A 57,671-nucleotide genomic window follows, 5' to 3' on the forward strand; every position below is an offset into this window, starting at 1 on the left:
TAGGAGCTGGCTACCGCGTAGCGCGGAGAGCGGGACGACTCGTCCTGATAAAAGGAAATGGTGTGCTGCTAAAGAATTTAAAAGGATTGTCTACTTTTTGAGTTCTTTGGCTTTCTTCTCCCAGTAATCATATAATTCATCTATATCTACCGGGTTTGCAGGTTTTTGATTGACTAATCTTCCTCTGACGAAAGCTTGGTCGAGAATGGATTCTATTAAAAAATCTTCGTTGACCTCATAGGGTGCATATTTTGTTTTGAGATTTATATCAAATAATCTGGCAGTGTTATTTGACCAAAATGCTTTCCAGCCGCTTTTATAATCTTTGATTAATTCGAAAGTAGTATAACCTGTTTGGCGATGGATTAGTTTAACTAATATTTGACCTTGTTTTCTTGAGAGTTTTTTTAGTTGCCCTGTAAACTCGTTTTCCATATAATTCTCAACTATCTTGAAGTATTTCTTTTTCTCTCTGTTGGTTTTCATTTTATCCATATTCTTATTCATCACCGTTAATCTTTCGGCAGCAATTTTGGCAATTGGATATACTTTATAGACTCTGTTTTGGAGTAACTGGAATTCTTTTTTTTCTGCCGCACTCCACTTATGTCTGTAGACCACAACTTCTTCAAGCGGAACAATGGTGTCGTTCGCCTCTATCATGGCATCTCTTTTTGCCAGAGAGTCGTTTGTGATTTGAGCGTTTGATATAACAGAAACGGAAAGAAATAAAAAGGAATAAAATAACTTTTGCATCGATACTATTTATTAGGGTAAAAATATGGAATATCCTTAACAACTGTAATGCCAAATTTATATTTTAGCAAAAAAAATATTTATGGCAACAAAATCTATACTTACCAAATCATCACTTTCCTTTTTAGAAACCTATTTAAACAATGCCTCTCCTACAGGTTATGAATCGAATGGTCAGAAACTTTGGATGGATTATTTGAAACCATATGTTGATACATTTATAACAGATACTTATGGTTCGGCTGTGGGGGTAATTAATCCGGATGCTAAATATAAGGTAGTTATCGAAGGTCACTCGGATGAAATTTCGTGGTATGTGAATTATATTACTGCCGAAGGACTTATATATGTTATACGAAATGGTGGTTCAGATCATCAAATCGCGCCTTCTAAAAGAGTTAACATTCATACTAAAAAAGGCATTGTAAAAGGTGTTTTTGGTTGGCCTGCAATTCATACCCGAAATCGCGGAAAGGAAGAATCAGCTACTTTGCACAATATATTTATAGACTGCGGTTGTTCTACCAAAGACGAAGTTGAAAAGCTAGGCGTTCATGTTGGTTGTGTTATAACCTATCCCGATGAATTTATGATTTTGAATGGCAATAAATTTGTTTGCCGTGCCATCGACAATAGAATGGGTGGTTTTATGATTGCTGAAGTTGCCCGTCTTTTAAAAGAGAACAAAAAGAAACTGCCTTTTGGATTATATATAACTAATTCGGTTCAGGAGGAAATTGGACTTCGTGGTGCCGAAATGATTACCAATACTATAAAACCTAATGTTGCTATAGTAACCGATGTCTGTCATGACACAACAACTCCAATGATTGAAAAGAAAATCGAAGGCGATTTACAAATGGGTAAAGGTCCGGTCATTGCATATGCTCCGGCTGTTCATAATACTTTAAGAGATTTGATTGTGAATACGGCGGAAACTAATAAGATTCCTTTTCAGCGTCATGCCACTTCAAGAGCAACCGGAACGGATACTGATGCGTTTGCCTATAGTAATGGCGGAGTTGCATCGGCTTTGATTTCTTTACCGTTGCGTTATATGCATACTACGGTTGAGATGGTGCATCGTGAGGATGTAGAAAACGTCATCAAACTGATTTATGAAAGTTTGCTGAAAATAGAAAACAACGACACTTTTTCTTATTTCAAATAATACAAAACAAAAAGCATCCGCCGTGGCGGATGCTTTTTTTAACTCTCGCATGGCTGCGAAAGCAATCAACCTAAACTTATAACTTTAAATCTACTGTAATAGCAGGATTGTTATTGTAGATTTTGACACATTGAATTTTACTGTTTATTTTTTCAAAGTCTAAAGGGAAAAAATCATTTGAAATTGTGCTTTCAATAATTTGATTGTCTTCAGCAATTCTGTCTTCAATAGTTGTTTCTAAAGAAAGATATTGAACAGTTTCATCTTGACTTTCAGTAATTAACTTGTTTTCAGCTATCACATCTTCGATAGTTTTCACATAAGCAGTTTCAATAACTGAAGCTGGATTAAAAATTGTTGTGTCAGTTTCATTTGATACTTCATTGTTATTTGAAGTTTCTAAAATTAATGTAGCTGATTCTTGTTGGTCTAAAACTTGAGTTTCAAACTCTGTAGTTGCATTTGCGTTAGTAAAGCTCAAAGCAACTAATCCTAAAAAAATGATTGATGTTTTCATGATGATTGTTTTTTTTATGATGATTGATTTTTTATGATGATTGATTTTTTATTATTTAGATTAATATCCTATGCAAATATATGGCTAAAAACAGATACCTTGTTTTACATAGTACTTAAATTTAACAAATTTTTAACATTTAAACCTTTTTTATTGATGTTTGGGAATAAAAAAGCACCGCTTATAAATAAACGGTGCTCTTTAAATTGGTTTTAAGCTTGTTTTAAAAACGCTAAAGCTTCTTGTGCTTTTGAAAACTCAGCATATTTTAATGCTGTATTTCCTCTTTCGTCTTTAATTTTTTTGTCTGCACCTTTTGACAATAAATACTTGATGATTTCAACATTGTTGTATCGGGCAGCAAACATTAGTGGTGTTACTCCGTTTGACAATTCATTTACATCGCTGCCATATTCAACGAATTTTTTAACTGTTGCTATATCTCCATTGATAATAGCATTACATAATGGAGTGTTGTCATAATTTACAATTTCTTTTGAAGTTGTAAAAGTTGAAGTTGAAACAGTACTTGCAATTGCAACATCTGTAAAAGCCACTAGGGCTAAACCTAAGATAATGATTGTTTTTTTCATGATTGATGATTTAAATGTTAATGATTAAAGTGTAAGACTATCGTGTTTGCAATTCGTTACAGAAAAAAAATATTATAACATATTTTTAACAAATACGCTAATTATTAGCTCTTTATGTCTATACAAAGAAAAACCATCCGTAGGTGGCGGATGGTTTTTAAATTTTTATTTATATGCTACTATTTTTAGCTGTTGAGAAAACTCAATACATTCTTTTCTATTCTTTCATTAATGTTTGATATATCGGCTTTGATAAATTTTTCACCTAATATATTTTCATACAATTCGATGTAGCGTTCTGAAACCGTTTCAATATATTCATCAGTCATATTTGGAATTTGCTGACCTTCTTTTCCCTGAAAGCCATTTTCAATTAACCAACGACGAACAAACTCCTTTGATAATTGTTTTTGCTCATGGCCTTTATCTTGTCTTTCCTGATAACCATCAGCATAAAAATAACGGGAGGAATCCGGTGTATGGATTTCATCAATTAAGACAATCTTTCCATCTTTGGTTTTTCCAAATTCATATTTAGTATCTACCAAAATTAAACCTCTGCTTGCCGCAATTTCAGTTCCGCGTTGGTATAAAGCTCTTGTATACTTTTCTAAAATCAAATAATCTTCTTCTGAAACAATTCCGTTAGCCAAAATAGCTTCACGCGAAATGTCTTCGTCGTGGGAACCATTGTCTGCCTTAGTTGTTGGCGTAATAATTGGCGTTGGAAATTGGTCATTCTCTTTTAATCCTTCTGCCATAGTTACACCGCAGATTATTCTCTTCCCAAGAGCATACTCACGAGCAGCATGACCGGAAAGATAACCGCGTATTACCATTTCTACTTTAAAAGGTTCACAAAGATGTCCAACGGCAACGTTTGGATCCGGAGTTGCAATAAGCCAATTCGGAACTATATCATGTGTCAAATGCATAAACTTGGTTGCGATTTGATTTAGAATTTGTCCTTTATACGGAATTCCTTTGGGCATTACGACATCAAAGGCAGACAATCTATCGGTAGCAATCATCACCAACAAGTCATTGTTGATGTTATAGACTTCACGTACTTTACCTCGGTAAACCGATTTTTGATTCGGAAAATTGAAATGGGTTGTAGTTATAGTATTCATTGTGTTGTGTTGTAGCCCTTCGACAAGCTCAGGTTAAATTGTTGTGGTTGCAAAAATAGGAATTTGATATTATTATTTCTTCATCATTTTGGATAAAAAAAGAAACCCTGTCAAGTTTTGTTGACAGGGTTTATCTAAAATAAAATTATATTCTAATAATCATTATTCTCAATACTCTTGTACGCATCAATCACTTTTTTCACTAATCGGTGACGAACGATGTCTTTGTCATCAAGATAGATGATTCCGATGCCTTCAACATCTTTTAAAACTAATATAGCTTCTTTCAATCCTGAAATTGTTCTGCGTGGTAAATCAACTTGTCCCGGATCACCGGTAATAATGAACTTGGCATTTTTTCCCATACGGGTTAAGAACATTTTCATTTGCGAATGTGTTGTATTCTGCGCTTCATCCAAAATCACAAAAGCATTATCCAATGTTCGTCCACGCATAAAAGCCAAAGGCGCAATCTGAATAATTCCTTTTAGCAAATAATCCTCCAAAGTTTGTGGCGGAATCATATCGCGCAAAGCATCATATAAAGGTTGCATATATGGATCGAGTTTTTCTTTCATATCGCCTGGAAGAAAACCTAAATTTTCGCCAGCTTCAACCGCAGGACGCGTTAGAATAATGCGTTTTACCTGCTTTTCTTTTAATGCTTTTACCGCTAAGGCAACACCTGTATACGTTTTACCTGTTCCTGCCGGACCAACAGCAAAGACCATGTCGTTTTTATTTACATAATCAACAAGCTTTTGTTGATTAGGCGTCATAGCTTTAATAAGCTTTCCTCCTATTCCGTGTACTAAAATTTTATCGCTGTCAGGCATACGTTGTTCTTCATGAGAATTACTCTGTATGACCCGATCAATTACATTATCATCAATATTGTTATAACGTGTGAAATGCAACATTAGGCGGTTAAAACGGTTTTCGAACTCATCTAACTCTTCTTTCTCTCCGAATGCTTTCAATGTGGTGCCTCGGGCTACGATTTTGAGTTTAGGGTAATATCTTTTAATAGTTTCAAGATGGGCATCCTGAGCGCCCCAAAATTCTTTGGGTGCGATGTCGTGTAATTCAATGATACGTTCGTTCAAATGCAGTAGTATTAAATTAAAATAATTCGCTATATATTATTAGCTTTGTATCCAAATTTAATCAAATAAAAGAATAGGTTTTACTATTTTTGGAAACCGATTTCAACCAAGTTATAAACAATTTATGTCAATCATCACCTTAACGACCGATTACGGATTAAAAGACCACTTTGTCGGCGCTTTAAAAGGCAAATTGTTATCCGAGTTTCGCGAAGCCACGATTATTGATATTTCACACAATATTGACGCTTTCAATGTTGCTGAAGCCGCTTATATAATTGGCGCAGCGTATAATAGTTTCCCAAAAGGAACTGTGCATTTGATTGGTGTTGACATCGAATTGAATACCGAAAATCAACATATTGCCATGCAATGGAACGACCAGTACTTCATTTGTGCTGACAATGGGATTTTGAGCATGCTGATTCAAAAAATTGTGCCGCAAAAATTAGTTGCCATTAATATTCACGACCGTTTGCCGAATGATGCAACCGATTTGGATGTGTTTGTAAAAGTGGCCTGTCATTTAGCCAAAGGCGGTTTGCTAAATGTAATTGGAAAAGAAATCAAAGCGATAAAGGAAGTAACCGAATTACAAGCGCTTGTTCATGATAATCAGATTAAAGGAAATGTAATTTATATTGATTATCTGGGTAATGTAGTAACAAACATTCCAAAGAAATTGTTTTTGGAAATAGGCAAAGGCAGACCTTATGAACTAACATTTAAAAACCAAATCATAAAAACTATTTTACCAAAATACTCAGATATTGGAGCTTCCTCCAACTATCCTTTGAAAGATTACGAAGGACAAAAGCTGGCAATTTTTAACGAAGCCGGTTTTTTGGAAATCGCTATTTTTAGAAGTAATCCCGACACTGTTGGCTCAGCTTCAAGTTTATTAGGCTTGAATTATAGAGATGTGGTGACGATTGAGTTTAGGAATTAAGGGATTAGGGATAAGTAAAAAGGAATAAGATGTTTGTCAGAATCGTAAAAATGAGTTTTCACCAAGAAAATATTCCAAAGTTTTTGGAGAATTTTGACGTGATGAAAGAAAAAATACGCGGCGCAGAAGGCAATCGTTTTTTGGAATTGTATCAGGACAAAAACAATCCGTGCATTTTCTTTACCTATAGCTTTTGGGAAACCGAAGCCGATTTGGAAAGTTACCGCCAATCAGAATTGTTTTATGACGTTTGGACATTCACTAAAAAACTATTCAATGAAAAGCCTGAAGCCTGGAGCGTTGACAAGGTAGCTTCGCTGCCTTAATTTATTTTAAATTTTGAATTATAAATTTTAAATTGTGGCTTTACGAATAACCAAATAACCACATTAACAAATTAACATTAAATGAAATCAATAGCGTTACGCGAAATAAAATCCTTCTTTGGCTCACCAATTGGTTACCTAGTGATTGGATTATTTCTATTACTCAACGGCTTGTTCCTTTGGGTTTTTGATGGCGAATACAATATACTACAAAGCGGATTTGCCGATTTGAGTCCGTTTTTTACCTTGGCGCCATGGATATTCATTTTCCTGATTCCAGCCGTGACCATGCGTAGCTTTTCGGATGAGAAAAAACAAGGTACAATTGAATTGTTATTGACCAAACCCTTATCCCTTTGGCAAATTGTAAACGGCAAATTTCTGGGTTCGTTTTTACTGATTGTCATTGCACTGTTACCAACTTTGGTTTACGTTTATGTAATTTCCAGTTTGGGAATGCCTGAAGGCAATATCGATATGGGCAGCACACTGGGCTCTTATTTTGGACTGTTATTCTTAGTTGCTGCTTATACTTCAATCGGGATTTTTACCTCTACGCTTTCTGAAAATCAGATTGTGGCATTTTTACTTTCGGTGTTTTTATGTTTCCTTTTTTACTTTGGTTTTGAAGGTATTTCAACTTACGTCAAAGGTTTTGAAGATGCTGTTTCCCGAATCGGAATGGATTATCATTTCAAAAGCATGTCGCGCGGCGTTTTGGACACACGGGATATTTTGTATTTTGTGAGTGTTTCGTTTCTGTTTTTATCGTTCACTGTTTTTAAACTTAAATCTTTGAAATCGTAATGAAAACAGCAAACAATAACTTCAAAAAAATGGCGCTCACTATAGGTTTTATAGTGATACTGAACTTGGCCGGTCACTTTCTTTACAAACGTTTTGACTTAACTGCCGACAAACGCTACACACTTTCGCAAACCTCATTAAACATCGTTGCCGATGTCAAAGAACCATTATATATTGATGTTTTTCTGGAAGGAGATTTTCCGGGTGAATTCAAAAAATTACAAACAGAAACCCAACAATTATTAGAAGAATTTAAATCGAACAACTCGAATGTTATCTTCCAATTTGTCAATCCACTTGAAAAAGAAGAAGAGAAAGACAGCATAATGCAGTCTTTTATGCAACGTGGTTTGACTCCGGTAAATGTTACCGTAAACGACAAAGGGCAACAAACTCAGGAAGTAGTTTTTCCTTGGGCAATTGCTACTTGTGGCAATCGTTCAGTAAAAGTGCCGTTGCTAAAAAACATGATGGGCGCATCAACAGCCGAAAAAGTAGTGAGTTCGGTGCAGCATTTAGAATATGCATTTGCTAATGCCATCAATACGGTTTCAAAAGACAAACAGAAAAAAGTGGTGATAATTAATGGCAATGGTGAGCTTGAAGACCGATACATTGCTGATTTTATCAAATCTGTAAGAGACAATTATTTTATAGCGCCATTTACTTTAGATTCTGTTGCTAAAACTCCGGTTCAGACATTAGAACATTTAAAAAAATACGATTTAGCAATTATTGCCAAACCAACAGAAGCCTTCTCGGATGCCGAAAAACAAGTATTAGATCAATACATTGTCAATGGAGGGAAAACGATATGGCTGGTTGATCAGGTCAATATGGAACTAGATAGTTTGTATAATGAAACAGGCTCAAATCTGGCATTTCCAAGAGATTTGAATCTGAATGATATGTTCTTTAAATATGGAATAAGACTGCATCCTGATTTGATAAAAGATTTATTGGCTACACCAATTATACTGGAAACAGGCGCACCGGGAAGTGGCACTCAAAAAGTTAAACTGCCTTGGTATCTTTCTCCGATGATTTATCCTTCGCAAGACACAAAAAATCCAATTGTAACTAATTTGGACGGAATCAAATTCCAATTTGCCAGCCCGATTGAGCCATTGAAAAACGACATCAATAAAACCATTTTACTGCAATCGTCCCAATATTCAAAACTGATTGGAACGCCGTCTGAAGTAAGTTTACGAATGGCATCTGAAGAATTAGGTCCAAAAGATTTTGCCGGTACCGGAAATTATCCGGTAGCCGTTTTACTCGAAGGAAAGTTTCATTCCGTATATGAAAACAGGGTTTTAGCGTTTAAAGATGCTAGTTTCAAAAACACCGGAAAAGACAGCAAAATGATTGTTATTTCCGATGGTGATGTGATTAAAAACCAATTGGACAAAGATGGCAGAGAAGTCGAATTAGGGTTGGATCAACGAACCGGAATCCTTTACGCCAACAAAGATTTTATGATGAATTGTGTCAATTATTTATTGGACGACAACGGACTTATTAACATTAGAAGCAAGGAAGTGAATTTGCCTATTTTGGATAAAGAAAAAGTCTATGCTTCCTATACCCAATCGCAAGTCATAACTGTAGCAGTGCCAATCGTTATCCTCTTGGTATTTGGAGTTGTGTTTACCTTTTTGCGCAAGCAAAAATATAGCAAGTAATGTTAATAAAAAACTTTTTGAAATCTATTAGTTTAAGATATATTTGTAAAAAATAAATAAAAATGAAGTTTATAGTATCGAGTTCATACTTATTAAAACAACTACAAGTTTTAGGTAGTGTTATTAACAGTAGTAATACTTTGCCTATTCTAGATAATTTTCTTTTCGAATTAGATCATAAAAACTTAAGCGTTTCAGCTTCTGATTTAGAGACAACCATGTCGGCTACTTTAGAAATTGATTCGACCAGCAAAGGAAGCGTTGCTGTTCCTGCAAAATTGTTATTAGACATTCTAAAAACATTTCCGGAGCAACCATTGACTTTCACTGTAGAAGAAAACAGCACTATCGAAATCAGTTCCAATTCGGGTAAATATGCTATTGCTTACGCACCGGGAGAAGAGTTTCCAAAATCGGTAAGTTTAGATAATCCATCTTCAACTGTTGTTCCTTCAGAGGTTTTAGCAACCGCAATCAGTAAAACTATTTTTGCTGCCGGAAACGACGATTTACGTCCGGTAATGAGCGGTGTGTTTTTCCAATTCTCTCCTGAAGGTTTGATATTTGTTGCAACCGATGCTCATAAATTAGTGAAATATGCCCGTACCGATGTAAAAGCTTCGCAAGTAGCCGATTTCATTATGCCAAAGAAACCTTTGAATATTCTGAAAAGTATTTTAGGAACTTCTGATGCAGATGTAACTATCGAGTACAATGATTCGAATGCTACTTTCTCTTTCGATAGTTATATTTTAACTTGTCGTTTGATTGATGGAAAATATCCAAATTACGAAGCGGTTATTCCAAAAGAAAATCCAAACAAATTGATGATTAACAGAGTTCTATTATTGAATTCTGTGCGTCGTGTTGCAATTTTCTCTAACAAAACTACGCACCAAATTCGTTTGAAAATTGCCGGTGCCGAATTGAATATTTCTGCTGAAGATATTGATTACTCAAACAAAGCTGAAGAGAGATTGACTTGTGATTACCAAGGCGATGATATGCAAATCGGATTCAACTCAAGATTCTTATCTGAGATGTTGACGAATTTAACTTCTGACGAAATCATGTTAGAAATGTCAATGCCAAATCGTGCCGGAATTTTAACGCCAATTGATGGCTTAGATGAAGGCGAAACCGTTACCATGCTTGTAATGCCGGTAATGTTGAATAACTAATATAAACTAACCTTTATACCGAGAAACCGTAATTTCGAAAGAGATTGCGGTTTTTTATTTTTTATTATATATTTGGCAACCTAACAATTTAAAAAACTTTTAAAAACATGAAAAAAAATGTACTTGCGGGATTATTATGTCTTGCTTTTGGAATTACTGCTACGGCTCAAAAACTTGATAAATTTGGCGCTGATTTAGGAAAAAAATCGCTTATGGGAAAAGAAATCAGAGTTCCTTATACTGATTTAACCAGCTATTTTGGATTTATCAAACCAGGTTCAAAACCAGACGAAGTGAAAGGTGGAAAAAAAATGTATTACATCTATGTTTGGGTTCCGGTTGCAGCTCCTGAAATTGGAATCAGAATGATTTCACCTGTGCCTGATAGTGTAAAACCAACTGACAAAGATTATCAATCAGCTGACTATACAGCTAACGCCGCAGATACAAAAAGTTTCTTCGATACCTGGGTAACTTTTGAAAGAGCTGACGGAATTTTGAAAATTGAAGATGTCGCTGCTAAAGCTAAATCGGCTTCATGGACAAAAATTGAAAGCAACGACGATTCAAGTGAAATGCCTGCACAACCATCAGGAAGCAAGTATAACTCATTGATGAGAATTACAAGTGATACTTCTAATCCAACAAAATCTTTAGTGATGGGATTATACAGAATCGGATTTACAACATACAAAACAGGCGAAGTTCAGGGAAGTTTCTTAGCACAACTAGGTGCTCCAATCAAACTTCCTGGTGTTCAGGTTGCGGTTAATCCTGCTGATATTGTAAAAAAATAATCTTTAAAACAATTTTAATCAAACCGTTTCGATGCAAAATTGAAACGGTTTTTTTATTTATAAAGTTTTACCTTTGCTCAAATTCTAGAAATGATTTCACAAGAAACTATTGTTGCTTTAGCGTCTCCTTCGGGTGCAGGTGCCATTGCTGTTATCCGACTTTCGGGTAAAGATGCATTGACTATTGCGGAACAAGTATTCCAATCGGTTTCCGGGAAATCAATTTCTAAGCAAAAAACACACACGATTCATCTTGGACATATTGTCGATGAAGGAAAAGTGTTTGACCAGGTTTTGCTTTCTATCTTTAAAAATCCGCATTCCTACACCGGCGAAGATGTTATTGAGATTTCGTGTCACGGCTCGACTTATATTCAACAGCAAATTATTCAATTGTTATTGCGAAAAGGGTGCCGTATGGCGCAAGCTGGTGAATTTACGTTACGAGCTTTTTTAAACGGAAAACTGGACTTGTCACAAGCCGAAGCGGTTGCCGATTTGATTTCATCCGATAATGAAGCGAGTCATCAAATTGCGATGCAGCAAATGCGTGGTGGATTCTCCAATGAAATAGCCAAACTAAGAGAAGAACTTTTGAATTTTGCATCGCTTATCGAACTCGAATTAGACTTTGCCGAAGAAGATGTGGAGTTTGCTGACAGAACTCAGTTTAGTGATTTGTTGAATCGAATTGAGTTTGTTTTAAAACGCTTAATCGATTCATTTGCCGTTGGAAATGTCATTAAAAACGGAATTCCGGTAGCGATTGTTGGTGAACCAAATGTTGGAAAATCGACTTTATTGAATGCTTTATTAAACGAAGAAAGAGCGATTGTTTCTGAAATTGCAGGAACGACACGCGACACCATTGAAGACGAATTGGTTATTGGCGGAATTGGATTTCGCTTTATTGACACGGCCGGAATTCGGGATACGAAAGATGTAGTGGAAAGCATTGGTATCAAAAAAACATTTGAGAAGATTGAACAGGCACAAGTTGTAATGTATTTAGTAGACAGTGTTCAGTGTTCAGTGATCCGTTTGGAAAGCTTAAATATTGAAATTGGCAGAATAAAAAACCAATTCCCATTAAAACCAATAATCGTTGTACTCAATAAAGTGGATAAACTTTCTCCAACGGAATTAACCGCAATTGTGAACCAACTTACAACATACAACATACAACCAATAACCATTTCCGCCAAAAACAAAGAAGGCATCGAAGACCTGAAGAACCAACTAATGTCTTTTGTAAATACCGGAGCATTGCGCAATAACGAAACGATAGTAACCAACACACGTCATTATGATTCGCTTTTAAAAGCTTTGGAAGAAATTCAAAAAGTGAAGTTTGGTTTGCAATCCAATCTGTCATCCGACTTAATGGCAATCGACATCAAACAGGCGTTGTATTACTTTGGCGAAATTACCGGTGAAGTCACTAATGATGAACTTTTGGGTAATATTTTTGCGAATTTTTGTATTGGAAAGTAAATTCAAAAATCACCCGCAGATTTCTCAACCTTGTTTTTTTAAAAAAACCCAATTAATTACAGTTGAAGTGTAACAAACTCATCAAGTAAAACACTCATAGGCAATAAATTATTCACACAACATGAATAAAGCAATATTCTCAGATAGTAAAGGAAATGAAATACGCCTTTCAAGCGCGATGCAAGCAGATCAGGAAGTTGCCTTTCAAAACTTTTCTGCGAAATATGTTGTTTCAGGAAATGAAAATTACATTATAAACAACAGAAAAATTGCCGTAAAACAAGGTGAATATTTGATTGGAAACAAAAACACAACATCTAAAGTTTTAATTGATACCGTTTTTCCTGTAAAAGGAATATGCATTGATATTGCCAAAGAATATATTACTGAAATTATTGATTATCAATTTGAAACTCCATCAACATTTTCCGAATTTCTATTTGAACAAGAATGGGTGTCACAAAAATATAATGTCGAAAACACTTCACTTGGCTATGCCTTACATCAGTTAGCTAACGAATTTGAAAATTTAAACAGTGGCTTATCTAAAATTGATAATGAATTGTTTTATGCCGTAGCAGAATGTATCGTAAAAGATCAAAGCAACATTTATCAAAGTTTTAGTAGATTGAAAGCTGCCAAACAAGAAACAACCGGACGTTTGTTTAACTTTTGTTGTGATGCAAAAAACTATATTGACAATAACTTTCTTGAAAAAATTAGCATTGAACAAATTGCTAATGAAGCTAAACTTTCAGAATATCATTTTATTAGATTGTTCAAAACAATTTTCAATATTACACCCTATCAATACATTATCCAAAAAAGATTAACGTATTCGAAAGATTTATTACTACAGAAAATATCAATTCAAGATACCGCTTTCTTAACTTCATTTGCCGATAGCGCTTCTTATTGCAAAGCATTTAAATCTGCTTATGGATTTACACCAAAAGAGTTTGTTAAAGTAAATTAGCAATTTTTGACAATTTTGAAATCGTAATACGTTTTATTTTTGATTTATAAATTTTAATGTGAAATTTAAAAACAAGATAAGATGGTAAAAATCATAATCAAAACAGCAATTTTATTGTTCGCAACTGTCAATGCTGCTCTTGCTCAAGAAAATACTTGGAAAAAGTTGACAACAGAACCCTATGCCGGCAAGCAGGATGATATTACCTTCATTGATGAAAATACAGGTTGGTATGTTAATGGCTATGGCAAAATTTTTCACACTAAAGACGGTGGCGCGAACTGGGAAAAACAGTTAGAGCAAAAAGGAACATTTTTCAGAACGATTGCCTTTGTAGATAAAAATGTTGGCTTCGCAGGAACTGTCGGAACTGATTATTTTCCGAATGTTACGGATACAATTCCATTATACGGGACCAAAGATGGCGGGAAATCATGGAAACCTGTAACCTATAAAGGACCTTATGTAAAAGGTTTATGTGCTATAGATATCGTAAAAGAACAATATATCAATCATGGAAAAATTGATTATAAAACTCATATCTACGCTGTTGGTCGCGTGGGAACTCCGGCAAATATTATGATTTCACATGATGGTGGTGAGACTTGGATATCACAAAGTATGAATACCGATTGCAAAATGTTGTTTGATATTAAAATGTTTACTAAAAACGAAGGCATTGCTTGTGCGGCTACAAACGAAGATATAACGCAATCGAACGCATTAATCTTAAAAACTTCTGATGGTGGGAAAACTTGGGAGAAGGTATATCAATCTTCAAGGCCTTATGAAACCACCTGGAAAGTTTCCTTCCCAACGAAAGATGTCGGATTTGTTACCATTCAATCCTATAATCCTGACCCAAATGTAAAGCAACAACGAATTGCCAAAACCATTGACGGTGGGAAAACCTGGACCGAAGTCAACTTAACTGAAGATGCAACTGCAAGACAATTTGGAATTGGTTTTATCGATGAAAATCATGGCTTTGTCGGAACTATGAATAGTGGTTTTGAGACAAAAGATGGTGGCCAAACTTGGCAAAAAATTGATTTGGGAAGAGCTTGTAACAAAATCAGAATTTACAAAGATGAAAAAGGAAAAGTTTACGGATATTCGATAGGTGTTAACGTTTATAAATTATAAAAATGGAAACTCAAAAAAATAATACTAAGGTTCCTTTTAACAAAATATTATATGCATCATTCATTTTCTTTGCGTGTTATGAAATTTTCGCAAAACATTCCTATGTAGATGCTGCTGCTTCACTCGGAATTGCATTAGCCTTCGATCCATTTAACACACAACAACCATGGAACGAAAGACCGATGTGGCAAAAGGTTTGGCTTTTTGTTCATTTGGGAATTGTTGGATTACTATTCGGTTTAGGAGTTGGTCTTGGAGATAAATAATGATAAAATAATTTTACATGGAAAGTAAAAAATCACAATTTATAAAAGCGATAAGAACAATTGCAGTAATAGTGATATTTGGTGGTATAGGTTTTTTTGCCGCTAAAATGGGTATCGCAGCTTCATCGGGAATGTCAAAATTATCAATCTTAACATTGGCATTGCTTTTCATTCCAATCTTTTTTATTGTAATAGCTATTCATGAAGCAGGTCATGCTATAGCTGGTGTTTGGATGAATTTTGATTTTAAAACCTTCATCGTAGGACCATTTATGTGGCAAAAGGAACAAAGCAAATGGCATTTCAATTGGAATAAAAATGTTAATACAGCCGGTGGTCTGGTCATTTGTATGCCTACAGGTACTGAAAACTTAGCCAAGCGTTTTTCTGTTTATGCAGCAGGTGGTCCTATAGCAAGTTTAGTGCTTACACTAGTTGCCTATGGTTCCTATAGCTTACTTTTATCATCCGCTACAGTTGTTGAAATATTGCGTAATACTTTATATATAATGTCGGTGCTTTCACTTATCATTTTTATAACAACTGCATTTCCAATGCGAGCCAATGGATTTTCATCTGATGGAGCTCGTGTGCTGCGATTACTAAAAGGTGGAGATACATCTAGATTTGAATTGTTAATTTTAAAACTTATTACTGGTGCTTCCGCAGGTATTCGCCCTAAAGAAATTGACATCAATGAATTAAACGAAGCCAGCACTTTAGCTCAAAAATTAAATGCTCCGTTTGGAGTGTATCTTCATAGCTTTTTTCATCAGGCTGAATTTGACAAAGGCAATATCGAAAAGGCAGAAGAACATCTTTTGGATTACGTTAAAGAAGTGGAATCTATTCCAAAAGGCATTCGCAATATAGTATGGCTCGATGCCGCTTTCTTTTATGCTTTCGCTAAAAAAGACCTCGAAAAAGCAGAGAACTATTGGAATAAATTTGAACCGGCTGCTTTAATTCCGAAAGCACAAATTTTAGCCACAGAAGCTGCAATTGATATATTGAAAAACGAGAATAAAACTGCTCAAAGTAAAATTGAAGCTGCTGAAAATGAAATAGCAAATATGCTCGACAATGGTCTTGGAATAGCATTGAGAGAAAAATTATCTCAAATGAAAACTTCTTAAACTTTATTACTGAACAATAATTTTCTTGATTATGGTTTTACTATCAGTAGTAATTCTTGACATATAAATTCCTGAAGCTAAGTCGATATGTAAGGTAGTTTCCCCTGCAAAATTTTGTTCAAAAACTTTTTGTCCAAGGGTAGAAAACACTTCAATTTTGGAATCCGTTGTAATGCCATAAATGGTAATGTTATCTTTCGCCGGATTTGGATACAGTACAACTTTAGCAGCATCGAAATTTGGAGTTGACAAAGGTGCAAACCAAGCCTGACCAACATTAGCTCCAAAAACATAATCCACTAAATCGGGATAATCAATAAACGGATTTCTATTTTGCTGCCAAGTATAGATATAATTGTTTCTATTCATTTCAAAATCATCACTTGGGTCAGAATGATTCCATGTCAATAAGGTAGTTAAATCACCAATCTGTCCAACTATATTTTCATTCGGATTACCATTTACAACATTCAATCCATTGTATCGAACTGCCATGTAGAAACAGGCGCGAGCCACATCTCCTTTCCAACTGCTGGTTGGAATAGCTGTTGGTCCGTTATAATCAATTCCATAATTCCTATTACCACGAGAAGAGTTTTCCTGACCATCAGCAGCTCTTAAATGATGTGCGTCAGAAAGTCCGGCACCAATATCATCAGGTCCGCTGGAAGACCAGACATTAATACCATCAGGAGGTAAATTATATAAATCACCAAAATTTCCTCTCGACTGGCTATAGATATGTTCTCTGTTCCATTTTCCAATTATACTGCTGTTGGTTTGATAATCAAATTTTGAACGAGGTTGCTCAGTATAAATTAACCAAACCTGATTATTGTTTAATGGATTTTGATCAGCGGTTTTCAAAATATTTATAATATCACCATAAGTATGGGCACGAACTACAGCCGGATTGGCAATAATATCTTGTATCGCTTGTTTTAAAGTCGCTCCCGATTTTCCTTCCAGTGAATCGTAATAACCCGCCGGAACAGTTCTCGAAATATTTCCGTAAGTTGGATTAGCCGGAGTACCAAAAGGCAATGTCGTATAGTTAACATCATTAACCCTGATTATATTGTTATTGTTGAGTATAATATAATTTGAAGGTACTGCTCCGATAGTAACTTTCATTTCTTCATCGCCATCATTAACACCATCATTCAAAATCTGAATTACCTTTGAAGCTGCAGAGGATCCCGAAGGTATTGTAACATTTAAATTCCCTTCAAAATCAGCTGAGTTAAAAGAACCATTATTTAAGGTTATTGAGAAATTCAAATCAGATGTTACAGCAACATCTGTTGTAAAAGTAATGGTAATATTTTCTCCCTCTGAGATAGTACTCCCCGAGTTGAAAGTCGTTGTAATTCCGTTATAAATAATTCCGGAACCATCATTATTGGCTCTTGGTGTTGGTGCTTTTACTTCATAAGTTCCATCTGCTTTTCTCTGTATGGATTGTGTCGTCGCTGCACTATTAGCATTTTCATTATAACTTGCTGTGACATTTAAATCGGTCATCAAAGTAGTTGCCGAAGTCACTCCACTATTACTATACACTAATGCATTGATCAAATTTACAGTCGTTCCTGCAGTTCCTAGAGGAAAATCTGTAGCATCTCCTAAATAAATAGCTACTGCATCTGGACCATTTTGAATGGTTGAATTTGGAATAGAATATGAACCAGATGGGCTTACCAAAGGGTTTGACAAAAGAATAATTCCATTACCATCGGTTACTAATCCATCTAAATCTATGGCATAATAGCTAAGATTGGTTAATCCGTTTGAGCTTCCGTTAAAAAGAACAACAGTATAACCATCTAAGGCGAAAAAAGGCGTGGTAGATTTTAATTCGATAAATTCTTTCTCATCGACTGAAGGTGTGTCAGCATCTAGTTCATTGATAACAATCTGGGCATTACTTACCGAAAAAGCAAGCAGAACCAATAGTGGTAGTATTTTCTTAAACATTATTATTAAATTGTGGACAACAAATATATTTATAAGAAAAAGTAAAATCATAATTACCCCTCTGAATTAACTATAAAAAAGCTTCAAAAGGAATTTAATACGGAAAAAACTTAAAAAAACAAGAGCTATAACTTTGCAAAAAACTAAACCATAGATTTTTAATACAATTACACTATTTTTACATCTCAAATTTTACTAGCTTGGAAGTTTTAGGATATTTTGGTGCGTTAGTTATTGGTATCGTATTAGGAATTACAGGAGGAGGTGGTTCAATACTAACAGTGCCTGTATTGGTTTATATGCTTAGTTATAATCCAATAATTGCTACGGCTTATTCACTGTTTATTGTTGGAACAACCTCAGCATTTGGAACTTTTCAAAACTTTAAGAAAGGGCTTGTTGTTCCAAAAACAGCTTTGCTATTTGTCATTCCTTCTGTCATTGGAGTTTATTTAACCCGGAAATTTATTCTTCCGGAAATCCCCGAAATTATACTTTATTTTGGTTCTGCTCAATTATCAAAAGCTACTTTTTTGATGTTGATTTTTGCCGTTGTTATGTTTTTGGCTGCTTATTCGATGCTGAAAGATGACAAAGAAAATGAGGTTGTTGATTTTAAAACTAAATCTTTGTTAGCTGTTATTATTCAACTATTCTTTGTGGGGATTTTAATTGGTTTGATTGGTGCCGGTGGTGGTTTTTTAATCATTCCTGCCCTCCTGAAATTTGCCAGATTACCAATGAAGAATGCCATTGGAACTTCACTATTAATAATTACCATTAACTCACTGATTGGATTTACAGGTGATATTCAAAATATGGAAATCGATTGGCTATTTCTGATTCCGTTTACAACCTTTTCTGTGATTGGAATATACATTGGGCTTTATATTCAGCATTACATTAATGAAAAACATTTGAAAAAAATATTTGGTTTTTTTGTTTTGATAATGTCATTCTTTATTCTTTACAAAGAACTTTTATCATAAAGTATTCTAAATTCATTGTTTACTTTTGTAGTTATAATTTAATTTTGCATAAAACATTTTGTTATGAAAATCGAACAAATATATACCGGATGCATTGCTCAGGCAGCGTATTATCTTGAAAGCAATGGTGAAGCAGCAATTTTCGATCCGCTGCGTGAAGTGCAGCCTTATTTGGACCGAGCACAAAAAGACAATGCCAAGATCAAATACGTTTTTGAAACACATTTTCATGCTGATTTTGTTTCCGGACATTTGGATTTAGCCAATAAAAGTGGCGGTGAAATTGTTTATGGTCCAACTGCAAATCCTGAATTTAAAGCTATAATCGCGATAGATAACCAGGAATTTAAAGTGGGTAATTACACTGTAAAAGCAATTCATACTCCGGGACATACTTTAGAAAGCACTTGCTATTTGCTAATTGATGAAAACGGAAAACACTACGGAATCATAACCGGAGACACCTTATTTATTGGTGATGTTGGTCGACCTGATTTGGCTCAGGCTTTGGTTGATGATTTAACACAGGAAAAATTGGCCGGTTATCTTTTTGATTCATTGCGAAATAAAATTATGCCATTGGCTGATGATTTAATTGTGTATCCTAGTCATGGTGCCGGAAGTGCCTGTGGCAAAAATATGAGTAAAGAAACGACAGATACTTTAGGCAATCAAAAAAGAACGAATTATGCTTTGCGTGCTGATATGACCAAAGAGGAATTCACTAAAGAATTGCTTGATGGTTTAGGTGCTCCGCCAGCATATTTCCCTCAAAATGTGATGATGAATATTAAAGGATATGATAGTTTGGACAGCATTATTCATAAGAGTAACATTGGACTTTCGCCAAGAGAATTTGAAGCCGTTGCCAATCAAGGAGATATTGTCATTTTAGATGTTCGACATGAAAATGATTTTGTAAAAGCACATATTCCGAATTCTATTTTTATTGGTATTCAGGGGAATTTTGCGCCATGGGTTGGTTCTATGCTGCGCGATGTTAATCAAAAACTATTGCTTGTCATTCCGGAAGGAAGAGAAGAAGAAACCATTACCCGATTGTCGCGTGTTGGTTTTGACCATGTTTTGGGTTATCTTAAAGACGGTATTGAGGCATGGAAGAAAGCAGGTTTCGAAACGGATAGTATTCACTCTATTTCACCGGAAGAATTTGCAAACGAAATAAATGCAAAAAGCATAGTAGTTGATGCCCGAAAACCAGGAGAGTATGAGGCTGAACATGTGGAAAACGCCATCAATCTTCCTTTGGACAATATTAATGATAACTTTCAAAGTATTCCAAAAGGTGACGATTTTTATTTGCATTGTGCAGGCGGTTATCGTTCGGTAATTATGGCATCCATTTTAAAATCGCGTGGAATTCACAATATTATCAATGTTGAAAAAGGAATGAGCGGTATTAAACAAACGACTGTAAGTTGTACAAAATTTGAATGTCCATCAACAAAAAAATAATTCAAAAAAAAGTTAAATAACTGATTATTCATTAGGCAAATTAGATACATTTGCATTCGTAAAAATTTAAAACAAAAAAATGAAAAAAATAATTCTTTTAGTAGCTGTAGCCGTAGTTCTGTTTTCATGTAAGAACTTGGGCGAAGGTGAATATGAAATTACAGGAAATGTAAAAGGAATGAAAACAGGTTTAGTGTACCTTGAAAAACAAAACCCAATGGGAATGGGACCAATCGCAATTGATACTGTAAAAATTGTTGATGGAAAATTTGAAATCAAAGGAAAAACAACCGAGCCGGAAATTCATTTTATTCAAATTGATAAAGTAAACGGTAAAGTTCCTTTTATTCTTGAAGGTGGTGAAATTGCAATTACGGTTGATAAGGACAGCATCTTTAAATCAAAATCATCGGGTACATACAACAATGATGAGTTTACTAAATTCAACGAAGAAACTACTAAAATTCAAAAAAGAATGCAAAAGGCTGTTATGGATTTTCAAATGAAAAACATGGCCGTAATGAATGAAGCTCAGCAAAACAAAGACACAGCAACAATAAGCCGATTGAGAAAAGAATATGATGTAGTTCAAAAACCAATCACAGATTTCACTTTTGGTTATCCAAAAACACACCCAAAATCATTCATCAGTGTTTTGATTGTACAGATGATGTCTAACAATCCTAAGTTCGCTAAAGAAATTGACGGACTATACAATTCACTTGATGAGTCATTGAAAAAAACAAAACCAGGGAAGGCAATTAAGTCAACTCTAGATTTAAAAAAAAAGCCAGCAACAGTCCCAACAGCACCAACGGCAACAAACTAGTTACTGAAGGCAGCTTTGCTCCAGACTTTAAAGCACCAACACCGGAAGGCAAATTGGTTTCTTTGAAAGAAAGTTTGGGAAAAGCAACATTGATTGATTTTTGGGCATCATGGTGTGGACCATGCAGACAGGAAAACCCAAATGTTGTAGCACTTTACAAAGAGTTTCACAACAAAGGATTGAATATCATAAGTGTCTCGCTGGATGATGATGTTACCGATTGGAAAGAAGCTATTGCAAAAGACAAATTAACCTGGACGCATGTTTCTAATCTGAAAGAAATGAATGACCCAATTGCATTGCAATATGGAGTTACTCAGATTCCAACAACATTTTTGTTAGATGCTAAAGGGAAAGTGGTGGCAGTTGATTTAAGAGGCGAAGATTTAAATGCAAAAGTCAAAGCGCTATTAACTATAAAATAATACTAATTTAGTACTACATAGAAAAAATCTCCTTCGGGAGATTTTTTTATTTTACTTATAACCAAAACGTTGAAAAAATGGTTGCGAATTAGTTATTTTTTTGTTTGTGAAACTGGAAAGTGTTTATATATTTGCAACCGCTACAAGCAAATGGGGAGATACTCAAGCGGCCAACGAGGGCAGACTGTAAATCTGCTGTGAGAACTTCGCAGGTTCGAATCCTGCTCTCCCCACGAATAAATATATTAATAAGAAAAAACACCAAGCTTGCTTGAGTGTTTTTTTTGTTTGATGTATTTTCAGAGCGTAGCTCTGAAGGATATTGCGAAGCAAAATCCTGTCCTTGCTCAGGATCACGAAGTAATAATACAAACAGTGATTGCATGAGCGTTTTTCTTTTTATTTTATTTTCAGAGCGTAGCTCTGAAGGATATTGCGAAGCAAAATCATGCTAAGGATCACAAATCAATCCTGCAAAAAGTTAATATTCATTTCATATAACTTAAAAAACTTATATTTGAGTTCTTAAAATTTGAAACTATGAAATCAAAATTAACTTTCTGTTCATTACTGGCACTTTCAATTACATTTATATCCTGTAAAAAAGAAGAAGCCAAAACCGAAACTGAGGCAGTCACAACAAATACAACCCAACAGCCAATAATAGTCCCAAACGTACAACCTATTCCGGCTCAAACAACCTATGCACAACCTAGTCAACAAGTCAGTATGCCTGTGCAAAATACACCACAAACGGTAACACAAGCTCCCGTTGTAACTAAACCCGGAATGAATCCACCACATGGACAACCAGGTCACAGATGTGACATTGCGGTTGGTGCTCCATTAAATTCTCCGGTGGCGAAAGCGGCTACAACAGTAGCAACTCCAGGTAAGCCATCATATACCACAACGACTACCTCTACTCCAAATCCAACATCAACAACTACGACAGTCGGAACTCCGGAATTATTAAAAACAGACACACCGGCTGCTACAGCACCGGGAATGAATCCACCACATGGGCAGCCTGGACATGTATGTGGGACTCCTGTTGGGTCACCATTACCAAAATAGTAAGCTTGTTTAAAATCATAAAAAAACTCCTCAAGAAATTGAGGAGTTTTTTGTTATACTATAATTGACTATTATTCTAATGCAAAAGTTACGCTTACGTTAGTATTTATTTCTAATTCACCAACAGCTAATGTTTCTCTTTGAGCGCCGCCATCTGCTGCCATTGCCATCATTCCACCTTTGTACATTGGCTGTGGAATATAACTTTGAGAGTTATCCGTAATCAACAATGCTTTGCCTACTTTTTGTCCTAAAACCGAAACATAATCCTGTGCTTTTTGTTTGGCATTCTGCATTGCTTTTTTTCTTGCCTCTCTTTCATAATCATCCATTTTAGACGATTTGAATTCAACTCCATTAATAGAATTTACACCTGCATCATTTAATCCCATCATAATGACATCGTACTTAGATAAATCTTTAAGTGTAATGCTCAAAGTTTGATTAGCTTGAAAATTATATTTCTTTTTCTCATAATCATAACTTTTGTACAAGCTTACGTTATTGGTCTTATAATCGGTAGCCGGAATACCCGATTTCTTTAAAAACTTGATTACTTTGTCAACCACTTCATCATTCAAAGTTTTTACCTCTTTGGCATCTTTACCCGAATTCTGAAAACCAACACTTATAATCGCTTGGTCCGGAACTATTTTTACTTTTCCTTCACCTGTAACCGAAATTTGTGGCACTTGGCTTTTTTGCTCTTGTGCTTGTACTGCTATAGCAAAAATAACTGCTATAATTAGAAATGTTCTTTTCATGATATTTTTTATTTGATTGTTGTATCCGTTTTTCAAAAGTTGTGCCAATTATAGTTTTCCCATTTTTGCCATTATAAAAAGGATGATAATGGGTATTGCCAAAAGAATGACCATATAAGTGCTTTGCTCAAAAAGTATTGGTTCTTTTATCAGTGTGATAGCATAACCTCCAATAGCACCACCAAAGTGTGCTGTATGCCCAATATTATCTGCTCTAGACTTCATTCCATAAATAGAATATAGCAAATAGCCAATTCCGAAAATGTAAGCTGGCAAAGGTATGATTCCAAAAATTCCAATAACCATGTCTGGATACAACAATATGGACGAATAAATAATTCCTGTAACTGCGCCCGATGCTCCAACTGCACGATAGTTATATTCATTGCCATGAAAAACCATGGTAAGCAAACTTCCAAAAATTAAACTCCCGGCATAGATTAACAGAAAAGTCAGATTCCCTAATGTTTCCGTTATCACTGGAGCAAAGGAATACAACGCAATCATGTTAAACGCCAAATGAACAATATCAGCATGCAGAAAGGCAGAAGAAATCATTCTTATTTGTTCTCCGGCACGAATGCTTCCGACATGAAATTGATACTTTCTAAAAAAAGATTCGTCATTGAATCCTTTCATGCTTATCAGTACATTAGCAGCAATTATGGCTAATAAAAAAATGTTGACCATTACTTGAAATATTTCAGTAAAAATAATAATACTTCTGCAGCAATTGTTAAATAGCATACGTTAAAATAACTTTAAACTTTATATTTGCATAAAATTATAGCGAATGCAATTCATTATTTTTATTCTGGTATATCCATTCATTTGGCTAATCTCTATTCTTCCGTTTCCGTTACTTTATTTGTTTTCTGATTTTGTCTGCATTTTGGTATATAATGTTTTTGGCTATCGCAAAAAAGTCGTCCGTGATAACATTGCTATGACATTGCCACATTTATCAGCAAAAGAGCGATTAAACATCGAAAAGAAATTCTACCGTTATATGTGTGATATGTTTCTGGAAATGATAAAAACAATGTCAATCTCTCAAAAAGAGATGGAAAAGCGATTTGTATTTACCAACTTAGATTTATATCTGGATATGGAAAAAAAAGGCAAAAGTATCGCTTTGCTTTGTGCTCATTATGCTTCTTATGAATGGGCAGTTTCTATGAATTATCATATCACCTTTGAAGGATATGGCATTTATAAAAAAATAAACAATAAGTATTTTGACAAGTTAGTAAAAGATATTCGGTCTAAGTTTAAGGCGACTTTGTTAAGCACAAGAGAAACTATTCCGACTATTGAAAAAAATTACAAAACAAATCATTTAGGAGTTTATGGTTTTGCCAGCGATCAATCCCCACAAGCTACTAAAGCAAATCATTGGTCTAGATTTATGGGAATCGAAGTTCCGGTTCATACCGGTGGCGAAATGCTTGCCAAACGCTTTGATATGAATGTTATTTTCCTAAAAAATAAAAGAGTAAAACGTGGATACTATGAAGCTACGTTTGAACTAATGGTTGATAATCCGAAAGAAGTTCCGAACTATGATATCTCAGATGACTTTTTGAGAAGAGTTGAAAAACAAATACTGGAAGCTCCTGAATTTTATTTGTGGACGCATAAGCGATGGAAACATAGGAAGAAATAGTGTTCAGTTAAAGCGCAGTTGGCAGTATCTAAAATTTAAACCAGTCTTTTACCATTTCTTTTTCCTGATTAGCTGCTTTATTGTGGGCAAATTCATTGGTTACCGGATTATACAGATACTCTTTTGCCCATTCTTTATGATTTTTTGCTAAAGCTTTAATGCTATCACAAACCATTTGAATTTCTTCAGAGGTTGTTGTTGGATGAATAGACATCCTAATCCATCCCGGTTTTTTAATTAAATCTCCCGATGTAATTTGACAAACCAAATCATGTGATGTTTGCTGGTCAACATGCAGCAGATAATGTCCGTAAGTTCCGGCACAACTGCAGCCACCACGCGTTTGAATTCCGAATTTATCGTTTAATAATTTTACTCCCAAATTAAAGTGCAAATCATCAATATAAAAAGAAATCACTCCCAACCTTTCCTGATGCTGGTTGGCCAGAATGTGAATATTGTCAATAGTATTCAATTCTGAAAAAACATAATCAACGATTTCGTGTTCTCTGTCCAGAATATTTTTTACTCCCATTTGCTCTTTCAACTGAATGGCTAAAGCCGTTTTTATCACCTGAAGAAAACCAGGAGTTCCACCATCTTCCCTATCCTCGATATTGTCAATGTATTTATGTTCTCCCCAAGGATTTGTCCAGCTTACGGTTCCGCCACCAGGACAATCAGGCACGTTATTATGGTATAGATTTTTATTAAAAACCAAAACTCCAGAAGTTCCCGGGCCACCTAAAAATTTATGTGGTGAAAAGAAAATTGCATCTAAATAACTTTCATCATCCGGATGCATATCAATGTCGACATAAGGTCCTGAGCAGGCAAAATCTACAAAACAAACACCGTTATTTTGATGCATGATTTTAGCCACTTCGTGATACGGAGTTCTAATTCCGGTAACGTTAGAACAAGAAGTAATTGAGGCAATTTTAAAACTTCGGTCTTTGTATTTTTGTAATGATTCTTTGAACTCTTCTAAACAAAACAATCCTTCTTCGTTTGCAGGAAGAATAACAACATCAGCTATTGTCTCTAACCACGAAGTTTGATTAGAATGATGTTCCATATGCGAAATAAAAACGACTGGTTTTAATTCTTTTGGAATTGCAATGAATTCTTTAAGATTTTCCGGCACTTTCAGTCCAAGGATGCGTTGAAACTTATTGACAACACCCGTCATTCCGGTTCCTGTGTTGATTAAAACATCATTATCATTTGCGTTTACATGACGTTTAATAATGCTTTTCGCTTCATGATACGCCATCGTCATAGCTGTTCCGGAAACGGTAGTTTCTGTATGTGTGTTGGCCACAAAAGGACCAAATTCGTTCATTAGCTTTTCTTCTATCGGGCGGTACAATCTTCCACTGGCAGTCCAATCTGTATAGATAATTTTCTTTTTCCCAAAAGGTGTTTCAAACTCTTGGTCGATACCAATAATATTTCGGCGAAATTGCTGAAAATAGTGTTCTAATTTAGTTTGGGTTGCAGTGGTAATCATTCGATAATAATTTGAGTTCAAAGATACATTATTTTTAATTTTAGTTGAAAATAATTGAACTTCTTTGACATATTCATAAATTATCATTGACATTTAAACCTTTCTTATCTTTACTACTCTTAACTCCAAGTAAATTTTGAAATCATTATGAACAAAAACACCCTTTGGTCACTTCGATTGGGATTTTCCGGAAAGCAAAGCAAATCAATTGAACAATTGGGATTGTCAAAATTCCTGGACAAATCCTTTTCTTCTTCTTTTGATAAAAAAGTGCCAAGTTTGTTGGACAACAGTCCTAAATCATTAAAAGAGTTAAAAGCCAAACGCCAGGAAATTAAAAGTTCAAATGCTACCAATGTCAAAGAATTATTAAAAGTTGAGCTTCAGGTGCAACAGGAATTAAAAGCTTGGTGGCTGCAAAAAATGATTGCTGATGAATTTCCGCTACGCGAAAAAATGACTTGCTTTTGGCATAATCACTTTGTTGCTACTTTTCAAAAAGTGAAAGTAAATCATTGGATTTACCAACACAATCAAATTCTAAGGGAAAATGCTTTTGGGAATTTCAAAACGCTAACCAAAAAGATGATTCAGACCAATGCTATGGTTCGCTATTTAGACAATGTCGATAACAAAAGAGACAAAATCAATGAAAATCTGAGTCGGGAATTACTGGAACTTTTCACCCTTGGTATCGGCAATTATACTGAAAACGATATTAAAAACGGAGCCAAAGGTTTGGCCGGACTTACCATCGGCGAAGACAAAGCAGAATACAGACCATTTCTGGAAAATAATGATACGATTACTTATTTTGGAAAAACCGGAAAATTCAAAGCAGACGATATGATTGATATCATTTTTGAACAAAAAGCGATTCCGTATTTGATTACACAAAAAATTTTGAAATGGTTTATTTATGATACTCCTTCAGAAGAATTGGTTCATTATTATGGTGATTATTTTAGAAAAGTGGATTTTGAAATCAAGCCACTATTGACTAAAATATTTACAGAAGAATTTCCAAAAGACAATGCAGGAAGCAAAATAAAAGACCCGTTGGTTTATATTTTACAAGTGTTGAATGAATTGAATGTTGAGCAATTAAATCCTAAACTATTAGCTTTTTATTTGAAACAACAAGGCATGGACTTGTTTAATCAATCCAATGTAAAAGGTTGGAATGGTGGCAAAGAATGGCTGAGTTCACAAGTGTATTTACAACGAAATAACGCAGCCGATTTATTGTGCAACGGGAAAAATATAAGTAAAAAAGCACAATATATGGATAATGAAAATCAATTGATAAAAGTTTCCTTAAACTGGACAAAATCAGGCAATAATAAAACTATCATAGCCGAACTGCAAGACAGATTACTGTTTCAAGCCGATGACAATATGCAAAAAGATTGGGAAACACTTTTGAAATACGATTTCAATCCAAAAGCAGAAGGTGCAGATAACGCTGTGATGCGTTTGTTTAACAACATGATTAAAACACCTGAATTTCAAATAATATAGCCATGAACAGAAGAAACTTTCTCACGCTCACAGGAACATTCACAGGCGGAACATTGCTTCTGCCAAACTTTCTTCATGCTTTTGGTTCACAATCCAATTTAGTAATTGGCGAACAATGTTTGGTATTCATTCAGTTGAATGGTGGCAATGATGGTTTGAATACGTTTATTCCTTTTGAAGATCCGTTATATTATGAATATCGTACCAAAATTGCATTGAATAAAAGCAATATTATCAGCAGAAATAATGGTATGGCATTTCATCCGGCATTGAAAGATTTTGCGACAATGCAGCAAAATGGAGATTTAACCATCATCCAAAATGTAGGTTATCCAGAACCAAATCGTTCACATTTTCGCAGTCAGGAAATATGGCAAACAGCTGCGGATTCCAATCAATATTTAAGTAGTGGTTGGCTGGGAAGATATCTTGATTTGCAATGCAAAGAGCATGAGCCAACAGCTGGAGTAAATTTTGACAGCATCGATACTTTATCTTTAAAAGGAAATGAACCCAATTCGATTACAGTTAAAGATCCAAATCGGTTTAAGGTGAAAACCAATAGTGATGATGCCGCAAAACTTTCTGATAATCCGCAATTAGATTTTGTGCGTAAGATTGCCAATTCAGTTTCTGAAGGTTCGTCTGATATTCAAAAAGCATTGGCAAAATCTACTTCGGAAATCAATTATCCAAAGACAGGTTTAGGTAAAAATTTAGAATGGATTGCACGATTAATAAAAGGGAATCTAAACTCAAAAGTCTATTATACATCGCAAAACGGATATGACACTCATGATAATCAAATCAATATTCAGCAACGTAATTTAACTGAACTTAATGATGCGATTTACAGTTTTTACACTGAACTAAAAAAGGCACAATTGCTTCAAAATGTTACTTTGGTTGTCTTTTCAGAATTTGGAAGACGTGTCAAAGACAACGGCAACGGAACAGATCATGGAACTGCAGCACCAATGTTTATTATAGGAGGAAACAACCAAGGAAAGATTATTGGCAACAATCCAAACCTAGCTGATTTAGATAACGGTGATTTAAAACATGAAGTTGATTTTAGAAGTGTTTATGCCTCTTTGTTACAAAGTAAAATGAACTTTGATTACACTAAAATTGGAATATCAAATAAAGCTTTGAGCGGGTTATTTTAAATACCTATTCTTCACTTACAATATTTGTTACTTAAAAATTAAGAAAATCCCCATTAGTGGGGATTTTTTTTATAACTTAAACTCCGAATTTTGAAACTATTAACCTAAAACACAAACATTATGAAAATCTATGATTCATTTGGAACTTTTGATAGCACAAAACTGGAGTTCAATTTGGCAGGACAAACCACAAATATTGACACCGATCTTTATGAAATCACAGACTACTATGACATTTCTAATGCAAGCCGTTATGCTATTGTAGCTATTCTTCAGACTAAAGACGGGAATGATAAGGATTTAAGTACTTTTCCGGCTGATTGTGCCTGTATGGCAAGTGAGGTGCCATTTACGAATTTGAATCAAAGTTATTTAACTCCGGGTGATAAAGACATTTTTAGCATACAAAATAGTGATACTATTGATGTCATTTTACATCACGGAATTGGTTTTGACCCGATAAATAATACTTATGATGATGATTACATCAAAAACTATAAAGCAGAAACGTATGTCTATTATTCAAAAGGATCACCTCCTGGAGCAAGAGGTACTGGTATTCTAAGATAAAAAATCTTGATGTATAAAGCTTTCAAATTAAAAATCATGACCAAGACAGTGGTATTCCTTTTTATCACTGTCTTTGCTATGGCACAAAACAAAAGATTAAAAAGTATAGAAACTAGTTTTGAAAATTTAGACTTCAACGAAAGAATGTTGGGGTTAAAAAAAATAGAACCGAGCCAATTATCTAATAACGACAAAGCACTATTTTATTATTTGTATGGGCAAACTTACTATGCAAATAGCAATGGCGCTGCTGGTTTGTCCTATTTCATGAAAGCCAATGATATTTATAAATCACAAAAAAATTACGATAAAGTTATTGAAGTAAACCTAATCATTGTTGAAATAAAACGTCTAACCGATTATAATTACAAAGATTACAAATACCTAATTGATGAAGCGGTTGATTATGCTATTAAAAGAAACAATATTCCTTTGTTATGTAAAACCTATAAAGAAATAGGCAATAATTTATTTGATTCTGATCCATCAAAAGCAATAGACTATTATCAAAAAGCAATACTTGAAAATAAAAAAGTAAAGGATTCTTTCTTTGAGGCTGATGTAAGGTCAAATATCGGATTAGTATATACTGAAAAAATACATAACTATAAATTAGCCCGAAAATTTAATGCTTTAGCTCTTGATTTTTATCAAAAACACCATTTAAACTTTGACATAGCATGTAACTATGTCAACCAAGCAGATGTTCTCATAAAAGAAAAAAAATATGACTCTGCCATGATAATGTATAAAAAAGCGGAGGCTCTAGATATAAAAGACAATAATACGAATACCCGAATCATCCTGTATGGATATATGGCTGACTTGTATAAGGAAATGAAGAATTATAAAAAAGCTCTGGAATATACTGATAAGCAAAAAGTATATCAAAGCCTAAATGACGATAACCAACAAGTAAAAGCCATAAGGGATATTGATGCTAAATACAAAACCAAAGAACACAAAGATGAAATAGCCTGGTTAAAAAGTCTTACGAAAAAAGGAGGAGCGGTAATTGTTTTCTTGATAGTACTTTTAATTTTAATCTTTTTGGGATACAAAAACCTCCGCAAAAAGAAAAAAATTGTAGAGCAGGAAAAACTAATTCAAACCCAGAAACTTGAAAATGTGCTTCAGGAACAAGAGCTTCACGAAATAGACAAATTGCTTGAAGGACAGGAAAAAGAGCGAATCAAAATAGCCAATGACCTGCACGATAATCTGGGAAGTTTGCTTGCCACACTAAAACTCAATTTTCAAAGCCTGAAAAAACAAGATGTAAACAACGATGATGCTGATAATTTATTTAACAAAACCGACGAATTAATAGAAGAAGCTTATCAAAAAGTACGTACCATTGCTCATACTAAAAATGCAGGCGTAATTGCTAACCAAGGATTGCTGCCGGCTATTAGAAACATTGCTAATAAAATGAATATTCCAGGAAAACTTGCTGTTGAAGTTATTCCGTTTGGACTTGAAGAACGCTTAGAAAATGCACTCGAGGTAACCATTTTCAGAATGATACAAGAATTACTAACCAATGCCATAAAGCATGCTAATGCTACAGAAATTAGTATTCATCTTACGCAACATGATGATAGTTTAAATATCATCATAGAAGATAATGGCGATGGATTTAATTATAAAAAAATAGATAAGAAAGATGGTATGGGATTAGCCAATATTGAAAAGAAAGTGGAACAAATGGGAGGCGTTTTCACTATTGACAGCACTGAAAAAAGAGGCACTTCTATTTTAATTGATATACCCTTATGATAACACTAGCTATTGCCGAAGACCATCAGGCACTTATAGATGGCATGAAGTTATTTTTTAAAAACGAAGCAGACATTATGATTGTGGGCGAATCCAATGATGGTGAAGAGCTTATTGAATTGGTAAAAGCCAAAAGACCAAGCGTAGTCATCACAGACATACGTATGCCAAAATGCGACGGTATTACAGCAACCCGAATCATCAAAAAACAATTCCCGGAAACAAAAATTATCGCTTTTAGCATGTTTGAACAAGATGAAGCTATCGAACAAATGAAAGCCGCTGGAGCTTCTGGTTATATTATGAAAAATTCCTCATTGCAAACCGTAATCGATGCAATCAGAACCGTGGCCAGAAACGAAACTTTTTTTGACGATGCTATTTCCGCAAAAGATTCCCAAACCAAAGAAGCTATTATCTTAAGTTCTCGTGAAAAAGAAATTCTCCGATTAGTTGGCGAAGGTAAATCTTCTCAAGAAATCGCCGATACTTTAAACATAGGAAAATCAACAGTTGACACACATCGCAAGAACATTATAAAGAAATTTAACATTACAGGAAAAAACGATTTATTGCGATTTGCTGTAGAACGAAAATACGATTTCTAACCTCAAAAGGTGTCATTAAAAATAAATTAAAAATCCCCATTGATGGGGATTTTTTTGTGATTTCCTTTTTCGAACTTTGAAACGTTATTATAACATAATTATAACAAGTGGTTTAAATTAGAAATCCTGCCCGAACAATCTCATAGTGGTATTTGAATTTTGAATAGGGCAGGTTTTTTATAATTAGAAATTGAAAAAGGCAGGTAAGTTATACGATGAAACTTCCAAAAATTAATTTAAGCATTGATGAACGCAACGTGCTGATTAAATATCGGAAAACAGTAATCATTATCATCAAAGTTGTTATAGTGTGGTGCGTGATAGTCGTTTGTTATGAGCTTTACCTGATGATGAAAAACTAATTTTAGTTATAGGAACTATGAAGACTCTAAAAATTGATACCAAAAACATGCTAACTGCAGCTGATAAAACAACAAGTATTATTATCAAAATCCTTTTAGTATTCAGCATAATTTTAGTAGGATGTGAATTATATATATTGTTGAAATTATAATTAAAATTCCTTCAACCCTCTTGCTTTTTTAATTTGAGACGATTACTACTACAAGAGGGATTGTGAGGAAATACCAAGAACAAACAACACCCGAGGCACATCCGAACTGTATGGAGCGCAGCGGAATAAAAAAATTCAGAAATCATGAGTTGGAACAAAGTAGAAAACAATTGTAAAGCCATATATGAATACCAATTCATTAATGGAACCAAACCAATGGAACGAAGAATTTTAATACAAGTTATAGCAGAAGAATTTCCCGATTTACCACGAGTGCGAATTGCTTATGCAGTTGACAGATGTATCAACTCCGTAGCCGCACCTATGAGTCCGAACACTTTTTTAACTTTTGTACAAAGTTATTTGAGATAAACCGGTAAAAACACTTCAAATTACCATTCAAAAAATAGTTTTAGAGAGGTAAATCAAACTCTGCTGAAATAAGAAGATAAAACAACATTGATTATATTTGCTAAAAATATAATCAAATGCAACACATTATCGACCGCTTTATAAGCTATGTCACTATTGATACTGAATCAGACCCAAATTCTGACACTACTCCAAGTACAAAAAAACAGTTTGATTTAGCTAATAAGCTGGCTGAAGAACTAAAAACCATAGGCCTTAAAGAAGTCACAATTGACAAACATGGTTATATCATGGCGACCTTGCCTTCTAATGTTGACCACGAAGTTCCAACGATTGGTTTTATTTCTCACTTCGATACAACTCCTGATTTTACAGGTAAAGATGTAAAGCCTCAAATAATTCCAAACTATGATGGTGGTGATATTGTTTTAAACAAAGAGGAAAATATCGTTTTATCGCCAAATTATTTCAAAGATTTATTACTATACAAAGGACAAACTCTAATCACAACCAATGGTTTAACGCTTCTTGGTGCCGATGACAAAGCCGGTATCACCGAGATTGTAACTGCTATGGAATATTTGGTCAACAATCCACAAATTAAACACGGAAAAATTCGGGTTGGATTTACTCCCGATGAAGAAATTGGCCGTGGTGCCGATTTATTTGATGTAAAAAAATTTGGTGCCGATTGGGCATACACTATGGACGGAAGTCAGATTGGCGAATTAGAGTATGAAAATTTTAATGCTGCCGGTGTAAAAATTACCTTCAAAGGAAAAAGTGTGCATCCTGGTTATGCTAAAGGAAAAATGATAAACTCCATGCTTATTGCTAACGATTTTATCAATGAATTACCTAAGCATGAAACACCACAGGAAACCAAAGGTTACGAAGGTTTCTTTCACGTAACCGGAATTTCGGGAAGCATTGAAGAAACCAAACTGGATTTAATCATTCGTGACCACGATATGAAAAAATTCAAAAAACGCAAAGAGTTAGTTCATGATATTACGAAGAAATTCAACAAAAAATTCTCAAAACAATTTGGTGAAGATATTGTAATCACAACTATCAAAGATCAATATTATAACATGAAAGAAAAGGTTGAACCAGTAATGTTTATTGTTGATTTGGCTGAAAAAGCTATGAAATCCTTAGACATAAAACCGTTGATAAAACCAATTCGTGGTGGAACTGATGGATGCCGATTATCTTATATGGGGTTACCATGCCCTAATATTTTTGCCGGCGGACATAACTTCCACGGAAAATATGAATATGTTCCGGTAGAAAGCATGCAAAAAGCAATTGATGTCATCATCAAAATCGCTGAACTTACCGCTACTACTGATTTTTCAAAAACAGAAAATAAGAAGTCTAAAAAGAAAAATAGTGATTAGACATGACCGAAAAAAAAACTTGGGATAAAACCAATCAATGGGGTGAAGAACTTGCCTTGTTGCGCGAAATTATTCAAAAAACCGAGTTGGTTGAAACCAATAAATGGGGTGGCGAAGTCTATACCATCAACAACAAAAATGTATTGGGAATTGGTGGTTTCAAAAACTATTTTGTTATTTGGTTTTGGAATGGTGTGTTTCTAAAAGACGATGCCAAAGTCCTGATCAACGCAAATGAAGGTGTGACCAAAGGTTTGCGGCAATGGCGGTTCACTTCCGCTGACGATGTTAATGAAAAACTGGTTTTGCATTATATCAACGAAGCAATTGCCAACGAAAAAACCGGTCTTGTAATAAAACCCGAGAAGAAAGAAGCAATGAAATGTGATTTCTTTCAAAGAGAACTCAATAAAGATTCAAAGTTGAAGATTGCTTTTGAAAAATTCAGTCCATACAAACAAAAGGAATTTTGGGAATTTATGGCAACTGCCAAACAGGAAAAAACCAAAATCACAAGATTAGAGAAAATCAAACCAATGATTATTGATGGAGTTGGCTTGAATGATAAATACAGATAGGAGAAATTCCAATTTTTAAAAACCAAAACACAAATAAAATCCAATAAAAAAATCCCAAATTCCAATATAGGAGTTTGGGATTTTTTATTTGAAATCTTTTTGGAATTTGAAATTTTAGTTTTGGAATTTATAAAAAAGCTTACGCTTTTTTATTCAACGCTGCTGTCAATTCTAACGAAATAGCAGAACGCTCAATTTTAAGTTTTCCTGACATGGTTTCTATTACCACTGAGGTTTCTGCCAACTCAGCAATTTTTCCGTGGAAACCACTTTTAGTAATGATTTTATCACCCACTTTTAAACCTGCCTCGAATTCTTTTTCTTGTTTGATTTTCTTTTGTTGTGGTCTAATCATAAAGAAATAGATAACCACAAACATTAATAAAAACGGTAAAAATTGACCTAGTTGTCCCATAATAATTGATTTATTTAGCCTTTTTTAGGCACTTTGATGTTAGCTTTAATTGTTAATATTTTGTTTTCTTCTTTGGTGTTGCAAATAATAGTTACCGTTTTGGATGTTATACCTTGCTTTCCTGCTGAAGTAAACCATACATGTATTTTTCCCGATTCACCAACCTTTATAGGTGTTTTTGGGTAATCCGGAACAGTACAACCACAAGAACCTCTTGCAGATGTAATTATCAAATCGGCTTCGCCAGTATTTTTAAAGGAAAAATCATATACTGCATTATCTCCTTGTTGGATGGTACCAAAATCATGCTCCTCTTGGTCAAAACTCATTATTGGATATTTCCCGTTTGCAGGAACCGATTTTGACGGATTTGAAAGATTAACATTATCGGTTGGCTGATTTGTTGGAATCGTTTCGGTATTTTCTTTTTTACAAGCGGTTGCTATTATGAACAAACCTAGTAAAAACAATAAATTGAATTTTCTTGTCATCATTTATAATTACATTAAACCTCTTCCTGTTTTTTGTATTTTATTTTCGCTTTGAAATTCTTTGACCAAATTATCTAAAATTCCATTGATAAAAATACTGCTTTTTGGTGTTGAATATTCTTTAGCTAATTCCAAATATTCATTGATAGTCACTTTGACCGGAATTGATGGAAATTTTAAAAACTCACAGATTGCCATTTTCAAAATGATGGTATCGATTTCTGCAATTCTGTCTGCATCCCAATTTGGCGTTTTGTCAATGTATTCTTTAGCCAATTCTACTTCATTAAGTACCGTCTTTCTGAACAACAAACTCACAAATTCCTGATCTTCCTGATCTTTGTATAATTTGGCTACTTTAAATTCGGCACTTTCAGAAACTTGTTTCAACTGCTTTTGAATTTGAGTATTCACTACCGGAATATCATCAATCCAGGTTAATTTATTGTCTTCCAGATATTCGTATAACTTCTCATTTGGAGCAATCAATTCGGTAAACATAGCTGCCACAAATTCTTTATCTTCTTCAAAAGAACTTTTCTTGGTGCTCATGTACTTTTCATACAACGAACTTTGTTTAATTTCATTAAGTAAAATCAAAATATAGTCATCGTTCATTGACCAGTTTGTAATTTTCCTTTTTTCTAAAGCGATGCTCAACGAATTGCTTTCTTCCAATAATTGAAAAACTGCATTGTTGACAAATTTTCTGTTGGGATTTTTTTCTTCCGGTGTAGCTAAATGCTTTTTGCTCGAAGCTTCTAAAAAGACAATTTCTTTTTTTCTGATTTCAACCAATGAAGACACCATGATTAAATACAAATCCTGAATACTATCGATACTGTGAAGCAAAAACTTTTCTTCTTTTTCAATATCATCAGAACTTTTTTGATGCATCGCGTAGATTGACTGCATCACTTTAACTCGAATATGTCTTCTGTTTAACACGGGTAAGAACTTTTAAAATTAACAAAGCGAAAGATAATCTTTCGCTTTGCAAAAATAGTAATTATTTTATTTTGAAACGGCTTTATTTAGCAGCGTTTTCTTTTTTTCTTTGAGCAATTCTGTTTTCTGCAATTTGCATTGCTGCTTGTTGTGTTGTCAAATTATTTTTATCAGCAAAACCAAAAATCTCAAGCGTAGTATTGTAGATGTTCTCTGTTTTTTTGATGGCTTCACCTTCGGCATACTTAACCAATTCACCATAAACATTGATAATTCCACCAGCATTAATCAAGAAATCGGGTGCATAAGCAATGCCTCTTTCTCTTAAAATTGGTCCGTGAATGGCTTCAACAGCTAATTGATTATTGGCAGCACCAGCAATTACTTTGGCTTTAATTTTATAAATAGTATCATCATTGATTGTTGCACCTAAAGCACAAGGCGAATAAATATCAACATCTGCAGCATATAAATCAGCTCCTGTGAAAATTTTGGCTCCGTATTTTGCTACCATGTTTTCCATTTTGTCCTGATGAATATCGGATACATAAACAATGGCCCCTTCTTTTGTCAAATGACTAATCAATGTTTCTCCAACATGACCGTTTCCTTGAACCAAAACTTTTTTTCCGGCCAAGTTATCTGAACCAAACTGGTACATTGCAGCAGCTTTCATTCCCATGTAAACACCGTAAGCAGTTACCGGAGAAGGATTACCCGAACCACCTTTTTCAATAGAAATTCCGGTAACAAAGTTAGTTACTTCATGAATTCTGTCCATATCTTCAGTAGTAGTTCCAACATCTTCAGCAGTTATGTATTTTCCGCTTAGCGAATTTACAAACTGACCAAAACGTGTAATCATTTCCGGAGTTTTATCTGTTTTGGCATCGCCAATAATTACAGCTTTTCCGCCACCAAGATTCAAACCTGTTATGGCAGACTTATAAGTCATTCCACGTGAAAGACGTAAAACATCATTCAAGGCTTCCCATTCGTTTGCATAATTCCACATTCTTGTACCTCCAAGTGCCGGTCCCATTACCGTATTGTGGATTCCGATAATTGCTTTTAATCCTGTATCTTTGTCATTACAAAAAACAATTTGTTCGTGATTATCAAAAGATAGCTGACCAAAAACGGGATCCATTTTTTTAAGCTCTGCCGGTGTAGTGATTTCTGATGTCATTTTGTTAATGTATTAATTAAGGCTTTTTAAAAAAGTCCGTACAAAATTAAAACTTTATTCAATAAAATTCACTAAAATCAAAAATAATTAGCAATTTGTTAATAAAATCAATTTAAATCAAGAATATAATAATTTAAATGTTTTTAACGATTTAACACTAAACTGTTTTTAAAATTCCATTTTGTAGATTTTCAATGAAAGAACTTCAGTATTTAAACAAATATTTTGTCAAATATAAATTCCATTTTTTATTAGGAATTATTACCACCATTGTAGCACAAATTTTCTCACTCTTTACTCCTAAGCTCATTAGCAAATCTTTTAAAGTCATTGAAGATTTTTATAAAAACGGTTTGAGTAATGAAGCAGTTAAAACCGAATTAATTCAAAATATCTTTTGGATTATTGGCACCACTTTAATTGCCGGTGTTTTAACTTTTTTGATGCGACAAACGTTAATTGTAATGTCGCGTCATGTTGAGTTTGATTTGAAAAATGAAGTCTTTAAACATTATGAAGTTCTGGATCAGAATTTTTACAAACGCAACCGAACCGGAGATTTGATGAACCGTATCAGTGAAGACGTTGGAAAAGTCAGAATGTATGTTGGACCGGCAGTAATGTATACCATCAACACATTTATCCGATTTACTGTTGTCATTATATATATGTATAATGTTTCGCCACTACTTACATTATATACTATTCTCCCTTTGCCAATTCTTGCCTTTATCATTTTTAAATTAAGTCAGGAGATCAATAAGAGAAGCACAATTTTTCAACAATATTTATCAAAGGTTTCGAGTTTTACGCAGGAAATATTCTCCGGAATTCGTGTCGTAAAAGCGTATGCATTGGAAAATCAATATCAAAACAATTTGAATGATTTGGCCAAAGAAAGCAAATCCAAAAGTATGAGTTTGGCCGGAGTTCAATCGCTTTTTGGTCCGTTAATGTTGGCTTTGATTGGTGTAAGTAATCTGGTTGTGATTTATGTTGGTGGAATAATGTACATCGACGGAACCATAAAAAGCATTGGAACCATTGCCGAATTTATTTTGTATGTGAATATGCTGACTTGGCCTGTGGCTTCAATTGGCTGGGTTTCTTCATTGGTTCAGGAAGCCGAAGCTTCGCAAAAAAGGATTAATGAATTCCTAAAAATTGAACCTGAAATCAAAAACAAAACCACAGAGAAAACAAACATACAAGGCAATATCGAATTCCGAAATGTGACTTTCACTTATGAAGATACTGAAATTACTGCGTTGCAAAATATTTCATTCACAGTAAAAAGAGGCGAAACTTTAGCGATTTTAGGAAAAACAGGTTCGGGAAAATCGAGCATTTTATCTTTGATTACAAGAATGTATGACATCAAAGACGGAACGATAACTATCGATGGCCAGAAGATTGATGAAGTCAATTTAAATGACTTAAGAAACAGCATTGGCATTGTCCCACAGGATGCTTTTCTTTTCTCGGACACGATTAAAAACAACATCAAATTCGGAAAAGAAAATGCCACCGACGAAGAAGTAATTAATGCTGCAAAAAAAGCAGTGGTCCACAACAATATTGTTCACTTCAAAAAACAATACGAAACCATTTTAGGAGAACGTGGCATCACACTTTCGGGCGGTCAAAAGCAACGTGTTTCTATTGCGAGAGCAATTATCAAAAATCCGGAAATACTATTGCTTGACGATTGTCTTTCGGCTGTAGATACCGAAACTGAAGAACAGATTTTGAATAATTTATTGGAAATTTCTAAAGACAAAACGACCATTATTGTAAGCCACCGGGTTTCTTCAGCAAAAAATGCAGACAAAATAATTATCATCGACGAAGGACAAATCATCCAAGAAGGCACTCATAATCAATTAGTAAACCAAGACGGTTATTATGCCGAATTGTATGCGAAACAACTTTCGGAAAAAGAATTAAATTAATTGTTGTTTGGTAACGAAAAATTTACCATTTTTGAACTGTATAGAAACACTACTAATTGACCGAAAGAATATGAGAGAAAATGATATGTTAGAAAAAGATGAGATTTTTTCTAAAGTTTTAAGAGCCGGAAGAAGAACTTATTTCTTCGATGTGAGAGCAACAAAAGCTGATGATTACTACATAACCATTACCGAAAGTAAAAAATTCACAGAAGAAGATGGTTCTTTTCATTTCAAAAAGCATAAAATTTATTTGTACAAAGAAGACTTCGCTGCTTTCTCTGAAATTTTAGAAGAAATGACCGCTTATGTTTTGAACCACAAGGGCGAAGAAGTAATCTCTGAAAGACATCAAAAGGATTTCAAAAGAGAATACCAACAAGAAACTACGGAAGAGAAACCAACTTCAGAAAAAAGTTTTACCGATATTGATTTTGACGATATTTAATAAAAGTAAAAAGGCATAAGCCAAAAGGAATAAGTCCAAAGCTATTTAGTTTTGGGCTTTTTTTATTTTTAACCAACTCTCAAACCGTTTTCCACTTTCAAATCTGAAGAAAGCAAAACAATATCATCTTCGTTTACCGAACCCAAAACCAAACATTCGCTCATAAAATTGCCGATTTGTTTCTTAGGGAAATTCACAACAGCAACAATTTGTTTCCCTACTAAAGCTTCTTTTGTATAACGCTTTGTGATTTGTGCCGAAGATTTTCTAATTCCGATTTCTGCCCCAAAATATATCGTCAATTGAAATGCCGGTTTTCGTGCTTGTGGAAAATCATTGACTTCAAGTATGGTACCAATTCGCATTTCAACTTTTTCAAAATCCTGCCAGGAAAGGGTTTGTTCCATAAAAAACGTGTTTGTAAAGTTTTTATATAGTTATAAATGTAGTAAAAACATTTTATTTTCTTAATTTTAAGAAATTATAAACTGCATAACCTATTAAATCCCGTTTTCTTTATGAAAATTGCACTTTTTACTAATGAATTTCCTCCTAACATATATGGCGGTGCCGGAGTTCATATTGATTTTCTGAGTCAGGAACTAGCCAAATTAGGTGATGTTGAAGTACGCTGTTTTGGAAATCAGGAGGAACATTTAACATCAATGAACGTTTTGGGCATTCAATCTTCATTAACCAAAATGGAAGATGAAACCAATCCGCATATTAAGATGTTTCATAATTTGAGTAAAAATGTAGAAATGTCACAGCATACGAAGCAAGCCGATGTTGTTCATTGCCATACTTGGTACACACATTTGGCCGGAATATTTTCACGCGAATTGTTGCAAGTACCTTTAATTCTGACTACACATAGTTTAGAAACACATCGCCCATGGAAGGTAGAACAATTGGGTAATGGCTATTTTCTTTCCCGTTGGATAGAAAATCATGCTTACAATACTGCCGATGGTGTAATTGCAGTTAGCCAGCAAATGAAAACAGATGTGGTTGAAGCTTATGGCATAAATCCTGAAAAAGTAACGGTAATTCATAACGGTATTGATCCTGAATTTTACAAACCCACTTTTGATAATCAGTTATTAGAAGAACACGGAATAAATCCGGCGATTCCTTTTGTGCTTTTTGTAGGTAGAATTACGCGTCAAAAAGGAATCTCACAATTGATTTCGGCGGCAAAATATTTTAATAAAAATTGTCAAGTTGTATTGTGCGCAGGTGCACCGGATACGCCTGAAATAGCTAAAGAAACTGAAGAACTTATTGCCGATTTAAAATCGCAACGCGACGGAATAATTTTAATTTCAGAAATGCTTCCGCGCGAAAAAGTCAAAGTGCTTTACAGTCATGCCCGAGTTTTTGCCTGTCCATCGCTTTATGAACCTTTTGGCATTATCAATTTAGAAGCGTTATCGTGCGAAACTCCCGTTGTTGGAAGTGCTGTTGGAGGAATTCCGGAAATAATTCAAGAAGGAAAAACAGGCTATTTAATCGAATTGGAAAGCATTTCCCGAACCGATTTTAATCCAAAAAATCCTGAAACATTTCAAAAGAATTTTGCAGCTAAAGTCAATCTTTTACTAGAAGATGACCATCTGGCAAACCAAATGGGAAAAGCAGGACGACAGAGCGTTTTAGAAAAATTCAGTTGGGAATCGATTGCCAAAACGACCTTTAACTATTATGAGCAAGTAATTGCAAGATTTGAAAAAGAAAAAGCTTAATTTACATAACAATCAAACGTTAATTTTACCATGATAAATAAAAGTACATTAGCCATTATTTTAGGTGGCGGACAAGGTTCAAGATTATCACCATTAACCGAAAGTCGTTCAAAACCAGCCGTGCCGATTGCGGGAAAATATCGTTTAGTTGATATTCCGATTTCTAATTGTATTAATTCAGACATTAAAAGGATGTTTGTTTTAACCCAATTTAATTCGGCTTCCTTAAACCAACACATCAAAAACACCTATCATTTTAGTCATTTCAGTCTGGCTTTTGTCGATATTTTGGCGGCAGAACAAACGCCTGATAATCCAACATGGTTTCAGGGAACAGCCGATGCGGTTAGACAATGTATGACTCATTTTATGAATCATGATTTTGATTATGCTTTGATTTTATCGGGCGACCAATTGTATCAAATGGATTTTAATGAAATGATTAAAGCTCACGAAAAAAGCGGTGCTGACATTTCAATCGCAACCTTACCGGTAACTGCCAAAGAAGCACCGGAATTTGGAATTCTGAAAACGGATTCAGAAAATTTTATCTCATCATTTATTGAAAAACCAAATGTGAGTTTACTTCCCGAATGGACTTCAGAAGTGAGTGAAGAGTCAAAAGCGGAAGGAAAACTTTATTTAGCTTCGATGGGGATTTATATTTTCAATAGGGAATTGTTAGTTGAGTTAATGAAAAACCCCGATACCAAGGATTTTGGAAAAGAAATCATTCCACAAGCAATTGGAAAACAAAAAATATTGAGTTATCAATACGAAGGATATTGGACAGATATTGGAAATATTGATTCTTTTTTTGAAGCTAATTTGGGCTTGACGGATGATATTCCAAAGTTCAATTTATTCGATAATTCCAGTAAAATTTACACGCGTGCAAGGGTTTTGCCACCATCAAAAATTACGGGTGCCTCTACAGTCGATAAATCTGTTGTCGCCGAAGGTTGTATTATAAACGGTACCACTATTGAGCATTCAGTAATTGGAATTAGAAGCAGAATTGATTATGGTTCATCCATTATAAACTCTTATTTAATGGGTAATGATTATTATCAAAATATAGAAGAGATTAGGACGAACAATATGCATGGAATTATTAATATAGGCATTGGTGAACGTTGCTTTATTAACAATACTATTGTAGATAAAAATTGCAGAATTGGAAATGATGTTCGACTCAATGGCGGCAAACATTTAGAAGACACAAATACCGAATTGTACACCGTTAAGGACGGAATTATAGTGGTAAAAAAAGGAGCTGTTATACCCAATGGCTTTACAATATAAAGCTAATAAATCCCGATTGCTCGGGATTTATTTTTTTAATTCATTGTAACGTAGTTGTATATTTTTTGTCCAGCCGCATCATCTAAATGTGCTTTCTTTTGCATGCTTGCTACGATTGGTTTCCACTGTTCTGCAGAGAAATCTTTTGGATCATATAATTTATGACATTTGGCACAATTGTTTTCGTACAAACTTTTGCCTTCTGCCAGTTCCGGCGTCATTACTGTTGCTATTTTAACTTCAGCTGTTGGTTCTGTTTTCTTAACTTCTGTTGTTGGAACACTCGATTTAGACGCACAGGAATAAATGATTAAGGCTAGAACGGATAAGGCAAGTACTTTATATTTCATGTTTTTGTTTTTTGGTTCAAGTAAATATAAAAAAAATCCCAACAGTGAAACTATTGGGAAATTAATCTTAATTAAATCTTAAGGCCTGAGCACATCATGACTACTTCACATCCATCAATTCTACGTCAAAAACTAAAGTTGCGTCTGGTGGAATTACACCACCAGCACCGCTTGAACCGTATCCTAAGTAAGACGGAATAACAAAACGGGCTTTATCACCAACTTGCAACAAAGCAATTCCTTCATCCCATCCTTCAATTACATGTCCTTTTCCTAAAGGAAATTCAATTGGTTTTTTTCTTGGATAAGAAGAATCAAATGTTTTTCCGTTTTCTAATTGTCCGGTGTAATGAACTGAAACTGTTTTACCGGCTTCCGCCTGTTTTCCGTTTCCTTTTTGGATGAATTTATAACGCAAACCACTTGCTGTTTTTTCAAAACCGGCAGCCAATTTTTCCATTGCTTCTTCAGCTTGCTTTTTTGCTTCTTCAATTCTTCTTTGTCTTGAACCTTCAAATGTTCTGAAAGCTTCGATAGCATTCCATTTTTGAGCTTCTTCTCCTACTCTTACGATTTCAATACTGTCAATCAAATCACCTTGAGCAACGGCATCAACAACATCCTGACCTTCTATAACGTGACCAAAAACAGTGTGCTTTCCGTCTAACCAATTTGTTGGAACATGCGTTATAAAAAACTGTGAACCATTGCTTCCCGGACCAGCATTTGCCATTGACAAAACTCCCGGCTTATCGTGTTTTAAAGTTGGATGAAACTCATCGTCAAAGTTGTAACCCGGACCACCTGTTCCGATTCCTTGTGGACAACCACCCTGAATCATAAAATCGGGAATTACTCTGTGAAATTTTAATCCGTCGTAATAAGGTTTTCCCATTGGTTTTGCTGAATTTTCTAATTGTCCTTCGGCTAATCCAACAAAATTACCAACAGTTCCCGGAGTTAAATCGTGTGTTAGTTTTACTAAAATCGAACCTTTAGTTGTGTTGAATTTAGCGTATATTCCATTTTCCATAATCTGAATTTTTATTTTGTGGCGCAAAGATACTGCATAAAATTGTATTTTTGAATACCAATAAAAACGAAAAAAAATGAGTTCTATTTATAACAAAGCCGATAACGAAATTATTATTTCCAGAATCAATAATCTTTCTCCTGAAAGCAAAGCACTATGGGGAAAAATGACCGTTGATCAAATGCTTTCACACTGCCAGGCACCTATGGACTTTGCTTTTGGAAAAACTCCGATGAAAGCTAATTTCCTGATGCAGCTTTTAGGAAAAATGGTGAAAGGCAAAATGCTTAAATCAAAAGAGTTTAAGAAAAACAGTCCGACTGCTCCGAGCTTTATTAGAAAAGGAACTTACGATTTTGAGGAAACCAAGAAAGGGCTAATTGAAAGAATTAACCATTTTTCGGACTTAGGTCAAAAAGCTGTCAAGACTACCAAGCATCCTTTTTTCGGAGAAATGACTTATGACGAATGGAGTCAACTGCAAACCATGCATTTGGATCATCATTTAAAACAGTTTGGTGTTTAAAAATGTAAAGCCCTAGCCCAGATTGCAACGGCATCCTTTTTTATCCTGAACTTGTTTTAGGATCCTGAAACAAGTTCAGGATAAAAAAGATAGAGTGGAAAGCTGGAAACAGCTCCTCATTTCGACAAGCTCAATGTGACATTCTATTTTATATCTTTGCGCCATGCGGATAGACATTATTACCATATTACCGGATTTATTGCGAAGTCCTTTTGAAGGCTCAATCATGAAGCGCGCCATCGAAAAAGGATTGGTGGAAGTTCATTTTCATAATTTAAGGGATTATACAACGAACAAACAAAAAAGCGTTGACGATTATCCTTTTGGTGGTGGTGCCGGAATGGTTATGATGATACAACCCATTGATGATTGTATTACGCATTTAAAAAGTCAGAGAACTTACGACGAAATCATTTATATGTCGCCCGATGGTGAAACTTTGAATCAGAAGATGGCAAATACCGCTTCGATGTATGAAAATATCATTATTCTTTGTGGACATTATAAAGGTGTTGACCAGCGTGTTCGCGACCATTTTATTACCAAAGAAATATCGATTGGCGATTATGTTTTGAGTGGTGGCGAAATTGGCGCTATCGTTTTTTGTGATGCCATCATCCGATTAATTCCAGGCGTTTTATCCGATGAAACTTCGGCATTGACCGATAGTTTTCAGGATAACTTATTGTCGGGACCAATTTATACTCGTCCGGCAGATTATAAAGGCTGGAAAGTTCCCGAGGTTTTAACCAGCGGTCATTTTGCCAAAATTGAAAAATGGCGCGAGGATAAAGCGTTTGAACACACTAAAAATCGTCGTCCGGATTTACTGAAAGAATAAAATATGGAAAAACCAATAGTTTCTGCAATGCTTGCCTATGGAATGTCGGGCAAAGTTTTTCACGCACCTTTTTTAGAAACAAATAAAGGCTTTGAACTTTATGCTGTTTTGGAACGAAATCAAAATAAAGCAGTAAACGATTATCCCAAAATTATCAGTTTTTCAAAGATAACCGATTTACTTTCGGATGAAAAAATTGAATTGGTTGTAATCAATACGCCTAATGAAACTCATTTTGATTATGCTCAACAAGCTTTAAAAGCAAAGAAGCATATTCTAATTGAAAAACCGGCTACAACAACAGCTGAAGAATTTGAAACGCTTTTGGCGTTGGCTGAAAAAGTAAACCGCAAAGTATTTGTTTATCACAACAGAAGATGGAGCAGTGATATCATGGCTGCAAAACAAATCATCAATTCCGGAAAATTGGGAAATATTGTTGAAATGCATCTCCGTTTTGACCGATACAGACCCGAAATTGGCGTAAAATATTTTAAGGAAACTCCAATTCCAAGTAGCGGAATCTGGTATGATTTGGGTTCACATCTAATTGATCAGGCGATTTCAATTTTTGGAACACCAATACGTCATTTTGGAACCAAAAACAGCTATCGCGAAAATTCACAGGTTGATGATTTTGGATTTATGCATCTATTATTTCCGAATAAAGTCAATGTATTTATAACAACAAGTTTACTAATTTCAGATCCACAACCCGGAATTATTATACACGGAACCAAAGGAAGTTTTATTAAAGAATTTTGCGATGAACAGGAAAACCAACTTATTGAAGGCATGTCGCCTTTGCATCCTGAATTTGGTTTGGAAAAGCCAAATAAAGAAGGAAAATTGACTTATTATAATGATAAAGGAGAAAAAGTAACGGAATATATTACTTCTAAAAAAGGTAATTTCAATGCCTTGTTTGATGAAGTTTATCAAAGTATTCGTAACAACAAAGAATTTTCGGTTGATAATCAAGACATTATATTGCAATTAAAATTATTAGTTTAACTCAAAAAAACTCATAATTCATAATTCATAATTGATATTTCTTTTTTATCTTTGCCCCCACTTTGACCAACCTCTGGCGAAAACCGTGAATGTTGCTCAGATTTAAAACCATAATAAGTACAAAAATGGCAAATTTAGTAGATTTCGTTAATAACGAATTATCAACAAAAAAAGATTTCCCTGCGTTCGGTGCTGGTGATACTATCACAGTTTACTACGAAATTAAAGAGGGTGAAAAAACAAGAACTCAGTTTTTCAAAGGAGTTGTAATCCAAAGAAAAGGTGCTGGAGTAACTGAAACTTTTACAATCCGTAAAATGTCTGGTGCAGTTGGTGTAGAGCGTATCTTCCCGGTAAACATGCCAGCTTTACAAAAAGTAGAAGTTAACCAAAGAGGTAAAGTTAGAAGAGCTCGTATCTACTACTTTAGAGAACTTACCGGTAAAAAAGCAAAAATCAAAGAAAGAAGAAGATAATTCTAAACTTTCTATTCATAAAAAAAGTCTCGATTTTGTCGGGACTTTTTTTATTCTCTCAATTTAAATCTGTTATTTTATTAAATCGACAGTTTTTTAAACTTAAAATAACAATTTCACAATTCAAACGATTTCGCCAAAAACAAATAGCGGTTAGATGCGATTTCTTTATATTTGCATGCTTGAAAATGAGCATTTTCGTTATTAAAGCAATATAAACCTAACAATTCGAATAAATAATACTACTAATGACTCAAAATTCCAAAATTCATTACACGCTTACTGATGAGGCACCAATGTTGGCAACTTATTCATTTTTACCTATTGTACAGGCATTTACTGCACCCGCAAATATTGATATAGAACTTAGAGACATTTCACTGGCAGGAAGAATATTATCTAATTTTCCGGAATATTTAAAAGACAACCAAAAAGTAAGTGATGCATTGTCAGAGCTTGGTCAGTTAGCGACCACTCCGGAAGCCAACATCATAAAATTACCAAACGTTTCTGCTTCTATTCCGCAATTATCGGATGCTATAGCTGAATTACAAAAACACGGATTTGCAATTCCTAATTATCCTGACAATCCTAAAAATGAAGATGAAAAAGCAATAAAAGCTAGTTATGCCAAAGTATTGGGATCTGCCGTGAATCCGGTTTTGCGTGAAGGAAATTCTGATCGTAGAGCGCCAAAAGCAGTTAAAAATTATGCCAAAGCCAATCCACATTCAATGGGTGCCTGGTCTAAAGATTCTAAAACCAAAGTGGCCTCGATGAGTCAAGGCGATTTCTACGGGACCGAACAATCAGTTACTGTTGAAAATGCTGCTCAATTCAAAATCGAATTCATTGGAAAAGACGGTTCATCGAAAGAATTAAAAGGTTTATCTTCTTTAAAAGCAGGTGAAGTTATTGATTCATCGGTAATGAATTTAAAAGCGTTAAAAGAATTCGTTTCTGCAACAATAGAAGAAGCAAGAGCTGCCGGGGTTTTATTATCAGCGCACTTAAAGGCAACGATGATGAAAGTTTCCGACCCAATTATTTTCGGAGCTATCGTCGAAGTATATTTCAAAGATGTTTTTACAAAATATACTGATGTATTCAAATCATTAGGATATAAAGCTGATAACGGTTTAGGAGATTTATATGTTAAAATTGCTGGGCATCCGCAAGAATCAGAAATAAAAGCGGCAATTGATGCGGCAATTACTAACGGTCCGGCTATCGCAATGGTGAATTCTGATAAAGGAATTACAAATCTGCATGTTCCTTCTGATGTAATCGTTGATGCATCTATGCCGGCAATGATAAGAACATCGGGACAAATGTGGAACAATGAAGGAAAAGCTCAGGATACATTTGCTTTAATCCCAGACAGATCTTACGCCGGAGTTTATGTTGCTACTATTGAAGACTGCAAAACAAATGGAGCTTTAGATCCAAGAACTATGGGCTCTGTACCTAATGTTGGTTTGATGGCGCAAAAAGCAGAGGAATATGGCTCACACGACAAAACTTTCCAGGCAGTTGCTGACGGAACAATCCGTGTTACTGATGCAGATGGAAAAGTATATATGGAACAAATTGTTGAAACCGGTGATATATTCAGAATGTGCCAAACCAAAGATGCTCCAATTCAGGATTGGATTAAATTAGCCGTAAACAGAGCTCGTTTATCAGCAACTCCGGCTATTTTTTGGCTAGATGAAAACAGAGCGCACGATAGAGAAATCATCAAAAAAGTAAACCACTATTTAAAGGATTACGATACAAATGGATTAGACATCCGAATTATGAATCCGATTGATGCAACTAAATTAACTTTAGAAAGAATCCGCCAGGGATTAGATACTATTTCAGTTACAGGAAACGTATTGCGTGATTATTTAACGGATTTGTTCCCGATTTTGGAAGTTGGTACATCAGCTAAAATGCTATCAATTGTTCCGTTAATGAATGGAGGAGGTTTATTCGAAACCGGAGCTGGTGGTTCTGCTCCAAAACATATCGAACAGTTTATAGAAGAAGGCTATTTGCGTTGGGATTCTTTAGGAGAATTTTTGGCTCTTGGAGCTTCATTAGAGCATTTAAGTCAAACACAAAACAATCCAAAAGCTATGGTTTTAGCAGAAGCTTTGGATGTAGCTACAGAGAAATTTTTGGCTAATGACAAATCTCCCGCACGTAAAGTTGGACAGATAGACAACAGAGGATCACACTTCTATTTAGCGATGTATTGGGCTGAAGCCTTAGCAACGCAAACCAAAGACGCGGAATTACAAGCAAAATTTACTCAAATTGCAGCTGAATTAAATGCTAACGAAAGTACGATTAACGAAGAGTTAATTGGAGCACAGGGAAAACCACAAAACATTGGAGGTTATTATCAACCATCTTATGAATTGACTGAAAAAGCTATGCGCCCAAGCGGAACATTCAATACAATTTTATCGAAATTGGTATAAAACTAAATTTATATTTCATAAAAAAGCGGTCTCGTTACAGAACGAAATCGCTTTTTTTATTCTCCTAAAACATCAACTTTATTGATAATAATCGTAGCTTTTACATTAGTCAACAAGCCCGAAAGATTATTCCCTATAATTTCGCCCTTGTCATTAAAGATAGAAAACTGAGCTGTATTTGGCGAAACCATGCCTTCATTAAGTGCTTCAATTACCAATAGATTTTGACCGTTTCTAAGATTTAATTGAATTTCTCTATAACCTCTCTCTAAAGTAATTGCATCAAATATAACTTCGTCATTAAGAAAAATACGAACAACATCTCCATCGGGATCGCCGTAATCCTTAAGTGCAAATTTTGCAATCGTTGTTGAACATTTATAAGTTGCTAAAAGATAATCTTTTTTATAATAATCATAAATTTTACCATCCTCAACTTGCTTGTTCATTTTATCTGTATAGACTTTAGCCGGACTATCAAATTGTTCTTTTTCAAAAATGCTTTTTTCTTCTTCAGGTTTTTTCTTTAGTAACGAAACACTTTCTCCTAATTTGTCTTTTTTATCAAAAATACTTGGATAAGTTATTGCCTTTGAAGAAGTCGGAGAAACGTTGCCTTTCGGATTTGAAATTGGTGCAATTGAAATTGTCTTCTTAGGCAACTCAAATTGAGAGAAACCTTTGAAGGAAACAATTACTATAAATAAAAAAGCAAAACCTGCTTTCATGAACCGTTTATTTAGGTTGTAAAAGTATCTAAAATCAAATCAAAAAAACCTTGTAATTAACCAAAAGTTAACAAATTATACTGACTTTTAAACTAAATTTGTTAAGACAAACTCTCAATACACAATTAAAAATTATGTTGAAAAAAATAAACCTGCTTTTTTACTTAGTATTGATTCCAACTGTTTTATTGGCACAAAAAAAGCATACCATCAGTGGGACCGTTTTTGATGACAAGAATAAAGAAACACTTATTGGCGCTTCGCTTTATATTGAAGAAACCAAAACAGCTTTTAGTACAAATGAATACGGCTTTTACTCCATAACACTACCTGAAGGCAATTATACATTGACAACAAGTTATGTTGGGTATATAAATTCTCAGGAAAAAATTTCCTTAACTCAAGATTTAAAGAAAAATATATTACTGACTGTCAACACACAAGTTTTAGATGAAGTCGTTATAGTTGAAAATAAGAAAAGAATAAACATCAAAAAACCTGAAATGAGTGTAAACAAACTCACTATTCAGGAAATAAAGGAAATGCCTGTTCTTTTTGGTGAAGTTGATATTATAAAATCTATTTTAACATTGCCTGGTGTTACCAATGCTGGTGAAGGACAATCCGGATTCAACGTTCGTGGTGGTGGCGCAGATCAAAATCTGATTCAGCTTGATGAAGCCACAATCTACAATTCTTCACATCTTTTTGGTCTGTTTTCGGTATTCAACCCAGATGCCATAAAGGACTTAAAACTTTACAAAGGTGGAATCCCTGCAAGATATGGCGGCAGATTATCTTCTATTTTGGATATTTATCAAAAAGAAGGAAATAAAAATAGTTTTCATGTGAATGGCGGAGTTGGACTGATAACCAGCAGAATACTTGCCGAAGGTCCAATTGTAAAAGACAAAGGTTCGTTTGTAGTAGCCGGAAGAGGCTCTTATGCTCATTTGTTTTTAAAATTAATTGATAACCCGAATTCGGCTTACTTCTATGATTTGAATACCAAACTCAGCTATTCTTTAAACGAAAAGAATAACATCTACCTGTCCGGTTATTTTGGCCGCGATGTTTTTCAATTGAGTGATAGCTTTAAGAATACCTATGGAAATTCTATTTTAAATTTACGTTGGAATCATTTGTTTTCCAATAAGCTCTTTTCAAACTTATCATTAATATACTCTGACTATTATTATGGATTACAATTGGATTTTATTGGGCTTAACTGGGAAAGCGGTATAAAAAATTTCAATCTCAAATACGATTTCAAACATTATTTAACCGACAAATTAAAGCTCACTTATGGGGTTCACGGGAATTATTATGAATTTAACCCCGGAACAATTAGTCCAACTGGTGAAGATTCAAGTATTAATCCCGATCAACTTGACAAAAAATATGCTTTTGAATCGGCTATTTATATGGATGCCGAACATGAGATAAGCGATAAAATTGCGCTTTCCTATGGATTACGCTTTAGTACTTTTCTGCGACTTGGACTGCAGACTTTAAATACCTATGAAAACAATCAACCAGTAGTTTTCAATCCGGAGTTTTCTATTTATGAAAGTGCCGAACCAAATGGTACCATCCATTACGGGAAGAATAAAACCATTGCTAAATTTGACAATCTCGAACCAAGATTTGCCATTTCCTATGCTATGAACGAGCATCAATCAGTTAAGGCAAGTTACAACCGAATGTCACAATACCTACATTTGATTTCCAACACACAATCTCCTACTCCTTTGGATGTTTGGGCACCAAGTGATCGATACCTGAAGCCACAATTACTTGACCAAGTAGCTCTTGGTTATTTTCAAAATTTTAAAGACGATGCCTATTCTCTGGAAGTTGAGACCTTTTTCAAAAAAATAAAAAACCGGGTTGACTATATTGATGGCGCTAATTTGATTGCCAATGAAGCAATTGAGAGGGCAATACTCAATGGAAAAGCAAGAGCCTATGGACTGGAAGTTCTATTCAGAAAAAATGAAGGCAGAACAACAGGTTGGTTGTCCTATACACTTTCAAGAACCGAACAGCAAGTACCGGGAAGAACTGCAGAAGAAACCGGAATTAATAATGGCAGATGGTACAAAACCGGCTTCGATAAAACGCATAATCTGGCTGTAGTGGGAAATTACAAACTCAATGAAAAATGGCGTTTTGGTGCTAATTTCATTCTCCAGACCGGACAGCCCGTTACTTTTCCTAATGGGCAATATGTTTATGAGGGAATTACAGTTCCAAGCTATACCAGCAGAAACAAGGAAAATCTTCCGGCCTATCACCGCTTAGATGTTTCTGCGACAATGACTCCCAGAAAAAATAAAGGTAGAAAATGGCAGTCTGAATGGGTATTTGGAATATATAACATTTACAACAGACAAAATGCGGCTTCCATCACATTTAGACAAAACGATGAAACTGCTGCTAATGAAGCCGTTCGATTAACCATATTCGGTTTCGTTCCGAGCGCAACTTATAACATAAAGTTTTAAAACATGAAAAAGATAATTCTACTCATTTTAATCATCATTTCTTTCACTTCATGTGAAAAAGTAATTGATGTGAGTCTTGCTACCGGTGAACCTAAATTAGTTGTGGAAGCCTCCATCAATTGGTATGAAGGAACCGATGGCAGTCAACAAAAAATAAGACTGTCAACAACTACAGATTATTTTGCAACCGAAGTCCCTCCGGTCACAGATGCTGTAGTCACTATTACAAACAGTCAGGGACAAGTATTCATTTTTGTACAAAATACAACTCCGGGAACTTACGTCTGTACTGATTTCACTCCAATCGTAAATGAAACCTATACGCTAACTATTTTGTATCAAGGAGAAACTTATACTGCCACAGACAACTTACTTGATACGCCACAAATCATACGAGTTGAACAAAAAAATGATGCCGGTTTTCTTGGCAATGAAACTGAAGTCAAATTCTTTTTCAATGATCTTGTCAACGAAACCAACCATTACTTTATAAAAATTGATGATCCTTATAAAGTGATTCCGGAGTACGGGGTAATAGAAGACCGATTCTTTCAAAATAACGAAATGTTCAGTTTATACTACAGTGAGGATTTAAAACCCGGTGATACACTGAAGTGTACTTTAAACGGTGTAACATTAAACTATTACAACTACATGAACATTTTATTGACCCAGACAGGCACGAATAGTGCAGGTCCTTTTTCGACTCCAACATCAACAGTGAGAGGTAATGTGGTCAATCGAACAAATTTTGACAATTTTGCATTGGGCTATTTCAGACTGAGCAAAACTTCTGTAAACGAATATATCATTCAGTAAAAAATACGAGGTACAAAGTACGAAGTGGGAAGTTAATAAAGTTTGACTTCGTACTTCCAACTTCGTCCCTCGTACTTTTTTATTACTTTTACACTTCGTACCTCCAACTTCTAACTTCGTACATTAAAATGTCATCACACCACATCGTTCGCGACGATCAAGAACCTGCTTTAATCATTGCCAATGGTGAAGCCTGTAGTTCTGAATTATTAGGACAATTGCTCGAATGGTCGCCTTTAGTCATCGTTTTAGATTCGGCTATTGAACGTGTTCTCGAATTGGGAATAAAAGTTGATGTGTTGCTGGGTGATTTTGACCGCGGCTTTGATGTCAATCATTACAAAGAAAAGCAATATCCAATCGAAATCGTGTATGCTCCAAACCAGGACAAAACCGATTTAGAAAAAGCATTTGATTATTTAATCGAAAAAGGGCACAAAGCAGCCAATGTTATTTGGGCAACCGGAAGACGCGCCGATCATACCATTACCAATTTAACGAATATTGTTGCCTACAGAAATCTCCTAAAAGTTGTGATTCTCGACGACCATTCTAAAGTGTATTTGCTGCCCACAGTTTTTGAGAAATGGTATACCGCCAACACCATTTTATCGTTAATTCCGATTGGAAAAGTTACTGGTATCCATACTAAAAACCTTTTTTATCCGTTAAACCATGAAGATTTAACTATTGGTTACCGAACCGGCAGCAGCAATCATGTAATCCAGGATGGAATTGTTTCCATCATTCACAAGGAAGGCGATTTGTTGCTAATGGAATGTTGGGACTAAGCCATTATTTACCTTATGAAAAACCCTAAAATAGAAATCACCGAAACTAAAGTGCTGTCCAACAACTGGTATACACTCCGAAAAGTAACTTACAATTATCTCAAAAAAGACGGAACTTGGCAAACACAATCGCGTGAAGCATATGACAGAGGAAATGGTGCCACAATTTTGCTGTATAATAAAAAGACAAAAACAATTATCCTCACACGTCAGTTCAGATTGCCAACCTATTTAAATGGAAATGAAACCGGAATGCTGATTGAAGCCTGCGCCGGATTATTGGACAAAGACAACGCCGAAGAATGCATTCGCAGAGAAACTGAAGAAGAAACCGGCTATAAAATTTCATCAGTTGAAAAAGTATTTGAAGTTTATATGTCGCCTGGTTCTGTAACAGAAATTGTCCATTTTTTTACAGCTGAATATACCAAAGACATGAAAGTCAATGATGGAGGTGGCATTGCCGATGAACAGGAAAATATTGAAGTTTTGGAACTTGATTTTGACGAAGCTTATGCCATGATTGCTTCAGGAGAAATAAAGGATGCAAAGACAATTATGTTGCTTCAGCACGCAAAAATTAATTTATACTGGTAGGGTAAATGTGGTGTGCAATTGTTTTCAGTGTAATTAATCAAGCATTAAATATACAATTCAAATTCAATCACTTTTATTCTACAATAATTCATAACAGCCATGAAACGTATTTTAACTCTTTTACTTTTAAGTTTATCGCTATATTCTTTTTCTCAGGAAGTAAATACCCTGCAAAATTCATTTTCAAAAGCAAAACTGGAACATAAAAAAGTATTGTTCTTCTTTTCTGGTTCCGACTGGTGTTCACCTTGCGTAAAATTTAAAAGAAGCTTCATCGACTCCGAAGCTTTTGCAGCATTCTCAGCTTCAAATCTTATTGTCTTTAATGCTGATTTTCCGAGACAGAAAAAAAATGCCTTATCCAAAGAGCAAACTTCAGAAAACGAAAAATTAGCAGAAAAATATAACCCAAACGGATTGTTTCCTTTAATTATTTTATTTGATGAAAATGGAAAAATAATACGCAAATGGGAAGAATTACCTCAGGAAACAGTTGCTGAATTCATCAGTAAATTGAAATAATCAGATAGTATGCAACTCAAAAAGCAAACCCGATTAATGGGAAATCAATTTGAATTCACATTGATTGAGCAAAACGAAATCATTGCTCAGGAACTTTTTGAAATTGCTATTGAAGAAATCAGAAGAATAGAAGCTTTACTAACCACATTTTCAGAAAAAAGCATAACATACACTATAAACCAAAATGCAGGAATCCAGCCTGTAGCAGTAACCGAAGAAGTTTTTCAATTGATAAAAAGAAGCCAGTTTATTTCTAAAATTACCCAAGGTGCATTTGATTTGAGTTATGGCAGCATTGATAAACGATTTTGGAATTTTGATTTGAATATGACTTCGTTACCCGATGCTGAAACTGCTAAAAAATCGGTTGCCCTAATTAATTACGAAAACATCATATTAGACGAAAATAATCAAACTGTATTTTTAAAAAACAAAGGGATGCGAATAGGTTTTGGCGGAATTGGAAAAGGTTATGCTGCGGAAATGGCAAAGAAAAAACTATTGGAAAATAATGTTCTAAGCGGAATTGTAAATGCTTCCGGAGATTTATCCGCTTGGGGTTATCAGGAAAATGGCGAACCTTGGACCATTGGCGTTGCCGATCCAAATCAGAAAAAATCGCTTTTCTCAACATTTAAAATTACCAACAAAGCTGTAGCAACATCTGGTAATTATGAGAAGTTTGTGCTTATTGACAACAAACGATATTCGCATACTATTGATCCAAAAACCGGTTTTCCTGTTTCGGGAATAAAAAGCGTTACCATTATAGCAGACAATGCCGAAATCGCAGATGCATTAGCAACTCCTGTAACTGTTATGGGAATTGCGGTTGGAATGGATTTCATCAACCAATTAAAAACCATAGGCTGCATCATTATTGATGATAATGACAAAACCTATTTTTCTAAAAATATTACTATCTCCTAAACAAAAAATATGAAGAAGTTTCTTTTAATCCTTGTCCTAACCTACTCGCTTTCTTCGTGCGAATCGGTTAAAGAATACCAGAAGGCAAAAATTAATGATGCTGAAATGGTATTAACATCCAAAAAAACCGAAAAATTCGAAAACACTTTTCAACTCTACAGAGAAGGCAGTTCGGGTGCTAATGGAGGCAAAACCGGTGGTGGTTGTGGCTGTAATTAATAATTTGACAAATGAAAAAAAGAGTAATTTCAGCAGCAATGCTTGCCCTAATGTTTTCTTTTCAGGCGAAAGCCCAAAATGA

At 34.7% G+C, this 57,671-nt stretch carries 59 protein-coding genes, 1 tRNA gene and 1 pseudogene (1 of these 61 running past the window's edge); 44 read left to right on the top strand and 17 right to left on the bottom strand.

Annotated elements, in window-relative coordinates:
• Window positions 1–90: 90 nt before the first annotated feature.
• Window positions 91–756 carry a DUF4294 domain-containing protein gene (locus L1S35_RS00005; protein WP_236395624.1) on the bottom strand — a complete coding sequence of 222 codons (666 nt, stop codon included), beginning with the start codon at window positions 754–756 and terminating at the stop codon, window positions 91–93.
• Between the two features lie 82 nt (window positions 757–838).
• Between L1S35_RS00005 and L1S35_RS00010 the strand changes: the two genes are divergently transcribed.
• On the top strand, window positions 839–1,927 hold the full coding sequence (locus tag L1S35_RS00010; RefSeq protein ID WP_236395625.1) for a M42 family metallopeptidase: 1,089 nt from the start codon (window positions 839–841) through the stop codon (window positions 1,925–1,927).
• A gap of 76 nt (window positions 1,928–2,003) precedes the next feature.
• Here L1S35_RS00010 and L1S35_RS00015 read toward each other — a convergent pair whose 3' ends face one another.
• From L1S35_RS00015 to L1S35_RS00030, 4 genes are all read right to left on the bottom strand, one after another.
• The gene (locus tag L1S35_RS00015; protein WP_236395626.1) at window positions 2,004–2,444 is read right to left on the bottom strand and encodes a hypothetical protein; all 441 of its coding nucleotides are present in this window, start codon (window positions 2,442–2,444) and stop codon (window positions 2,004–2,006) included.
• A 212-nt stretch (window positions 2,445–2,656) separates the two neighbouring features.
• On the bottom strand, window positions 2,657–3,037 hold the full coding sequence (locus L1S35_RS00020) for an ankyrin repeat domain-containing protein (protein ID WP_236395627.1): 381 nt from the start codon (window positions 3,035–3,037) through the stop codon (window positions 2,657–2,659).
• A 185-nt stretch (window positions 3,038–3,222) separates the two neighbouring features.
• The gene (locus tag L1S35_RS00025; protein ID WP_236395628.1) at window positions 3,223–4,170 is read right to left on the bottom strand and encodes a phosphoribosylaminoimidazolesuccinocarboxamide synthase; all 948 of its coding nucleotides are present in this window, start codon (window positions 4,168–4,170) and stop codon (window positions 3,223–3,225) included.
• 152 nt (window positions 4,171–4,322) lie between these two features.
• Window positions 4,323–5,276, bottom strand: coding sequence for a PhoH family protein (locus L1S35_RS00030; protein ID WP_236395629.1), 954 nt, complete (start codon window positions 5,274–5,276; stop codon window positions 4,323–4,325).
• 124 nt (window positions 5,277–5,400) lie between these two features.
• Between L1S35_RS00030 and L1S35_RS00035 the strand changes: the two genes are divergently transcribed.
• From L1S35_RS00035 to L1S35_RS00085, 11 genes are all read left to right on the top strand, one after another.
• Window positions 5,401–6,225: an SAM hydrolase/SAM-dependent halogenase family protein gene (locus tag L1S35_RS00035; RefSeq protein WP_236395630.1), complete on the top strand. Its 825-nt coding sequence runs from the start codon at window positions 5,401–5,403 to the stop codon at window positions 6,223–6,225.
• A 29-nt stretch (window positions 6,226–6,254) separates the two neighbouring features.
• Window positions 6,255–6,551 (top strand): putative quinol monooxygenase, encoded by a 297-nt coding sequence (locus tag L1S35_RS00040; RefSeq protein WP_236395631.1) that lies wholly within the window; start codon window positions 6,255–6,257, stop codon window positions 6,549–6,551.
• 81 nt (window positions 6,552–6,632) lie between these two features.
• Window positions 6,633–7,358 (top strand): gliding motility-associated ABC transporter permease subunit GldF, encoded by a 726-nt coding sequence (gene gldF / locus L1S35_RS00045; protein ID WP_236395632.1) that lies wholly within the window; start codon window positions 6,633–6,635, stop codon window positions 7,356–7,358.
• The gene (gldG, locus tag L1S35_RS00050) at window positions 7,358–9,046 is read left to right on the top strand and encodes a gliding motility-associated ABC transporter substrate-binding protein GldG (RefSeq protein ID WP_236395634.1); all 1,689 of its coding nucleotides are present in this window, start codon (window positions 7,358–7,360) and stop codon (window positions 9,044–9,046) included. Before gldF ends, gldG begins: the two co-directional genes overlap by 1 nt.
• Window positions 9,047–9,108: 62 nt before the next feature.
• Complete coding sequence (gene dnaN, locus L1S35_RS00055) at window positions 9,109–10,227, top strand: DNA polymerase III subunit beta (RefSeq protein WP_236395635.1); 1,119 nt, start codon at window positions 9,109–9,111, stop codon at window positions 10,225–10,227.
• A 107-nt stretch (window positions 10,228–10,334) separates the two neighbouring features.
• Window positions 10,335–11,024, top strand: a complete 690-nt coding sequence (locus L1S35_RS00060) for a Lipl32 family lipoprotein (protein ID WP_236395636.1) — start codon at window positions 10,335–10,337, stop codon at window positions 11,022–11,024.
• A 90-nt stretch (window positions 11,025–11,114) separates the two neighbouring features.
• Window positions 11,115–12,518 carry a tRNA uridine-5-carboxymethylaminomethyl(34) synthesis GTPase MnmE gene (gene mnmE / locus L1S35_RS00065; RefSeq protein ID WP_236395637.1) on the top strand — a complete coding sequence of 468 codons (1,404 nt, stop codon included), beginning with the start codon at window positions 11,115–11,117 and terminating at the stop codon, window positions 12,516–12,518.
• 121 nt (window positions 12,519–12,639) lie between these two features.
• A complete protein-coding gene (locus L1S35_RS00070) occupies window positions 12,640–13,494 on the top strand; it encodes a helix-turn-helix transcriptional regulator (protein ID WP_236395638.1) in 855 nt (284 codons plus the stop codon).
• Between the two features lie 81 nt (window positions 13,495–13,575).
• Window positions 13,576–14,640 carry a WD40/YVTN/BNR-like repeat-containing protein gene (locus tag L1S35_RS00075; RefSeq protein WP_236395639.1) on the top strand — a complete coding sequence of 355 codons (1,065 nt, stop codon included), beginning with the start codon at window positions 13,576–13,578 and terminating at the stop codon, window positions 14,638–14,640.
• A 2-nt stretch (window positions 14,641–14,642) separates the two neighbouring features.
• Entirely contained in the window at window positions 14,643–14,906 is a 264-nt protein-coding gene (locus L1S35_RS00080; protein ID WP_236395640.1) for a hypothetical protein, read from the top strand.
• Window positions 14,907–14,923: 17 nt separating this feature from the next.
• The gene (locus L1S35_RS00085; protein WP_236395641.1) at window positions 14,924–16,042 is read left to right on the top strand and encodes a M50 family metallopeptidase; all 1,119 of its coding nucleotides are present in this window, start codon (window positions 14,924–14,926) and stop codon (window positions 16,040–16,042) included.
• Window positions 16,043–16,048: 6 nt separating this feature from the next.
• On the opposite strand, the gene L1S35_RS00090 is transcribed toward L1S35_RS00085, so the two are convergent.
• Window positions 16,049–18,019, bottom strand: coding sequence for an endonuclease (locus tag L1S35_RS00090; protein ID WP_236395642.1), 1,971 nt, complete (start codon window positions 18,017–18,019; stop codon window positions 16,049–16,051).
• Window positions 18,020–18,219: 200 nt separating this feature from the next.
• Between L1S35_RS00090 and L1S35_RS00095 the strand changes: the two genes are divergently transcribed.
• The 6 genes and pseudogenes from L1S35_RS00095 to L1S35_RS00120 all read left to right on the top strand — a co-directional run bounded on the left by L1S35_RS00095 (window position 18,220) and on the right by L1S35_RS00120 (window position 22,815).
• Window positions 18,220–19,008 carry a sulfite exporter TauE/SafE family protein gene (locus L1S35_RS00095; RefSeq protein ID WP_236395643.1) on the top strand — a complete coding sequence of 263 codons (789 nt, stop codon included), beginning with the start codon at window positions 18,220–18,222 and terminating at the stop codon, window positions 19,006–19,008.
• A gap of 63 nt (window positions 19,009–19,071) precedes the next feature.
• Window positions 19,072–20,484, top strand: coding sequence for an MBL fold metallo-hydrolase (locus L1S35_RS00100; protein WP_236395644.1), 1,413 nt, complete (start codon window positions 19,072–19,074; stop codon window positions 20,482–20,484).
• A 79-nt stretch (window positions 20,485–20,563) separates the two neighbouring features.
• Entirely contained in the window at window positions 20,564–21,313 is a 750-nt protein-coding gene (locus L1S35_RS00105; RefSeq protein WP_236395645.1) for a DUF4369 domain-containing protein, read from the top strand.
• 17 nt (window positions 21,314–21,330) lie between these two features.
• A pseudogene (locus L1S35_RS00110) lies at window positions 21,331–21,738 on the top strand (peroxiredoxin family protein); the annotation flags it as partial.
• 152 nt (window positions 21,739–21,890) lie between these two features.
• A tRNA-Tyr gene (locus L1S35_RS00115) sits at window positions 21,891–21,971 on the top strand.
• 307 nt (window positions 21,972–22,278) lie between these two features.
• Window positions 22,279–22,815 (top strand): hypothetical protein, encoded by a 537-nt coding sequence (locus tag L1S35_RS00120; RefSeq protein WP_236395647.1) that lies wholly within the window; start codon window positions 22,279–22,281, stop codon window positions 22,813–22,815.
• A gap of 71 nt (window positions 22,816–22,886) precedes the next feature.
• Here L1S35_RS00120 and L1S35_RS00125 read toward each other — a convergent pair whose 3' ends face one another.
• Both L1S35_RS00125 and L1S35_RS00130 read right to left on the bottom strand, forming a co-directional pair.
• Window positions 22,887–23,579 (bottom strand): SIMPL domain-containing protein, encoded by a 693-nt coding sequence (locus L1S35_RS00125; protein ID WP_236395648.1) that lies wholly within the window; start codon window positions 23,577–23,579, stop codon window positions 22,887–22,889.
• Between the two features lie 48 nt (window positions 23,580–23,627).
• Window positions 23,628–24,269, bottom strand: coding sequence for a rhomboid family intramembrane serine protease (locus L1S35_RS00130; protein ID WP_236395649.1), 642 nt, complete (start codon window positions 24,267–24,269; stop codon window positions 23,628–23,630).
• 103 nt (window positions 24,270–24,372) lie between these two features.
• On the opposite strand from L1S35_RS00130, the gene L1S35_RS00135 reads away from it, so the two are divergent.
• Window positions 24,373–25,245 (top strand): lysophospholipid acyltransferase family protein, encoded by an 873-nt coding sequence (locus tag L1S35_RS00135; protein ID WP_236395650.1) that lies wholly within the window; start codon window positions 24,373–24,375, stop codon window positions 25,243–25,245.
• 28 nt (window positions 25,246–25,273) lie between these two features.
• Here L1S35_RS00135 and L1S35_RS00140 read toward each other — a convergent pair whose 3' ends face one another.
• On the bottom strand, window positions 25,274–26,758 hold the full coding sequence (locus L1S35_RS00140; protein ID WP_236396463.1) for an aminotransferase class V-fold PLP-dependent enzyme: 1,485 nt from the start codon (window positions 26,756–26,758) through the stop codon (window positions 25,274–25,276).
• A 147-nt stretch (window positions 26,759–26,905) separates the two neighbouring features.
• Here L1S35_RS00140 and L1S35_RS00145 point away from each other — a divergent pair, with 147 nt between their 5' ends.
• The 8 genes from L1S35_RS00145 to L1S35_RS00180 all read left to right on the top strand — a co-directional run bounded on the left by L1S35_RS00145 (window position 26,906) and on the right by L1S35_RS00180 (window position 35,272).
• Window positions 26,906–28,279 carry a DUF1800 domain-containing protein gene (locus L1S35_RS00145; protein WP_236395651.1) on the top strand — a complete coding sequence of 458 codons (1,374 nt, stop codon included), beginning with the start codon at window positions 26,906–26,908 and terminating at the stop codon, window positions 28,277–28,279.
• Window positions 28,280–28,281: 2 nt separating this feature from the next.
• Window positions 28,282–29,448: a DUF1501 domain-containing protein gene (locus tag L1S35_RS00150; protein WP_236395652.1), complete on the top strand. Its 1,167-nt coding sequence runs from the start codon at window positions 28,282–28,284 to the stop codon at window positions 29,446–29,448.
• 120 nt (window positions 29,449–29,568) lie between these two features.
• Window positions 29,569–30,018: a hypothetical protein gene (locus tag L1S35_RS00155; protein ID WP_236395653.1), complete on the top strand. Its 450-nt coding sequence runs from the start codon at window positions 29,569–29,571 to the stop codon at window positions 30,016–30,018.
• Window positions 30,019–30,054: 36 nt separating this feature from the next.
• Entirely contained in the window at window positions 30,055–31,797 is a 1,743-nt protein-coding gene (locus L1S35_RS00160; protein WP_236395654.1) for a tetratricopeptide repeat-containing sensor histidine kinase, read from the top strand.
• The gene (locus L1S35_RS00165) at window positions 31,794–32,405 is read left to right on the top strand and encodes a response regulator transcription factor (RefSeq protein ID WP_236395655.1); all 612 of its coding nucleotides are present in this window, start codon (window positions 31,794–31,796) and stop codon (window positions 32,403–32,405) included. Before L1S35_RS00160 ends, L1S35_RS00165 begins: the two co-directional genes overlap by 4 nt.
• 658 nt (window positions 32,406–33,063) lie before the next feature.
• Complete coding sequence (locus L1S35_RS00170; RefSeq protein ID WP_236395656.1) at window positions 33,064–33,291, top strand: hypothetical protein; 228 nt, start codon at window positions 33,064–33,066, stop codon at window positions 33,289–33,291.
• Window positions 33,292–33,407: 116 nt separating this feature from the next.
• Window positions 33,408–34,694 (top strand): peptidase T, encoded by a 1,287-nt coding sequence (gene pepT / locus L1S35_RS00175; RefSeq protein WP_236395657.1) that lies wholly within the window; start codon window positions 33,408–33,410, stop codon window positions 34,692–34,694.
• A 2-nt stretch (window positions 34,695–34,696) separates the two neighbouring features.
• Window positions 34,697–35,272, top strand: coding sequence for a YdeI/OmpD-associated family protein (locus L1S35_RS00180; protein ID WP_236395658.1), 576 nt, complete (start codon window positions 34,697–34,699; stop codon window positions 35,270–35,272).
• 139 nt (window positions 35,273–35,411) lie between these two features.
• On the opposite strand, the gene yajC is transcribed toward L1S35_RS00180, so the two are convergent.
• The 4 genes from yajC to L1S35_RS00200 form a co-directional block, all read right to left on the bottom strand.
• The gene (gene yajC / locus L1S35_RS00185; protein WP_236395659.1) at window positions 35,412–35,687 is read right to left on the bottom strand and encodes a preprotein translocase subunit YajC; all 276 of its coding nucleotides are present in this window, start codon (window positions 35,685–35,687) and stop codon (window positions 35,412–35,414) included.
• 14 nt (window positions 35,688–35,701) lie between these two features.
• Window positions 35,702–36,181: a DUF1573 domain-containing protein gene (locus L1S35_RS00190; protein ID WP_236395661.1), complete on the bottom strand. Its 480-nt coding sequence runs from the start codon at window positions 36,179–36,181 to the stop codon at window positions 35,702–35,704.
• 6 nt (window positions 36,182–36,187) lie between these two features.
• Window positions 36,188–37,093, bottom strand: a complete 906-nt coding sequence (nusB, locus tag L1S35_RS00195; RefSeq protein WP_236395663.1) for a transcription antitermination factor NusB — start codon at window positions 37,091–37,093, stop codon at window positions 36,188–36,190.
• Window positions 37,094–37,208: 115 nt separating this feature from the next.
• On the bottom strand, window positions 37,209–38,315 hold the full coding sequence (locus L1S35_RS00200; protein WP_305070356.1) for a Glu/Leu/Phe/Val family dehydrogenase: 1,107 nt from the start codon (window positions 38,313–38,315) through the stop codon (window positions 37,209–37,211).
• 194 nt (window positions 38,316–38,509) lie between these two features.
• Here L1S35_RS00200 and L1S35_RS00205 point away from each other — a divergent pair, with 194 nt between their 5' ends.
• Together L1S35_RS00205 and L1S35_RS00210 are read left to right on the top strand one after the other, a co-directional pair.
• On the top strand, window positions 38,510–40,267 hold the full coding sequence (locus L1S35_RS00205) for an ABC transporter ATP-binding protein (protein WP_236395665.1): 1,758 nt from the start codon (window positions 38,510–38,512) through the stop codon (window positions 40,265–40,267).
• A 70-nt stretch (window positions 40,268–40,337) separates the two neighbouring features.
• Entirely contained in the window at window positions 40,338–40,715 is a 378-nt protein-coding gene (locus tag L1S35_RS00210; RefSeq protein ID WP_136153119.1) for a PUR family DNA/RNA-binding protein, read from the top strand.
• A gap of 68 nt (window positions 40,716–40,783) precedes the next feature.
• Here L1S35_RS00210 and L1S35_RS00215 read toward each other — a convergent pair whose 3' ends face one another.
• Window positions 40,784–41,122 carry a tRNA-binding protein gene (locus tag L1S35_RS00215; RefSeq protein WP_236395667.1) on the bottom strand — a complete coding sequence of 113 codons (339 nt, stop codon included), beginning with the start codon at window positions 41,120–41,122 and terminating at the stop codon, window positions 40,784–40,786.
• Between the two features lie 111 nt (window positions 41,123–41,233).
• On the opposite strand from L1S35_RS00215, the gene glgA reads away from it, so the two are divergent.
• The gene (gene glgA, locus L1S35_RS00220; RefSeq protein WP_236395669.1) at window positions 41,234–42,460 is read left to right on the top strand and encodes a glycogen synthase; all 1,227 of its coding nucleotides are present in this window, start codon (window positions 41,234–41,236) and stop codon (window positions 42,458–42,460) included.
• A gap of 30 nt (window positions 42,461–42,490) precedes the next feature.
• Window positions 42,491–43,765, top strand: coding sequence for a glucose-1-phosphate adenylyltransferase (locus tag L1S35_RS00225; RefSeq protein ID WP_236395670.1), 1,275 nt, complete (start codon window positions 42,491–42,493; stop codon window positions 43,763–43,765).
• Between the two features lie 35 nt (window positions 43,766–43,800).
• Here L1S35_RS00225 and L1S35_RS00230 read toward each other — a convergent pair whose 3' ends face one another.
• On the bottom strand, window positions 43,801–44,115 hold the full coding sequence (locus L1S35_RS00230) for a c-type cytochrome (RefSeq protein ID WP_236395671.1): 315 nt from the start codon (window positions 44,113–44,115) through the stop codon (window positions 43,801–43,803).
• Window positions 44,116–44,215: 100 nt separating this feature from the next.
• On the bottom strand, window positions 44,216–45,148 hold the full coding sequence (locus L1S35_RS00235) for a peptidylprolyl isomerase (RefSeq protein WP_236395672.1): 933 nt from the start codon (window positions 45,146–45,148) through the stop codon (window positions 44,216–44,218).
• Window positions 45,149–45,224: 76 nt separating this feature from the next.
• Between L1S35_RS00235 and L1S35_RS00240 the strand changes: the two genes are divergently transcribed.
• The 5 genes from L1S35_RS00240 (at window position 45,225) to L1S35_RS00260 (ending at window position 50,476) form a co-directional block, all read left to right on the top strand.
• Window positions 45,225–45,674 carry a DUF1569 domain-containing protein gene (locus tag L1S35_RS00240; RefSeq protein ID WP_236395673.1) on the top strand — a complete coding sequence of 150 codons (450 nt, stop codon included), beginning with the start codon at window positions 45,225–45,227 and terminating at the stop codon, window positions 45,672–45,674.
• A gap of 163 nt (window positions 45,675–45,837) precedes the next feature.
• Entirely contained in the window at window positions 45,838–46,515 is a 678-nt protein-coding gene (gene trmD / locus L1S35_RS00245) for a tRNA (guanosine(37)-N1)-methyltransferase TrmD (protein ID WP_236395674.1), read from the top strand.
• Between the two features lie 3 nt (window positions 46,516–46,518).
• The gene (locus L1S35_RS00250) at window positions 46,519–47,529 is read left to right on the top strand and encodes a Gfo/Idh/MocA family oxidoreductase (RefSeq protein ID WP_236395675.1); all 1,011 of its coding nucleotides are present in this window, start codon (window positions 46,519–46,521) and stop codon (window positions 47,527–47,529) included.
• A gap of 125 nt (window positions 47,530–47,654) precedes the next feature.
• Window positions 47,655–48,005, top strand: coding sequence for a 50S ribosomal protein L19 (gene rplS, locus L1S35_RS00255; protein ID WP_236395676.1), 351 nt, complete (start codon window positions 47,655–47,657; stop codon window positions 48,003–48,005).
• A 248-nt stretch (window positions 48,006–48,253) separates the two neighbouring features.
• Window positions 48,254–50,476: an NADP-dependent isocitrate dehydrogenase gene (locus L1S35_RS00260; protein ID WP_236395677.1), complete on the top strand. Its 2,223-nt coding sequence runs from the start codon at window positions 48,254–48,256 to the stop codon at window positions 50,474–50,476.
• 56 nt (window positions 50,477–50,532) lie between these two features.
• Here the strand turns inward: L1S35_RS00260 and L1S35_RS00265 are convergent, their stop codons facing one another.
• Entirely contained in the window at window positions 50,533–51,204 is a 672-nt protein-coding gene (locus L1S35_RS00265) for a hypothetical protein (RefSeq protein ID WP_236395678.1), read from the bottom strand.
• 134 nt (window positions 51,205–51,338) lie between these two features.
• Here L1S35_RS00265 and L1S35_RS00270 point away from each other — a divergent pair, with 134 nt between their 5' ends.
• The 8 genes from L1S35_RS00270 to L1S35_RS00305 form a co-directional block, all read left to right on the top strand.
• Entirely contained in the window at window positions 51,339–53,711 is a 2,373-nt protein-coding gene (locus tag L1S35_RS00270) for a TonB-dependent receptor (protein ID WP_236395679.1), read from the top strand.
• 3 nt (window positions 53,712–53,714) lie between these two features.
• Complete coding sequence (locus L1S35_RS00275; protein ID WP_236395680.1) at window positions 53,715–54,530, top strand: DUF4249 family protein; 816 nt, start codon at window positions 53,715–53,717, stop codon at window positions 54,528–54,530.
• 128 nt (window positions 54,531–54,658) lie between these two features.
• On the top strand, window positions 54,659–55,321 hold the full coding sequence (locus tag L1S35_RS00280) for a thiamine diphosphokinase (RefSeq protein ID WP_236395681.1): 663 nt from the start codon (window positions 54,659–54,661) through the stop codon (window positions 55,319–55,321).
• Window positions 55,322–55,336: 15 nt separating this feature from the next.
• Window positions 55,337–55,918: a GDP-mannose pyrophosphatase NudK gene (nudK, locus tag L1S35_RS00285; RefSeq protein WP_236395682.1), complete on the top strand. Its 582-nt coding sequence runs from the start codon at window positions 55,337–55,339 to the stop codon at window positions 55,916–55,918.
• Between the two features lie 99 nt (window positions 55,919–56,017).
• Window positions 56,018–56,440, top strand: a complete 423-nt coding sequence (locus L1S35_RS00290) for a thioredoxin family protein (protein ID WP_236395683.1) — start codon at window positions 56,018–56,020, stop codon at window positions 56,438–56,440.
• Window positions 56,441–56,449: 9 nt separating this feature from the next.
• Window positions 56,450–57,370, top strand: a complete 921-nt coding sequence (locus L1S35_RS00295) for an FAD:protein FMN transferase (protein ID WP_236395685.1) — start codon at window positions 56,450–56,452, stop codon at window positions 57,368–57,370.
• Between the two features lie 9 nt (window positions 57,371–57,379).
• Window positions 57,380–57,589, top strand: a complete 210-nt coding sequence (locus L1S35_RS00300) for a DUF4266 domain-containing protein (protein WP_236395687.1) — start codon at window positions 57,380–57,382, stop codon at window positions 57,587–57,589.
• 11 nt (window positions 57,590–57,600) lie between these two features.
• On the top strand, window positions 57,601–57,671 hold the 5' portion of the coding sequence (locus L1S35_RS00305; RefSeq protein WP_236395689.1) for a DUF3570 domain-containing protein. The gene runs 1,132 nt beyond the window's last position; the window shows 71 of its 1,203 coding nt (coding positions 1–71); the start codon lies at window positions 57,601–57,603; its stop codon lies beyond the right edge, outside the window.

The sequence above is a fragment of the Flavobacterium anseongense genome (genome assembly GCF_021608185.1).
Lineage (GTDB): Bacteria > Bacteroidota > Bacteroidia > Flavobacteriales > Flavobacteriaceae > Flavobacterium > Flavobacterium anseongense.

Excerpts from the sequence above, each read along its gene's own strand:
- L1S35_RS00005 (WP_236395624.1), bottom strand. The coding sequence starts at position 756 with ATGCAAAAGTTATTTTATTCCTTTTTATTTCTTTCCGTTTCTGTTATA.
- L1S35_RS00010 (WP_236395625.1), top strand. The coding sequence starts at position 839 with ATGGCAACAAAATCTATACTTACCAAATCATCACTTTCCTTTTTAGAA.
- L1S35_RS00015 (WP_236395626.1), bottom strand. The coding sequence starts at position 2,444 with ATGAAAACATCAATCATTTTTTTAGGATTAGTTGCTTTGAGCTTTACT.
- L1S35_RS00020 (WP_236395627.1), bottom strand. The coding sequence starts at position 3,037 with ATGAAAAAAACAATCATTATCTTAGGTTTAGCCCTAGTGGCTTTTACA.
- L1S35_RS00025 (WP_236395628.1), bottom strand. The coding sequence starts at position 4,170 with ATGAATACTATAACTACAACCCATTTCAATTTTCCGAATCAAAAATCG.
- L1S35_RS00035 (WP_236395630.1), top strand. The coding sequence starts at position 5,401 with ATGTCAATCATCACCTTAACGACCGATTACGGATTAAAAGACCACTTT.
- L1S35_RS00040 (WP_236395631.1), top strand. The coding sequence starts at position 6,255 with ATGTTTGTCAGAATCGTAAAAATGAGTTTTCACCAAGAAAATATTCCA.
- gldF (WP_236395632.1), top strand. The coding sequence starts at position 6,633 with ATGAAATCAATAGCGTTACGCGAAATAAAATCCTTCTTTGGCTCACCA.
- gldG (WP_236395634.1), top strand. The coding sequence starts at position 7,358 with ATGAAAACAGCAAACAATAACTTCAAAAAAATGGCGCTCACTATAGGT.
- dnaN (WP_236395635.1), top strand. The coding sequence starts at position 9,109 with ATGAAGTTTATAGTATCGAGTTCATACTTATTAAAACAACTACAAGTT.
- L1S35_RS00060 (WP_236395636.1), top strand. The coding sequence starts at position 10,335 with ATGAAAAAAAATGTACTTGCGGGATTATTATGTCTTGCTTTTGGAATT.
- mnmE (WP_236395637.1), top strand. The coding sequence starts at position 11,115 with ATGATTTCACAAGAAACTATTGTTGCTTTAGCGTCTCCTTCGGGTGCA.
- L1S35_RS00070 (WP_236395638.1), top strand. The coding sequence starts at position 12,640 with ATGAATAAAGCAATATTCTCAGATAGTAAAGGAAATGAAATACGCCTT.
- L1S35_RS00075 (WP_236395639.1), top strand. The coding sequence starts at position 13,576 with ATGGTAAAAATCATAATCAAAACAGCAATTTTATTGTTCGCAACTGTC.
- L1S35_RS00080 (WP_236395640.1), top strand. The coding sequence starts at position 14,643 with ATGGAAACTCAAAAAAATAATACTAAGGTTCCTTTTAACAAAATATTA.
- L1S35_RS00085 (WP_236395641.1), top strand. The coding sequence starts at position 14,924 with ATGGAAAGTAAAAAATCACAATTTATAAAAGCGATAAGAACAATTGCA.
- L1S35_RS00090 (WP_236395642.1), bottom strand. The coding sequence starts at position 18,019 with ATGTTTAAGAAAATACTACCACTATTGGTTCTGCTTGCTTTTTCGGTA.
- L1S35_RS00100 (WP_236395644.1), top strand. The coding sequence starts at position 19,072 with ATGAAAATCGAACAAATATATACCGGATGCATTGCTCAGGCAGCGTAT.
- L1S35_RS00105 (WP_236395645.1), top strand. The coding sequence starts at position 20,564 with ATGAAAAAAATAATTCTTTTAGTAGCTGTAGCCGTAGTTCTGTTTTCA.
- L1S35_RS00120 (WP_236395647.1), top strand. The coding sequence starts at position 22,279 with ATGAAATCAAAATTAACTTTCTGTTCATTACTGGCACTTTCAATTACA.
- L1S35_RS00125 (WP_236395648.1), bottom strand. The coding sequence starts at position 23,579 with ATGAAAAGAACATTTCTAATTATAGCAGTTATTTTTGCTATAGCAGTA.
- L1S35_RS00130 (WP_236395649.1), bottom strand. The coding sequence starts at position 24,269 with ATGGTCAACATTTTTTTATTAGCCATAATTGCTGCTAATGTACTGATA.
- L1S35_RS00135 (WP_236395650.1), top strand. The coding sequence starts at position 24,373 with ATGCAATTCATTATTTTTATTCTGGTATATCCATTCATTTGGCTAATC.
- L1S35_RS00140 (WP_236396463.1), bottom strand. The coding sequence starts at position 26,758 with ATGATTACCACTGCAACCCAAACTAAATTAGAACACTATTTTCAGCAA.
- L1S35_RS00145 (WP_236395651.1), top strand. The coding sequence starts at position 26,906 with ATGAACAAAAACACCCTTTGGTCACTTCGATTGGGATTTTCCGGAAAG.
- L1S35_RS00150 (WP_236395652.1), top strand. The coding sequence starts at position 28,282 with ATGAACAGAAGAAACTTTCTCACGCTCACAGGAACATTCACAGGCGGA.
- L1S35_RS00155 (WP_236395653.1), top strand. The coding sequence starts at position 29,569 with ATGAAAATCTATGATTCATTTGGAACTTTTGATAGCACAAAACTGGAG.
- L1S35_RS00160 (WP_236395654.1), top strand. The coding sequence starts at position 30,055 with ATGACCAAGACAGTGGTATTCCTTTTTATCACTGTCTTTGCTATGGCA.
- L1S35_RS00165 (WP_236395655.1), top strand. The coding sequence starts at position 31,794 with ATGATAACACTAGCTATTGCCGAAGACCATCAGGCACTTATAGATGGC.
- L1S35_RS00170 (WP_236395656.1), top strand. The coding sequence starts at position 33,064 with ATGAGTTGGAACAAAGTAGAAAACAATTGTAAAGCCATATATGAATAC.
- pepT (WP_236395657.1), top strand. The coding sequence starts at position 33,408 with ATGCAACACATTATCGACCGCTTTATAAGCTATGTCACTATTGATACT.
- L1S35_RS00180 (WP_236395658.1), top strand. The coding sequence starts at position 34,697 with ATGACCGAAAAAAAAACTTGGGATAAAACCAATCAATGGGGTGAAGAA.
- yajC (WP_236395659.1), bottom strand. The coding sequence starts at position 35,687 with ATGGGACAACTAGGTCAATTTTTACCGTTTTTATTAATGTTTGTGGTT.
- L1S35_RS00190 (WP_236395661.1), bottom strand. The coding sequence starts at position 36,181 with ATGATGACAAGAAAATTCAATTTATTGTTTTTACTAGGTTTGTTCATA.
- nusB (WP_236395663.1), bottom strand. The coding sequence starts at position 37,093 with ATGCAGTCAATCTACGCGATGCATCAAAAAAGTTCTGATGATATTGAA.
- L1S35_RS00200 (WP_305070356.1), bottom strand. The coding sequence starts at position 38,315 with ATGACATCAGAAATCACTACACCGGCAGAGCTTAAAAAAATGGATCCC.
- L1S35_RS00205 (WP_236395665.1), top strand. The coding sequence starts at position 38,510 with ATGAAAGAACTTCAGTATTTAAACAAATATTTTGTCAAATATAAATTC.
- L1S35_RS00210 (WP_136153119.1), top strand. The coding sequence starts at position 40,338 with ATGAGAGAAAATGATATGTTAGAAAAAGATGAGATTTTTTCTAAAGTT.
- L1S35_RS00215 (WP_236395667.1), bottom strand. The coding sequence starts at position 41,122 with ATGGAACAAACCCTTTCCTGGCAGGATTTTGAAAAAGTTGAAATGCGA.
- glgA (WP_236395669.1), top strand. The coding sequence starts at position 41,234 with ATGAAAATTGCACTTTTTACTAATGAATTTCCTCCTAACATATATGGC.
- L1S35_RS00225 (WP_236395670.1), top strand. The coding sequence starts at position 42,491 with ATGATAAATAAAAGTACATTAGCCATTATTTTAGGTGGCGGACAAGGT.
- L1S35_RS00230 (WP_236395671.1), bottom strand. The coding sequence starts at position 44,115 with ATGAAATATAAAGTACTTGCCTTATCCGTTCTAGCCTTAATCATTTAT.
- L1S35_RS00235 (WP_236395672.1), bottom strand. The coding sequence starts at position 45,148 with ATGGAAAATGGAATATACGCTAAATTCAACACAACTAAAGGTTCGATT.
- L1S35_RS00240 (WP_236395673.1), top strand. The coding sequence starts at position 45,225 with ATGAGTTCTATTTATAACAAAGCCGATAACGAAATTATTATTTCCAGA.
- trmD (WP_236395674.1), top strand. The coding sequence starts at position 45,838 with ATGCGGATAGACATTATTACCATATTACCGGATTTATTGCGAAGTCCT.
- L1S35_RS00250 (WP_236395675.1), top strand. The coding sequence starts at position 46,519 with ATGGAAAAACCAATAGTTTCTGCAATGCTTGCCTATGGAATGTCGGGC.
- rplS (WP_236395676.1), top strand. The coding sequence starts at position 47,655 with ATGGCAAATTTAGTAGATTTCGTTAATAACGAATTATCAACAAAAAAA.
- L1S35_RS00260 (WP_236395677.1), top strand. The coding sequence starts at position 48,254 with ATGACTCAAAATTCCAAAATTCATTACACGCTTACTGATGAGGCACCA.
- L1S35_RS00265 (WP_236395678.1), bottom strand. The coding sequence starts at position 51,204 with ATGAAAGCAGGTTTTGCTTTTTTATTTATAGTAATTGTTTCCTTCAAA.
- L1S35_RS00270 (WP_236395679.1), top strand. The coding sequence starts at position 51,339 with ATGTTGAAAAAAATAAACCTGCTTTTTTACTTAGTATTGATTCCAACT.
- L1S35_RS00275 (WP_236395680.1), top strand. The coding sequence starts at position 53,715 with ATGAAAAAGATAATTCTACTCATTTTAATCATCATTTCTTTCACTTCA.
- L1S35_RS00280 (WP_236395681.1), top strand. The coding sequence starts at position 54,659 with ATGTCATCACACCACATCGTTCGCGACGATCAAGAACCTGCTTTAATC.
- nudK (WP_236395682.1), top strand. The coding sequence starts at position 55,337 with ATGAAAAACCCTAAAATAGAAATCACCGAAACTAAAGTGCTGTCCAAC.
- L1S35_RS00290 (WP_236395683.1), top strand. The coding sequence starts at position 56,018 with ATGAAACGTATTTTAACTCTTTTACTTTTAAGTTTATCGCTATATTCT.
- L1S35_RS00295 (WP_236395685.1), top strand. The coding sequence starts at position 56,450 with ATGCAACTCAAAAAGCAAACCCGATTAATGGGAAATCAATTTGAATTC.
- L1S35_RS00300 (WP_236395687.1), top strand. The coding sequence starts at position 57,380 with ATGAAGAAGTTTCTTTTAATCCTTGTCCTAACCTACTCGCTTTCTTCG.